Origin of the sequence: Kosakonia sp. SMBL-WEM22 (genome assembly GCF_014490785.1) — a bacterium.
In the GTDB taxonomy this organism is placed as follows: domain Bacteria; phylum Pseudomonadota; class Gammaproteobacteria; order Enterobacterales; family Enterobacteriaceae; genus Kosakonia.
This window is the reverse complement of sequence record NZ_CP051488.1, coordinates 3,733,070-3,788,401: the sequence shown is the minus strand read 5'-3', so window position 1 is coordinate 3,788,401 and position 55,332 is coordinate 3,733,070. Positions and strand designations below refer to the sequence as shown.

59 protein-coding genes, 1 tRNA gene, 2 rRNA genes, 4 pseudogenes and 1 other annotated feature (2 of these 67 only partly in view) are annotated in these 55,332 nt (G+C 56.5%); of the genes and pseudogenes, 26 read left to right on the top strand and 40 right to left on the bottom strand.

The window, feature by feature from the left end:
* From HF650_RS18180 to HF650_RS18165, 4 genes are all read left to right on the top strand, one after another.
* Positions 1-1,986, top strand: partial view of an Ig-like domain-containing protein gene (locus HF650_RS18180; protein WP_191264928.1) — the 3' portion only. 10,278 nt of this gene lie to the left of the window's left edge; only the last 1,986 of its 12,264 coding nucleotides appear in the window; its start codon lies off the left edge, out of view; the stop codon is at positions 1,984-1,986.
* Positions 1,987-2,087: 101 nt separating this feature from the next.
* Entirely contained in the window at positions 2,088-3,395 is a 1,308-nt protein-coding gene (locus HF650_RS18175; protein WP_223284337.1) for a TolC family outer membrane protein, read from the top strand.
* A gap of 21 nt (positions 3,396-3,416) precedes the next feature.
* Positions 3,417-5,549 (top strand): type I secretion system permease/ATPase, encoded by a 2,133-nt coding sequence (locus tag HF650_RS18170; protein ID WP_187799795.1) that lies wholly within the window; start codon positions 3,417-3,419, stop codon positions 5,547-5,549.
* Positions 5,550-5,559: 10 nt separating this feature from the next.
* Positions 5,560-6,729 (top strand): HlyD family efflux transporter periplasmic adaptor subunit, encoded by a 1,170-nt coding sequence (locus HF650_RS18165; protein ID WP_187799794.1) that lies wholly within the window; start codon positions 5,560-5,562, stop codon positions 6,727-6,729.
* 52 nt (positions 6,730-6,781) lie between these two features.
* On the opposite strand, the gene smpB is transcribed toward HF650_RS18165, so the two are convergent.
* Complete coding sequence (gene smpB, locus HF650_RS18160) at positions 6,782-7,264, bottom strand: SsrA-binding protein SmpB (protein WP_187799793.1); 483 nt, start codon at positions 7,262-7,264, stop codon at positions 6,782-6,784.
* Between the two features lie 158 nt (positions 7,265-7,422).
* Here smpB and HF650_RS18155 point away from each other — a divergent pair, with 158 nt between their 5' ends.
* Entirely contained in the window at positions 7,423-7,860 is a 438-nt protein-coding gene (locus tag HF650_RS18155) for a type II toxin-antitoxin system RatA family toxin (RefSeq protein WP_223284202.1), read from the top strand.
* Positions 7,850-8,158 carry an RnfH family protein gene (locus tag HF650_RS18150; RefSeq protein WP_187799791.1) on the top strand — a complete coding sequence of 103 codons (309 nt, stop codon included), beginning with the start codon at positions 7,850-7,852 and terminating at the stop codon, positions 8,156-8,158. Before HF650_RS18155 ends, HF650_RS18150 begins: the two co-directional genes overlap by 11 nt.
* Before the next feature lie 99 nt (positions 8,159-8,257).
* On the opposite strand, the gene bamE is transcribed toward HF650_RS18150, so the two are convergent.
* The 3 genes from bamE to nadK form a co-directional block, all read right to left on the bottom strand.
* The gene (bamE, locus tag HF650_RS18145) at positions 8,258-8,602 is read right to left on the bottom strand and encodes an outer membrane protein assembly factor BamE (RefSeq protein ID WP_187799790.1); all 345 of its coding nucleotides are present in this window, start codon (positions 8,600-8,602) and stop codon (positions 8,258-8,260) included.
* Positions 8,603-8,749: 147 nt separating this feature from the next.
* The gene (gene recN / locus HF650_RS18140) at positions 8,750-10,411 is read right to left on the bottom strand and encodes a DNA repair protein RecN (RefSeq protein WP_187799789.1); all 1,662 of its coding nucleotides are present in this window, start codon (positions 10,409-10,411) and stop codon (positions 8,750-8,752) included.
* An 86-nt stretch (positions 10,412-10,497) separates the two neighbouring features.
* Complete coding sequence (gene nadK, locus HF650_RS18135) at positions 10,498-11,376, bottom strand: NAD(+) kinase (RefSeq protein ID WP_042712406.1); 879 nt, start codon at positions 11,374-11,376, stop codon at positions 10,498-10,500.
* Between the two features lie 122 nt (positions 11,377-11,498).
* On the opposite strand from nadK, the gene grpE reads away from it, so the two are divergent.
* Positions 11,499-12,095 (top strand): nucleotide exchange factor GrpE, encoded by a 597-nt coding sequence (gene grpE, locus HF650_RS18130; RefSeq protein WP_187799788.1) that lies wholly within the window; start codon positions 11,499-11,501, stop codon positions 12,093-12,095.
* A gap of 33 nt (positions 12,096-12,128) precedes the next feature.
* Here the strand turns inward: grpE and HF650_RS18125 are convergent, their stop codons facing one another.
* Both HF650_RS18125 and HF650_RS18120 read right to left on the bottom strand, forming a co-directional pair.
* Complete coding sequence (locus tag HF650_RS18125) at positions 12,129-13,415, bottom strand: HlyC/CorC family transporter (RefSeq protein WP_187802746.1); 1,287 nt, start codon at positions 13,413-13,415, stop codon at positions 12,129-12,131.
* Between the two features lie 16 nt (positions 13,416-13,431).
* Positions 13,432-14,220: an inner membrane protein YpjD gene (locus HF650_RS18120; protein WP_187799787.1), complete on the bottom strand. Its 789-nt coding sequence runs from the start codon at positions 14,218-14,220 to the stop codon at positions 13,432-13,434.
* Between the two features lie 168 nt (positions 14,221-14,388).
* Here HF650_RS18120 and ffh point away from each other — a divergent pair, with 168 nt between their 5' ends.
* The 5 genes from ffh to rplS all read left to right on the top strand — a co-directional run bounded on the left by ffh (position 14,389) and on the right by rplS (position 18,013).
* Positions 14,389-15,750, top strand: a complete 1,362-nt coding sequence (gene ffh / locus HF650_RS18115; RefSeq protein ID WP_187799786.1) for a signal recognition particle protein — start codon at positions 14,389-14,391, stop codon at positions 15,748-15,750.
* Positions 15,751-16,007: 257 nt separating this feature from the next.
* On the top strand, positions 16,008-16,256 hold the full coding sequence (rpsP, locus tag HF650_RS18110; protein WP_187799785.1) for a 30S ribosomal protein S16: 249 nt from the start codon (positions 16,008-16,010) through the stop codon (positions 16,254-16,256).
* 18 nt (positions 16,257-16,274) lie between these two features.
* On the top strand, positions 16,275-16,823 hold the full coding sequence (gene rimM, locus HF650_RS18105; RefSeq protein WP_187802745.1) for a ribosome maturation factor RimM: 549 nt from the start codon (positions 16,275-16,277) through the stop codon (positions 16,821-16,823).
* A 30-nt stretch (positions 16,824-16,853) separates the two neighbouring features.
* Positions 16,854-17,624 carry a tRNA (guanosine(37)-N1)-methyltransferase TrmD gene (gene trmD / locus HF650_RS18100; RefSeq protein WP_187799784.1) on the top strand — a complete coding sequence of 257 codons (771 nt, stop codon included), beginning with the start codon at positions 16,854-16,856 and terminating at the stop codon, positions 17,622-17,624.
* A 41-nt stretch (positions 17,625-17,665) separates the two neighbouring features.
* A complete protein-coding gene (gene rplS / locus HF650_RS18095; RefSeq protein WP_006178051.1) occupies positions 17,666-18,013 on the top strand; it encodes a 50S ribosomal protein L19 in 348 nt (115 codons plus the stop codon).
* Positions 18,014-18,087: 74 nt separating this feature from the next.
* On the opposite strand, the pseudogene HF650_RS25360 reads toward rplS, so the two are convergent.
* A pseudogene (locus tag HF650_RS25360) lies at positions 18,088-18,331 on the bottom strand (phage baseplate assembly protein V); the annotation flags it as partial.
* Between the two features lie 71 nt (positions 18,332-18,402).
* On the opposite strand from HF650_RS25360, the pseudogene HF650_RS18090 reads away from it, so the two are divergent.
* Positions 18,403-19,177 (top strand): annotated as a pseudogene (locus HF650_RS18090) (transposase); the annotation flags it as partial.
* Here the strand turns inward: HF650_RS18090 and HF650_RS18085 are convergent.
* The 29 genes and pseudogenes from HF650_RS18085 to HF650_RS17945 form a co-directional block, all read right to left on the bottom strand.
* Positions 19,173-19,622 (bottom strand): annotated as a pseudogene (locus tag HF650_RS18085) (replication endonuclease); the annotation flags it as partial. The pseudogenes HF650_RS18090 and HF650_RS18085 sit on opposite strands and share 5 nt — an antisense overlap.
* A gap of 178 nt (positions 19,623-19,800) precedes the next feature.
* A complete protein-coding gene (locus HF650_RS18080; protein WP_187799783.1) occupies positions 19,801-19,995 on the bottom strand; it encodes an ogr/Delta-like zinc finger family protein in 195 nt (64 codons plus the stop codon).
* 81 nt (positions 19,996-20,076) lie between these two features.
* Positions 20,077-21,216 carry a phage late control D family protein gene (locus HF650_RS18075; protein ID WP_187799782.1) on the bottom strand — a complete coding sequence of 380 codons (1,140 nt, stop codon included), beginning with the start codon at positions 21,214-21,216 and terminating at the stop codon, positions 20,077-20,079.
* Complete coding sequence (locus HF650_RS18070) at positions 21,216-21,665, bottom strand: phage tail protein (protein ID WP_187799781.1); 450 nt, start codon at positions 21,663-21,665, stop codon at positions 21,216-21,218. The genes HF650_RS18075 and HF650_RS18070 overlap by 1 nt, the downstream gene beginning before the upstream one ends.
* Positions 21,665-23,527: a phage tail tape measure protein gene (locus HF650_RS18065; protein ID WP_187799780.1), complete on the bottom strand. Its 1,863-nt coding sequence runs from the start codon at positions 23,525-23,527 to the stop codon at positions 21,665-21,667. Before HF650_RS18065 ends, HF650_RS18070 begins: the two co-directional genes overlap by 1 nt.
* Entirely contained in the window at positions 23,520-23,639 is a 120-nt protein-coding gene (locus tag HF650_RS18060; RefSeq protein WP_034813568.1) for a GpE family phage tail protein, read from the bottom strand. The genes HF650_RS18065 and HF650_RS18060 overlap by 8 nt, the downstream gene beginning before the upstream one ends.
* Before the next feature lie 32 nt (positions 23,640-23,671).
* Complete coding sequence (locus tag HF650_RS18055; protein ID WP_187799779.1) at positions 23,672-23,953, bottom strand: phage tail assembly protein; 282 nt, start codon at positions 23,951-23,953, stop codon at positions 23,672-23,674.
* Positions 23,954-24,015: 62 nt separating this feature from the next.
* Positions 24,016-24,534, bottom strand: coding sequence for a phage major tail tube protein (locus HF650_RS18050; RefSeq protein WP_187799778.1), 519 nt, complete (start codon positions 24,532-24,534; stop codon positions 24,016-24,018).
* A gap of 11 nt (positions 24,535-24,545) precedes the next feature.
* Positions 24,546-25,727, bottom strand: coding sequence for a phage tail sheath protein (locus tag HF650_RS18045; RefSeq protein WP_187799777.1), 1,182 nt, complete (start codon positions 25,725-25,727; stop codon positions 24,546-24,548).
* A gap of 131 nt (positions 25,728-25,858) precedes the next feature.
* The gene (locus HF650_RS18040; RefSeq protein ID WP_187799776.1) at positions 25,859-26,455 is read right to left on the bottom strand and encodes a tail fiber assembly protein; all 597 of its coding nucleotides are present in this window, start codon (positions 26,453-26,455) and stop codon (positions 25,859-25,861) included.
* Positions 26,455-27,558 (bottom strand): phage tail protein, encoded by a 1,104-nt coding sequence (locus tag HF650_RS18035; RefSeq protein WP_187802744.1) that lies wholly within the window; start codon positions 27,556-27,558, stop codon positions 26,455-26,457. The genes HF650_RS18040 and HF650_RS18035 overlap by 1 nt, the downstream gene beginning before the upstream one ends.
* A 196-nt stretch (positions 27,559-27,754) precedes the next feature.
* On the bottom strand, positions 27,755-28,351 hold the full coding sequence (locus tag HF650_RS18030; RefSeq protein ID WP_187799775.1) for a tail fiber assembly protein: 597 nt from the start codon (positions 28,349-28,351) through the stop codon (positions 27,755-27,757).
* A complete protein-coding gene (locus tag HF650_RS18025; protein WP_187799774.1) occupies positions 28,351-29,454 on the bottom strand; it encodes a phage tail protein in 1,104 nt (367 codons plus the stop codon). Before HF650_RS18025 ends, HF650_RS18030 begins: the two co-directional genes overlap by 1 nt.
* Before the next feature lie 144 nt (positions 29,455-29,598).
* Positions 29,599-30,210: a phage tail protein I gene (locus tag HF650_RS18020; RefSeq protein ID WP_187799773.1), complete on the bottom strand. Its 612-nt coding sequence runs from the start codon at positions 30,208-30,210 to the stop codon at positions 29,599-29,601.
* Complete coding sequence (locus HF650_RS18015) at positions 30,203-31,111, bottom strand: baseplate assembly protein (protein WP_187799772.1); 909 nt, start codon at positions 31,109-31,111, stop codon at positions 30,203-30,205. The genes HF650_RS18020 and HF650_RS18015 overlap by 8 nt, the downstream gene beginning before the upstream one ends.
* 4 nt (positions 31,112-31,115) lie before the next feature.
* Positions 31,116-31,463 (bottom strand): GPW/gp25 family protein, encoded by a 348-nt coding sequence (locus tag HF650_RS18010; RefSeq protein WP_187799771.1) that lies wholly within the window; start codon positions 31,461-31,463, stop codon positions 31,116-31,118.
* Positions 31,460-32,095: a phage baseplate assembly protein V gene (locus HF650_RS18005; protein ID WP_187799770.1), complete on the bottom strand. Its 636-nt coding sequence runs from the start codon at positions 32,093-32,095 to the stop codon at positions 31,460-31,462. Before HF650_RS18005 ends, HF650_RS18010 begins: the two co-directional genes overlap by 4 nt.
* A 94-nt stretch (positions 32,096-32,189) precedes the next feature.
* Positions 32,190-32,657: a phage tail protein gene (locus HF650_RS18000; RefSeq protein WP_187799769.1), complete on the bottom strand. Its 468-nt coding sequence runs from the start codon at positions 32,655-32,657 to the stop codon at positions 32,190-32,192.
* Positions 32,620-32,865: an Rz1-like lysis system protein LysC gene (gene lysC, locus HF650_RS25355; protein WP_249118853.1), complete on the bottom strand. Its 246-nt coding sequence runs from the start codon at positions 32,863-32,865 to the stop codon at positions 32,620-32,622. Before lysC ends, HF650_RS18000 begins: the two co-directional genes overlap by 38 nt.
* Positions 32,753-33,178 carry an Rz-like lysis system protein LysB gene (lysB, locus tag HF650_RS17990; RefSeq protein WP_187799767.1) on the bottom strand — a complete coding sequence of 142 codons (426 nt, stop codon included), beginning with the start codon at positions 33,176-33,178 and terminating at the stop codon, positions 32,753-32,755. Before lysB ends, lysC begins: the two co-directional genes overlap by 113 nt.
* Positions 33,175-33,684: a lysozyme gene (locus tag HF650_RS17985; protein ID WP_187799766.1), complete on the bottom strand. Its 510-nt coding sequence runs from the start codon at positions 33,682-33,684 to the stop codon at positions 33,175-33,177. The genes lysB and HF650_RS17985 overlap by 4 nt, the downstream gene beginning before the upstream one ends.
* The gene (locus tag HF650_RS17980) at positions 33,668-33,889 is read right to left on the bottom strand and encodes an HP1 family phage holin (RefSeq protein WP_187799765.1); all 222 of its coding nucleotides are present in this window, start codon (positions 33,887-33,889) and stop codon (positions 33,668-33,670) included. Before HF650_RS17980 ends, HF650_RS17985 begins: the two co-directional genes overlap by 17 nt.
* Positions 33,880-34,083, bottom strand: a complete 204-nt coding sequence (locus HF650_RS17975; RefSeq protein WP_187802743.1) for a tail protein X — start codon at positions 34,081-34,083, stop codon at positions 33,880-33,882. The genes HF650_RS17980 and HF650_RS17975 overlap by 10 nt, the downstream gene beginning before the upstream one ends.
* A gap of 195 nt (positions 34,084-34,278) precedes the next feature.
* Positions 34,279-34,464 carry a hypothetical protein gene (locus HF650_RS17970; RefSeq protein WP_187799764.1) on the bottom strand — a complete coding sequence of 62 codons (186 nt, stop codon included), beginning with the start codon at positions 34,462-34,464 and terminating at the stop codon, positions 34,279-34,281.
* Positions 34,465-34,553: 89 nt separating this feature from the next.
* Entirely contained in the window at positions 34,554-36,593 is a 2,040-nt protein-coding gene (locus HF650_RS17965; protein ID WP_187799763.1) for a replication endonuclease, read from the bottom strand.
* Positions 36,594-36,815: a TraR/DksA C4-type zinc finger protein gene (locus tag HF650_RS17960; RefSeq protein ID WP_187799762.1), complete on the bottom strand. Its 222-nt coding sequence runs from the start codon at positions 36,813-36,815 to the stop codon at positions 36,594-36,596.
* Complete coding sequence (locus tag HF650_RS17955; protein ID WP_187799761.1) at positions 36,815-37,042, bottom strand: DUF2732 family protein; 228 nt, start codon at positions 37,040-37,042, stop codon at positions 36,815-36,817. The genes HF650_RS17960 and HF650_RS17955 overlap by 1 nt, the downstream gene beginning before the upstream one ends.
* A 67-nt stretch (positions 37,043-37,109) precedes the next feature.
* Positions 37,110-37,448, bottom strand: a complete 339-nt coding sequence (locus HF650_RS17950) for a DUF5347 domain-containing protein (RefSeq protein WP_187799760.1) — start codon at positions 37,446-37,448, stop codon at positions 37,110-37,112.
* A gap of 37 nt (positions 37,449-37,485) precedes the next feature.
* A complete protein-coding gene (locus tag HF650_RS17945) occupies positions 37,486-37,854 on the bottom strand; it encodes a Cro/Cl family transcriptional regulator (protein ID WP_187799759.1) in 369 nt (122 codons plus the stop codon).
* A 115-nt stretch (positions 37,855-37,969) separates the two neighbouring features.
* Here HF650_RS17945 and HF650_RS17940 point away from each other — a divergent pair, with 115 nt between their 5' ends.
* The 7 genes and pseudogenes from HF650_RS17940 to HF650_RS17910 all read left to right on the top strand — a co-directional run bounded on the left by HF650_RS17940 (position 37,970) and on the right by HF650_RS17910 (position 44,370).
* Entirely contained in the window at positions 37,970-38,815 is an 846-nt protein-coding gene (locus HF650_RS17940; RefSeq protein ID WP_187799758.1) for a helix-turn-helix domain-containing protein, read from the top strand.
* 6 nt (positions 38,816-38,821) lie between these two features.
* A pseudogene (locus tag HF650_RS17935) lies at positions 38,822-38,941 on the top strand (site-specific integrase); the annotation flags it as partial.
* Positions 38,942-39,201: 260 nt separating this feature from the next.
* Positions 39,202-39,642 (top strand): DUF2946 domain-containing protein, encoded by a 441-nt coding sequence (locus HF650_RS17930; RefSeq protein ID WP_223284201.1) that lies wholly within the window; start codon positions 39,202-39,204, stop codon positions 39,640-39,642.
* A gap of 60 nt (positions 39,643-39,702) precedes the next feature.
* Positions 39,703-41,034: a PepSY-associated TM helix domain-containing protein gene (locus tag HF650_RS17925; protein WP_187799756.1), complete on the top strand. Its 1,332-nt coding sequence runs from the start codon at positions 39,703-39,705 to the stop codon at positions 41,032-41,034.
* Positions 41,035-41,227: 193 nt separating this feature from the next.
* A complete protein-coding gene (aroF, locus tag HF650_RS17920) occupies positions 41,228-42,298 on the top strand; it encodes a 3-deoxy-7-phosphoheptulonate synthase AroF (RefSeq protein WP_187799755.1) in 1,071 nt (356 codons plus the stop codon).
* A gap of 9 nt (positions 42,299-42,307) precedes the next feature.
* On the top strand, positions 42,308-43,429 hold the full coding sequence (tyrA, locus tag HF650_RS17915) for a bifunctional chorismate mutase/prephenate dehydrogenase (protein ID WP_187799754.1): 1,122 nt from the start codon (positions 42,308-42,310) through the stop codon (positions 43,427-43,429).
* Positions 43,430-43,497: 68 nt separating this feature from the next.
* The gene (locus HF650_RS17910) at positions 43,498-44,370 is read left to right on the top strand and encodes an SMP-30/gluconolactonase/LRE family protein (protein WP_187799753.1); all 873 of its coding nucleotides are present in this window, start codon (positions 43,498-43,500) and stop codon (positions 44,368-44,370) included.
* On the opposite strand, the gene pheA is transcribed toward HF650_RS17910, so the two are convergent.
* The 4 genes from pheA to bamD form a co-directional block, all read right to left on the bottom strand.
* Positions 44,367-45,527, bottom strand: a complete 1,161-nt coding sequence (gene pheA / locus HF650_RS17905) for a bifunctional chorismate mutase/prephenate dehydratase (protein ID WP_187799752.1) — start codon at positions 45,525-45,527, stop codon at positions 44,367-44,369. The two genes, HF650_RS17910 and pheA, sit on opposite strands and share 4 nt — an antisense overlap.
* Before the next feature lie 22 nt (positions 45,528-45,549).
* Positions 45,550-45,675, bottom strand: a sequence feature (Phe leader region).
* The gene (gene pheL / locus HF650_RS17900) at positions 45,624-45,674 is read right to left on the bottom strand and encodes a pheA operon leader peptide PheL (protein WP_223284335.1); all 51 of its coding nucleotides are present in this window, start codon (positions 45,672-45,674) and stop codon (positions 45,624-45,626) included. (Overlaps the previous feature by 51 nt.)
* Before the next feature lie 98 nt (positions 45,676-45,773).
* A complete protein-coding gene (raiA, locus tag HF650_RS17895) occupies positions 45,774-46,109 on the bottom strand; it encodes a ribosome-associated translation inhibitor RaiA (RefSeq protein WP_187799751.1) in 336 nt (111 codons plus the stop codon).
* Between the two features lie 268 nt (positions 46,110-46,377).
* Positions 46,378-47,115 carry an outer membrane protein assembly factor BamD gene (gene bamD, locus HF650_RS17890; protein WP_187799750.1) on the bottom strand — a complete coding sequence of 246 codons (738 nt, stop codon included), beginning with the start codon at positions 47,113-47,115 and terminating at the stop codon, positions 46,378-46,380.
* A gap of 131 nt (positions 47,116-47,246) precedes the next feature.
* Between bamD and rluD the strand changes: the two genes are divergently transcribed.
* From rluD to HF650_RS17860, 6 genes are all read left to right on the top strand, one after another.
* Entirely contained in the window at positions 47,247-48,227 is a 981-nt protein-coding gene (gene rluD / locus HF650_RS17885; protein ID WP_187799749.1) for a 23S rRNA pseudouridine(1911/1915/1917) synthase RluD, read from the top strand.
* Positions 48,224-48,955, top strand: coding sequence for a purine nucleoside phosphorylase YfiH (gene yfiH, locus HF650_RS17880; protein ID WP_187799748.1), 732 nt, complete (start codon positions 48,224-48,226; stop codon positions 48,953-48,955). Before rluD ends, yfiH begins: the two co-directional genes overlap by 4 nt.
* 128 nt (positions 48,956-49,083) lie before the next feature.
* On the top strand, positions 49,084-51,657 hold the full coding sequence (clpB, locus tag HF650_RS17875; RefSeq protein ID WP_187799747.1) for an ATP-dependent chaperone ClpB: 2,574 nt from the start codon (positions 49,084-49,086) through the stop codon (positions 51,655-51,657).
* 428 nt (positions 51,658-52,085) lie between these two features.
* Positions 52,086-53,627 (top strand): 16S ribosomal RNA (locus tag HF650_RS17870).
* Positions 53,628-53,711: 84 nt separating this feature from the next.
* Positions 53,712-53,787: transfer RNA gene (locus HF650_RS17865), tRNA-Glu, on the top strand.
* Positions 53,788-53,988: 201 nt separating this feature from the next.
* A 23S ribosomal RNA gene (locus tag HF650_RS17860) occupies positions 53,989-55,332 on the top strand; it runs 1,562 nt beyond the window's last position.
* Together the 16S and 23S rRNA genes with 1 tRNA gene alongside form the textbook arrangement of a ribosomal RNA operon.

The window sequence follows — 55,332 nt, the reverse complement described above, 5'->3', positions numbered from 1 at the left end:
ACGGCAACGGTAACCGATGCGGTAGGTAACACCGCGACCGGCAGCCAACTGGTGAACGCCATTGTGCAGGCGGTGCCCTCGATCGGTATCAACACGCTGTTTGGCAACGGGACGCTGGATCTTAACGATCTGCTCTCCAACCCGATCCTCTCCGGCACCAGCAGCAACCTGGCGGCGGGCACGCAGATCACCGTGAAGGTCGGTCTGCTCTCCTACACCACCACCGTCGGTGCCAATGGTCAGTGGCAGCTGGCGATCCCGGCGGTGTCGCTGCAAAACCTGCAGGATGGCAACAATGCGCTGCAGGTCTCTGCCAGCGCGACGGATGCAGCGGGCAATATCGCCAATGTGGTGCAGAGCGCCAGCGTGGCGATCCAGGCCCTGCCGACGGTGGCGATCACTTCGCTGTTTGGTGATGGCGCCCTGAGCCTTGCGGATATCACCACCGCGCAGGTGATTTCCGGCACCAGCCAGAACGCCGTCGGTTCGCAGTTGACGGTTACGGTTGGCGGTAAAAACTACCTTACTACCGTGGCGTCGAACGGTAGCTGGAGCGTAACGGTACCTAAAGTCGATCTCAGCGCGCTGGCGGATGGCACCCAGGCGGTGAGCGTCGCGGTGACCAACGCCGCCGGGAAAGTGGCGAACGTTACCAGCCCGCTGGATGTCATTACCCATAACCTGCCGACCATTTCTCTCTCCTCGCTCTTCGGTAATGACGGCTATCTGAACATCAGTGAAGCGGCCAATGGGCAGGTGATCGGCGGCAAAATTGGCGGCGTAGTCAGCGGCTCGAAAGTGGTGGTGACCGTTGGCGGTACGGCGATAAACGCCACCGTCGATGCCAACGGCAACTGGACGGCGACGGTGAATAAAACCCTGCTGCAGGGGCTGAGCAGCGGCGCGGCGAAAGTAGGCATTTCGGTAACTGACCGGGTGGGCAACACCACCGCTACGGAAGCCGATGTGCAGGTGAAACTGACCCAGCCGACGCTGAGCACCAACCCGATTACTAACCTGACCGGCATCCTCGGCAACGTCCTGCTAGGGTTGGTAGGGTCGGCAAAACTGACGATCAGCGGTGCGTCAACTAATCTCAATCAAGGGGCGATTGTTCGCGTTAATTTACTCAACCTCGCCATGGCGACGGCGATTGTCGGCGCAGACGGGAAGTGGTCAACGCAGCTTGATGTCGGCCTCGACCTGGCGAAAATCCTTTCGCTCAATACGGTGGTGAACCTCTACGCCGCCGATGTGGCGGGCAACCTGGCCTACCTCAACGTTGGCCTTAACGGCAGCAACCCGACTACCACGCCGCCCGCGGGCACCAGCGCGTCGCTGATGGCAGAAGCTAACACCTTCTCGCTGCTGGCAGCGAGCGTGAGCGAAGAGTCGGACTCCACCAGCAGTGACCGCCTGAATACGCAGCATACGGCCACGGTGGAAACGGCGCGTCAGCCAGAGACGGAAACGGCGGCTGCCGCTACGGCAAGCGACGAAAGCTACACCATCGGTGGGCTGAGCATCGATCTTGCCGACGGTACCAGCGAAAGCGGCGAGAGCGTCGAGGGGAGCAGCGGCAACGACACTATTCACCTCTCTTCTCTCGGCTTTGTGCAGATCGATGGCGGCGCGGGGATGGATACGCTGGTGCTCGACGGCGCCAACCTGCTGCTAAACCTGATCGAACTGGGGAGCAAAATCAGCAATATCGAGGTAATTGATCTTGGTAAGTCGGGCAGCAACAGCATCACGCTGGATGTCAACGAGGCACTTAGCATCACCGATAAACCAGAAGATGATTTGCTGATCAAAGGGAGCGTTGGGGATGAGATCAACCTCAAGCACGGCGTCAGCGATACCTGGGCTATCAGCGGCCATCGCGATATAGATGGTATTCAGTTCGACGTTTATCACAACAGTTCGCAGGCCAATACCCTCAGCGATGTGCTGATCCAGCATGGCCTGCACGTCAATATGGTCTGACGTTCTGCCGCCTCAGGGATGAGGCGCATTAAGGAAGAGGTCATTACGGGCACATCAGGGGTGGATGAATGAAAAGAGCGGTAGGGTTGTTGTTGTTGGTTATGCCCGTTACGAGTCTGTTAGCAGCACCCGGCGAAGAGCAGGATTTTCGCTGGCAGAGAGCGCCAAGCGAACAGCGCGCGGCGCAGCTTACGATCAAAGACGCCATTCTGCGCGCCTTTGCCCGTAACCCAAAAATTGCCCAGGCGGCCGCGCAGATCCGCGTGGGTGAGGCGAATTTAACCGAGGCGGAGAGCGCCTGGTTCCCGCAGCTCTCTCTGCAGGGCAACCTGGGGCGCTCGCACCGCACCGACTCTTCGGGGTCATTAAATAATAACGGTTCCGGCGGCGTCACTTTACGCCAGCTGATCTACGATTTTGGTAAAACGGGCGGCAGCATCGATGAGCAGCACAATCTCTCTGATGCCTGGCGCTACGATCTCAACAGCACCCTCAATGAAGTGGGGATGCAGACCCTGCAAGCCTATCTGCAGGTCAAGCGCTACCAGGCACTGAGTGAGGCGGCGCGCAACAATATCCACTCGCTGGAGAGCGTGCTGGAAATGGCGACGCTGCGCTCCGAAGCGGGATTAAGCTCGGCCTCCGATGGCCTACAGGCGCAGTCGCGCATCGCCGGGATGAACGCTACCCTTGCGCAATATGAGGCGCAGATGCGCTCCGCCCAGGCGGCACTTAGCGTGCTGACCGGCGTCGTTGCCGATAACTTGCCCGACCTGCCTGAAGATCTCCTCAAACAAAATATCACCCTCGATGCGCTGCCCTATGAGCGCAACAATAGCGTGCGCAGCGCGCAGGCAAAACAGCAGGCGGCAGAGCAGCGCATTCGTCAGGCGCAGGCGCAGCACTGGCCGACGCTCTCGGTGCAGGCGGGGCGTACCCGCTATCAGAACGATCAAAGCAGCTACTGGGATGACCAGGTACAGCTGGTGGTCGATGCGCCGCTCTACCAGGGCGGGGCGGTAAGCGCCCGTGTCGATGCCGCGCAGGGCGATCGCGCCAATGCGCAGGCGGCGGTGGAGGCCAGCAAACTGGATGTTAACCAGCGGGCGGCCACAGCGTGGGCCGATTTGACCGGCGCGCAGCTGCGCCAGCAGGCGGGCGAGGCGCAGGCCAACAGCGCCGGACGCGCGCGCGGCGTCTACCGTGATGAGTACCGGCTGAGCAAGCGCAGCCTGAACGATCTGCTCAGTATTGAGCAGGATGTCTTCCAGGCCGATACCGCGTCGATTACCGCACGCTATGACGCCTGGGATGCCGCCGTGCGCTATGCCGCCGCCGCAGACAACCTGCTCGATATGCTGGGGGTTGAACGTAGTCGTACCGTGGGCGATGACCTGCCCGCGCTGTAAGCGCACAACACAGGAGTGGTAATGCAAGAGCCGGATACCGAAAGCTGGATTAATGTGATGGTGCGCGCGGCAGGACGCTTTGGCCTGCCCGCCGATGCGCCTGCGGTGCGTCAACAGATGCGCTGGTTTGAAGCGCTGCCGCTCAGCGCAAAGCTTGAGCGCCTGAGCGGATTAATGGGGTTGCAGGTGCGCAGTGTGCCGCTCGCCCGCATGCGCTGGAATGCGCAAAACTTGCCGGTGATTGTGCAGCTGGAGGGCGGGGAGCTGCTGCTGCTCGAGTCGCTGGATGCCGACGGGCTGGCGACCTACTGGCTTAATAATGGTGGCGATCTGGTGCGCGAAGAGCCGCTGGAGACGCTGCTCACCCGCATCAAGCCTGAAGTGGTGATGCTGGGCATCGCCGCGCGCGGGCGCGATTCGCGGATCGATGATTTTACCCGTCCGTGGGAGGCGCACTGGTTCTGGAAGCACTTTCGCCACAGCGGGCGCAAGCTGGCGGAGATCGCTCTCGCCTCGGTGGTCGGGAACGTGCTGGCGCTGGCTGGTATTCTTTTCTCGATGCAGGTTTATGACCGGGTGATCCCGGCGCAATCCCTGCCGACGCTGTGGGTGCTCTTTTTCGGCGTCCTGCTGGCGGCGGCGCTGGAGTTCTTTATCCGCCTCGCGCGGACCCATGTCTCTGACATTATGGGCAAACATATCGACCTTAATGTCTCTTCGCTCTTTTTTGCCCGCGCAATGGCGATCAAAAACGATGCGCGCCCCAAATCGACCGGATCCTTTATCTCCCAGCTGCGCGAGCTCGATCAGGTGCGCGAACTGCTTACCTCTACTACCGTCGGCGCGGCGATGGATATCCCCTTTGTGCTGCTCTTTCTCGGCATCATGGCGCTGGTCGGCGGCCCTCTGGTGATCATCCCGCTGATTGCCATTCCGCTGATTATCATCCCCGGGCTGCTGGTGCAGTGGCCGATGTCGAAGCTGGCAAAAGCGGGGATGCGCGAGAGTGCGATCCGCAACGCGGTGCTGGTGGAGTCCATCGAAGGGGTGGAGGACATTAAAGCGTTACAGGCCGAGCCCTACTTCCAGCGGCAGTGGGAGAACACCCATGCCGTGGGGGCAAATGTTGGCATGAAGCAGCGCGTATGGGGCGCTCGGCTGAGCGGCTGGGCCTCGACAGTGCAGCAGATCACCTATGCCGGGATGCTGGTGTTTGGCTGTTTTCTGGTGATCGATGGCGACATTACGACCGGGACACTGGTGGCCTGTAGCCTGCTCTCTTCGCGCACGATTGCGCCGCTGATGCAGCTCACCATGGTCTTCTCCCGCTGGCAGCATGCTAAATCGGCGATGAGTGGCCTCAACGATCTACTGAAAAAGCCGCTCGATAAAGAGGCGGATAAGAAGATGGCGCACTGCCCGGTGCTGGCTGGACACTTTCAGCTGCAGCAAATGCAGTACAGCTATGACGAAGAGAAGGGCGATTTGGCGCTAAATATTAATGAGCTGGAGATCAAACCGGGCGAGCGGGTAGCCATTCTTGGCAAAACCGGTGCCGGGAAATCAACGCTGCTGAAACTGCTCTCCGGCCAGGCACAGGCCAGCAAAGGGAAAGTGATTATTGATGGCGTTGATATGGCGCATATCGATCCGACGGACGTGCGCCGCCAGGTGGGTTATCTGTCGCAGGATTCGCGCCTCTTTTTCGGCACGCTGCGCCAGAACCTGATGCTGGGACATCCGCATGCTACCGAAGCGGAGCTGATTCAGGCGCTACGCATCAGCGGGGCGATCAACCTTGTGCAGCAGGATGCCGCAAGTCTCGATCGGCTGATTAACGAAGGCGGGCGTGGGCTCTCCGGCGGCCAGCGGCAGATGGTGCTGCTGAGCCGTTTGATTGTGCGCAATCCGCAAATTGTGTTGCTGGATGAACCAACGGCCTCAATGGATGAGCAACTGGAAGCGTGGGTCATCCGCCAGCTACAACAGTGGCTCACCGGGCGCACGCTGGTGCTGGTAACCCATCGCCCGGCGCTGCTCAACTTAGTGGACCGGATTGTGGTGATGGAGAACGGCAAAGTGGTGGCCGATGGGCCGCGCGATACGCTGCTGAAACAGGCGGCGCGCAACAGTAACGTGGCGTCCATCGGTTGAGGAGCAGGAAATGAGTCAACTCTCAATGCAGGATGAACTGGCGCGGCAGGGGCGCTTCTACTCATCGGTGATCTGGCTGACGCTAATTGGACTGGTGGTATTTATCGCCTGGGCGGCGTTTGCCATTCTTGATGAAGTGACGGTCGGCACCGGCAAAATTACCCCTTCAACTCATGCACAGGTGATTGAAAGCCTTGATGGCGGGATCGTTAGCGCCCTGATGGTAAAAGAGGGCGATATTGTTGAGCGCGGGCAGATGCTGGCGCGTCTCGATCCGACCCGTTTTCAGTCTAACTATGGTGAAGCGGCGGCGCGCGTCAGGGCACTGCGCGCCTCCAGCGAGCGTCTGCGCTCGGAGCTGACCGGTGAGCCGCTGCGCTTTAGCGCCGAATCGATGCGCGAGCCGGATCTGGTCGCCCGCGAGCGGCAGCTCTATGAGTCGCGGCGGCGCAATCTCAACGAGACGGTGGCAAATCTGCAAAAAACGCATCAGCTGGTGATGTCGGAGCTGCGCATGACGCAGCCGCTGGTGGCGAAAGGGGCGGCGAGCGATGTCGAGGTGATTCGCCTGCAACGCCAGGCGACGGAGCTGAAGGGGAAAATCGACGAGGCGCGTAACCAGTTTGCGGTACGCGCCCGCGAAGAGCAGGTGAAAAATAATGCCGATCTTGATGCGCAGCTGCAGGTGATGGCGGGCAAAGCGGATCAGCTGGATCGCGCCGTGCTTAATTCACCGGTGCGCGGGATCGTGAAAGATGTGCAGATCAACACCGTGGGCGGGGTGGTGCAGCCAGGCGGCAAGCTGATGGAGATTGTGCCGTTGGAGGATCAACTGCTGGTGGAGACGCGCATCAACCCGCGCGATATCGCCTATATTCGCCCCGGTTTACCGGCGACAGTGAAGGTGACGGCCTATGACTCCTCCATCTATGGCGATTTGAAAGGCACTGTAGAGGTGGTCTCGCCGGATACCTTGCAGGATGAAGTGCGTCGCGATCAGTTTTACTACCGCGTCTATGTCCGCACGCAAAGCGCGGAGCTGAAGAACCGCAGCGGCAAAAGTTTCCCTATCCTGCCGGGGATGATCGCTAACGTAGAGATTAAAACCGGGCAAAAATCGGTAATGGATTATCTGATTAAACCGTTGAATAAACTTAATGAGGCGCTGCGGGAGCGGTAGGGCGGAGAGTTGGTGCCCTCTCCCGGGGTGAGAGGGCAGCGCGGGCGTGCACTTAGCGGCCCGCGTTTTTCATGATACGTGCTTTATCGAGCTGCCATTCGCGCTCTTTCAGATCGGTGCGTTTATCGTGCTGCTTCTTACCTTTCGCCACGCCGATTTTCACTTTGCACCAGGCGTTCTTCCAGTAAAGGGAGAGCGCAACCACGGTGTAACCTTCGCGGTTGATGCGGCCGTAGAGTGAATCCAGCTCGCGCTGGTTCAGCAGCAGTTTACGCGTGCGCGTCGGGTCGCAAACATAGTGGCTGGAGGCGACGGTCAGCGGCGTGAAGTTAGCGCCAAAGAGATAGGCTTCTCCATCTTTCAGGATCACGTAGCTATCGCCAATATTGGCTTTACCGGCACGTAAGGATTTTACTTCCCAGCCCTGCAGTGAAAGCCCGGCCTCAAACTCCTCTTCAATGAAGTATTCATGGCGGGCGCGCTTGTTCAGCGCAATGGTGGCTGAACCTGGTTTATATGCTTTTTTCTTCGTCATAGTATCGTGGAGCCATCCGGTAATCTGATATCTGAAACTGACCTCATTGCGTCCTGTGAGGCTGAACGGGTTATCTTAGCATGAGTTAGGGCAACGCGTTTTCCTTTCAACCGGGGGAGATGTTATTATTTAACGATTGTGTGAATGCGGAAAACCTTATGCCTCAGATTAGCCGTACTGCGCTGGTGCCCTATAGCGCGGAGCAGATGTATCAATTAGTGAACGATGTGGACTCCTACCCGCAGTTTCTGCCGGGGTGTACCGGCAGCCGAATTATCGACTCCGGCCCGACGGAGATGACGGCGGCTGTGGACGTGTCGAAAGCGGGGATCAGCAAGACCTTTACCACCCGCAACACGCTGGAAGCTAACAAAAGCATTTTGATGCACCTGGTGGATGGCCCGTTTAAGTCGCTGAGCGGCGGCTGGACCTTTTCCCCGCTCAGCTCAAATGCCTGCCGGGTCGAGTTTCAGCTCGATTTCGAGTTTACCAACAAGCTGATTGAGCTGGCTTTCGGTCGCATCTTTAAAGAGCTGGCGGCGAATATGGTGCAGGCGTTTACCCATCGCGCGAAAGAGGTTTATCGTGCCGGGTAACATCGCTGTTGAAGTGGCCTATGCTTTGCCAGAAAAGCAGTATCTGCTGCGGGTGAAGCTGGAGGTGGGCGCGACCGTCGAAGAGGCGATCCGCGCGTCCGGGCTGCTGGAGCTGCGCGAAGATATCGACTTAAAGGTGAATAAGGTGGGGATTTACAGCCGGACGGTAAAACTGCACGACAACGTCAATGATGGCGACCGCGTGGAGATCTACCGCCCGCTGATTGCCGATCCGAAAGAGCTGCGTCGCCAGCGGGCGGAAAAAGCGGCGAACGAGAAAGCGGCAAACAAGTCGTAACCGATTAGCCTGGCGCGAGATACAAAAAAAGGTGCTCACTGAGCACCTTTTTCTTTTACTGGCGGTAAAACCGTCTGGCGTTTACCGCTTTTTTCAAACTTAGCGCTGGTTGGTTAGCGCCGGTTTGTTGTCGATATTGGTTAACACGCCGTTGCTGTTGAAGGTGAGGGTCAGCGTCTGCTGAGTCACATTTTCATGGCCTGGCTGCTGACGGAAGATATAGAACCAGGTGTTGGTGCCAAACGGGTCGCTCATCATCGGGGTTCCCAGTGCATACGCAACCTGCTGTTGCGTCATGCCCACGCGGATTTTTGCAACGTCGGTGGGCGTCAGGTAGTTCCCCTGGTTGATATCCGGACGGTAAACCACGCGTTCCAGAGTGGAGCAACCAGCGGTCAACATCAGAAGAACCGCTGCGGCAGCAGTCAGCATTTTACAGCGCATAGTGATTTGATTCCTTTTCGGGCCCGAACAGTACGTGGCTCATATGTAATATGCCGATAATAATAGACCTTTCGCCAGTTTAAAACCTTTGTGGCCGGGTCTGTTGTCGTTTTGTCGAGAAGTCAGACCGTCATATTACCGAAAAGTTTACGCTGCCAGCAGCTCTTTGGCATTCGCCAGCGCGTTACGCGTCACTTCGCTGCCGCCCAGCAGACGCGCCAGCTCCTGCAGGCGCGCACGTTTATCCAGCGGCTGCATATGGGTTTCCGTCATGGCACCATCGGTCTCTTTGCTGACATAGAAGTGGTGATGCCCGCAACCGGCCACCTGCGGCAGGTGCGTCACGCACATAACCTGTGTTGATTCGCCCAGCTGGCGCAGCATTTTCCCCACAACGGCAGCGGTCGGGCCGCTGATACCCACGTCCACTTCATCGAAGATCAGCGCCGGGGTTTCCATCTTACGGGCGGTAATCACCTGAATCGCCAGCGCGATACGCGACAGCTCACCGCCGGAGGCCACTTTGGCAATCGCCTGCAGCGGCTGGCCTGGGTTGGTGGTGACGCGGAACTCAATGCGATCCGCTCCGTCAGCCGTCAGCGTGTGATCGTTGAAGGCTACATCAATCTCAAACACGCCGTGCGGCATGGAGAGTAAGTGCATACTTTCGGTGATGAGCTGGCTCAGCTCCTGCGCATACTTCACGCGCTGCGCATGCAGCTGCTGCGCGCTCTCCAGCGCCAGCTGGTGGTGATGGCTAACGGCCAGCGCCAGCGTCTCCTGCGAATCAGCCTGATCTTCAAGCAGCTGCTGCTCATCAAGCAGAGACTGGTGGAACTGCGGCAGCTCTTCCGGCGCGATGTGGTGCTTGCGCGCCAGCGAGATTTGGCGGGAGATACGCTGCTCCAGCTCGTAAAGGCGGTTCGGGTCGAGGTCTAAACGGTCGCAGTAGTGGCGCAGCTCATCGCTAGCTTCGCTGATCTGGATCGCCGCCTCCTCCAGCATCTCCAGCACGCTGGAGAGACGCGTATCCATCCCGGTCAGCTCTGTAAGCAGCTGGCGGGCGCTGTAGAGCTGGCTCTGCAGGTTAACGTCTTCGCCGTCGGCAAGCACATTCAGGGCATGCTGACTGGTGGAGAGCAGTTGTCCGCTGTTAGCGAGACGTTTGTACTCTTCATCAATCTGTTCGAACTCGCCCGGCTGCGGGCTGAACTCATTAAGCTCTTTCAGCTGATAATGCAGCAGCTCGGCGCGCGCGGCGCGCTCCTGGCTCTGCTGCTGATGCTGTGCCAGCTCGCGACAGCTTTGATGCCAGGCGCGGTAGCGCTCCCCCATTTGCTGAGTGAGCGCATACTCACCGGCATAGCCGTCGAGCAGGGTTTTTTGGTGTTCGGATTTAATCAGCAGCTGATGCGCATGCTGGCCGTGGATCTGGATAAGCAGCTGGCCCAGTTCACGTAGCTGGGAAAGGGGAACGGCAGTACCGTTAATAAAGCCGCGGGAGCGGCCATCGCTGCTGATGACGCGGCGAAGTAAACACTCACGTCCATCTTCAAGCTGGTTCTCTTCGAGCCAGCGCTGCGCGGCAGGGGTGTCTTTCAGGGCAAAGCGGGCGCAAAGATCGGCGCGCTGTGCGCCGGCGCGTACCATGTCAGCTTCAGCGCGACCGCCAAGGCAGAGCCCGAGCGCATCAATCGCAATGGATTTACCTGCACCGGTTTCGCCGGTAATAGCCGTCATCCCGCTATTAAAATCGATCTCAAGCTCACGAACGATAGCAAAATTACTGATAGTGAGTTGTGCCAACATGGTTGCTTTCCTGTATGAAAAACCATAACTGTGTTTTCGTACAGTATAAACTGGAATTATATACAGTAAAGCCCCGCAGCCGCTTTTCAGAACAATTTTTTCGACCAGCCGAGCTTAGAACTTAACGTATTGAAATAGCTGTAATCTTTTGGATGGATAAGATTCAGGTGATAGTCGCAGCGGCGAATTAACACATCTTCACCCTCCTGAATCGGCAGCGCAATCTGGCTGTCGCAGCTCACTTCAAGGTCGCTACGGCGATGGGAGAAACGCAGTCGAATGGTGCTACTACTGTTAATCACCAGCGGGCGTGCAGAGAGAGTATGCGGAAACATGGGCACCAGCGTAATGGCGTCCAGCGAAGGGGTGAGAATCGGGCCACCCGCGGAGAGCGAGTAGGCCGTAGAGCCGGTTGGCGTGGAGATAATCAGGCCATCTGAGCGCTGGGAGAAGGCAAACACTTCATCTATATAGACTTCAAACTCAATCATGTGCGCGACTTTGCCTGGGTGCAGCACCACTTCATTAATCGCGGTGCTGATGCGTTTCTGGCAATCCTGCTGGCACACCTGCACTTCCAGTAAAAAACGTTTCTCGGCGATGTAGTGGCCCTCGAGTACATCGGCCAGCTGCTGTTGCGCATTATCGGGATCGAGATCGGTCAGAAAGCCCAGATTGCCGCGGTTAATGCCAATCACTTTGATGTCGTAACGCGCCAGCGTGCGCGCCGCGCCAAGCATATTGCCATCGCCGCCGACCACCACTGCCAGATCCGCCTGTTGACCAATGTCCGCCAGCGTACCGGTTCGCACATTTGAGAGTTTCAGCTCATGGGCGATGCGCTGTTCAACCATCACGTCATAGCCTTTGGCATGCAGCCAGCGGTAGAGCATTTCATGTGTGGTGAGCGCGGTAGGGTGGCGCGGGTGCCCGACAATACCAATACACTTGAAATGTTGGGTCATTTTTTGCGGGTCCTTGTGGCGAATGAATGATGACAATCTGACTTGTTCCCTTGAATCCAGGAAACGGATCCCCATAATAATGCAGGTTAGCGAGATGATTGCAAAAAAACGCGGAGAAATTCATGAGTAGTGAAGAACAGAAAACGCCTGACGGGCAGTCCCCGGAAGAGATTATCAAGGAACAGCACGACGACGTTGAGGCAGTAGTTGAGCCTGACGAAGCCGCTGAGCAGGTGGATCCGCGCGATGAGAAAATTGCGAACCTCGAAGCGCAGTTAGCAGCAGCGGAAACCCGCGAGCGCGAGACGGTACTGCGTATCAAAGCGGAGATGGAAAATCTGCGTCGCCGTACCGAGCTGGATATCGAGAAAGCGCACAAATTCGCGCTGGAGAAGTTCGTTAATGAACTGCTGCCGGTCATCGATAGTCTGGATCGCGCGCTGGAAGTGGCTGACAAAGAGAACGCCGCGATGGCACCGATGGTCGAAGGTATCGAACTGACCCTGAAAAACATGCTGGATGTAGTGAAGAAATTTGGTGTCGAGGTGATTGCAGACACCAACGTTCCGCTGGATCCAAATGTGCATCAGGCGATTGCGATGGTCGAGTCGGAAGAGGTCAGCGCTGGCAACGTGCTGGGAGTGATGCAGAAAGGGTTCACCCTGAATGGCCGCACCATTCGCGCCGCGATGGTCACCGTCGCCAAAGCGAAAGCGTAAAACGAAAACCCTCTCATGCTGAGAGGGTTTTTTTTACTCTGTAACGCTCTCACGTAGCGCTTTAACCGGGATCACTTTTACTTGCTTAATCATATTCTCCTGCACATCGAGAATATCGATATCGTACTGCTCAATACGTACGCGCGTCCCCGCCGCCGGGATCTCCTCCAGCTCTTCAAGCACCATGCCGTTGATGGTCCGCGCTTCATCTTCCGGTAAGCGCCAGTTAAAGGCTTTGTTCAACTCGCGCACGCTGGCACTACCGTCGATAATGACCGAACCGTCATTCTGCGGCGTCGCTTCATCCGCCAGTGCGGGCGACATGGAGGTGGTGAAGTCACCGACAATCTCTTCAAGAATATCCTCAACCGTCACCAGCCCCTGAATATCGCCATACTCATCCACCACCAGGCCGACTTTCTTCTTATTACGCTGAAACTTCACCAGCTGAACGCTGAGCGGCGTCCCTTCCGGCACGTAGTAGATTTCATCTGCTGCGCGCAGCATCACCTCTTTGGTGAACTCGTTCTTCTCGGTCATCAGACGATAGGCTTCGCGCACGCGCAGCATGCTGATGGCATCATCCAGCGAGTCGCGATAGAGCACAATGCGACCGTGCGGCGAGTGGGTCAGCTGGCGCACAATCGATTTCCAGTCGTCATTGATATCGATACCGACGATCTCATTGCGCGGCACCATGATGTCATCAACACTGACCTTCTCCAGATCGAGAATCGACAGCAGCATATCCTGGTTACGGCGGGAGATTTTCGAGCGCGACTCGTGAACGATGGTGCGCAGCTCCTCTTTACTGAGCGCACCGCTGACCACCACATCAGCTTTAATGCCAATCATGCGCATCAAAATACGCGTCACACCGTTTAACAGCCACACCAGCGGCAGCATGATAATTTGCAGCGGGCCGAGCAGCAGGCTGCTGGGAAACGCGACCTTTTCCGGATAAAGGGCAGCGATGGTTTTTGGCAGCACTTCGGCAAACACCAGCACCACGAAGGTCAGCACACCGGTGGCGATGGCAACACCGGCATTACCGTACAGGCGCATGCCGACAATGGTCGCCAGCGACGAGGCGAGAATGTTGACCAAATTGTTGCCGATCAGCACCAGGCTAATCAGGCGATCCGGCTTACGCAGCAGTTTTTCGACGCGTTTGGCCGCACGGTTGCCCTGTTTAGCCATGTGGCGCAGGCGATAGCGGTTGAGGGTCATCATTCCGGTTTCTGAACCGGAGAAATAGGCTGAAACCACGACCATGATGATAAGGGTAACAATCAGCGTCGTGGTAGAGATGTGTTCCAGGGGGAACTCCTTTGCTTTAACTTATGAAGTGTTGCAGGACGCGGCTGCCGAAATAGGCGAGCGTTAAAATACCGGCTCCTGCGACATTGAACCAGACGACGCGACGACCGCGCCAGCCTTCGTGATAGTGGCCCCACAGCAGGACAATATAGACAAACCAGGCGATGATTGAGAGCACCGCTTTGTCGATATTCTCCATACTGAACAGGTTTTGCATATAAAACAGGCCAGTGCAGAGCGTCAGCGTCAGCAGCACCACGCCGACCTGGGTGATATGAAACATCTTGCGCTCAATCACCAGCAGCGGCGGCATTTCGCTGCTGAAAGCCAGCTTCTTGTTCTTCAACTGGTAATCAATCCACGCCAGCTGGAGTGCATACATTGCCGCGATAATTAAGGTGGCATAGGCGAACAGCGACAGACCGATATGCACCATCATGCCGGGCGTGGTTTCCAGATGGGTGATGAACTCATTCGGCATGAAAATGGCGAAAGCGAGATTGATTAACGCGAACGTATAGACAATCGGCAGCAGCAGCCAGCCGCGGTTTTTCGAGGCGACGATTGTCATCACCGAACAGATCATTAGGCTGACCAGTGAACCGACGTTCAGCAGGCTGAGATTTTGACCGCCATCGTCAGGGAAGATGCGCTCTTTCAGCGCGAAGCCGTGGAATATAAGCGCAAGCACCGCTGAAAAGATGGCCATTTTGCGCCAGCCGCTGTTTTTTTGTAACAGGCTGGGAACAATCAGCGCGATGCTGGTTGAGTAGGCGACAAGAGCGATCAGGGCAAAAACGGGCATAGGCGTGTCGACAGTTGACTAAGAGAGAAAGAGAAGCAGTATAACGTTACGTGACCCAGCCTCCAACAGTTCCATCACATACAGCCGCGATGTCTTCATGCTATACTGCGGCAAATTTCTGTTATGCGTCGCGCTGGCGGCCAATCGTATCACCTCAGGCGAGAGACAATGTTTGATAATTTAACCGATCGTTTGTCGCGCTCACTGCGCAATATCAGTGGCCGTGGACGCCTCACTGAAGACAACATCAAAGAGACCCTGCGCGAAGTGCGCATGGCGCTGCTGGAAGCCGACGTTGCGCTGCCGGTAGTGCGTGACTTTATCAACCGCGTGAAAGAGAAAGCGGTAGGCCATGAAGTCAACAAGAGCCTGACCCCGGGCCAGGAGTTCGTCAAAATCGTGCGCAACGAGCTGGTTGCCGCGATGGGCGAAGAGAACCAGAGCCTCAACCTGGCGGCACAGCCGCCGGCGGTAGTGCTGATGGCGGGCCTGCAGGGTGCGGGTAAAACCACCAGCGTTGGTAAGCTCGGTAAGTTCCTGCGCGAGAAGCACAAGAAGAAAGTGATGGTCGTCTCCGCGGACGTTTACCGCCCGGCGGCGATCAAACAGCTGGAGACGCTGGCGCAGCAGGTTGGGGTCGATTTTTTCCCCTCTGATGTGGCGCAAAAGCCGGTCGACATCGTTAACGCGGCGCTGAAAGAGGCGAAGCTGAAGTTTTATGACGTGCTGCTGGTGGATACCGCCGGTCGTCTGCACGTTGATGAAGCGATGATGGAGGAGATCAAACAGGTTCACGCAACGATTAAGCCCGTTGAGACGCTGTTTGTCGTCGACGCCATGACCGGTCAGGATGCCGCTAACACGGCGAAGGCGTTTAATGAAGCGCTGCCGTTGACCGGTGTCGTGCTGACCAAAGTGGATGGTGATGCCCGCGGCGGTGCGGCGCTCTCTATCCGCCACATCACCGGTAAACCGATCAAATTCCTCGGCGTCGGTGAGAAAACCGAAGCGCTGGAGCCGTTCCACCCGGACCGTATCGCGTCGCGTATTCTCGGCATGGGCGATGTGCTGTCGCTTATTGAAGATATCGAAAGCAAAGTTGACCGCGCGCAGGCTGAGAAGCTGGCGAACAAGCTGAAAAAAGGCGACGGCTTCGATCTGACCGACTTCCTTGAGCAGCTGCGCCAGATGAAAAACATGGGCGGCATGGCGAGCCTGATGGGCAAGCTGCCGGGCATGGGGCAGATTCCGGACAACGTGAAAGCGCAGATGGATGACAAAGTGCTGGTGCGTATGGAAGCGATCATCAACTCGATGACCTTCAAAGAGCGCGCCAACCCGGACATCATCAAAGGCTCGCGCAAACGCCGCATCGCCGCAGGCTGCGGTATGCAGGTGCAGGACGTCAACCGTCTGCTCAAACAATTCGACGACATGCAGCGCATGATGAAGAAGATGAAGAAGGGCGGTATGGCGAAGATGATGCGTGGCATGAAAGGGATGATGCCCCCCGGTTTCCCTGGCCGCTAAAACAAGGGTATAAGGCTATCTTGTTTGCCATTTTGGCCCCGGGGTGTGCTCGAAATGCTCACGTACTACGTGTACGCTCCGCTTTCTGCGCGCACGCCGGAACCAAACTGGCTACACCGACATACGCCTTATTTCCCTTGTTTGCTTTATCTTGATTGCAATTCCCCCCAAAATCAGTAAAATTTTCGGGCTTTTAATATGACACCAGGCTCCGTTCCTCGATGGGGCCGGGTGTTTTATTCACACAAGAGGATGTTATGGTAACTATTCGTTTAGCTCGTCACGGCGCTAAAAAGCGTCCGTTCTACCAGGTTGTTGTTACTGACAGCCGTAATGCACGCAACGGTCGCTTCATTGAGCGCGTTGGTTTCTTCAACCCGATCGCATCTGAGAAAGAAGAAGGCACTCGCCTGGATCTGGATCGCATCGCTCATTGGGTTGGCCAGGGCGCTACCGTTTCCGATCGCGTTTCCGCGCTGATCAAAGAAGCAAAGAAAGCAGCTTAATCTGTCACGGTGGTCATGATGAGCAAGCAACAAACCGCATCGGCCCCTGCTGAACCAATTATTGTTGGCAAGCTGGGATCTTCTTACGGAATTCGTGGTTGGCTCAGAGTGTTTTCCTCCACCGAAGACGCCGAAAGCATTTTTGACTATCAGCCCTGGTTTATCCAGAAGGCGGGTCAGTGGCAGAGCATTGAGCTGGAAAGCTGGCGCTACCACAATCAGGATATCGTCATTAAGCTGAAAGGCGTTGACGATCGCGATGCCGCGAATCTTCTGACGAATTGCGAAATTCTCGTTGATTCCGCGCAGCTGCCGGAACTGGAAGAGGGTGACTACTACTGGAAAGACCTTATGGGTTGCCAGGTAGTGACTACTGAAGGTTACAGCCTCGGTAAAGTCGTCGATATGATGGAAACCGGGTCGAATGACGTTCTCGTCATCAAGGCAAACCTGAAAGATGCATTTGGTATCAAGGAGCGGTTGGTTCCGTTCCTCGATGGGCAGGTTATCAAGAAAGTCGATCTCACTACTCAAACCATTGAAGTAGATTGGGATCCTGGTTTTTAAACCTCCGGATATACGGTAAAAGACGGCGCTATGTGGATTGGCATAATTAGCCTGTTTCCTGAAATGTTCCGCGCGATTACCGACTACGGGGTAACTGGCCGGGCAGTAAAAAAAGGCCTGCTGAGCATTGAGAGCTGGAGTCCACGTGACTTCGCTCATGACCGGCACCGTACCGTGGACGAACGTCCTTACGGCGGCGGACCGGGAATGCTAATGATGGTGAACCCCTTACGGGACGCCATACACGCAGCGAAAGCCGCGGCGGGCGAAGGCGCGAAGGTGATTTATCTTTCGCCTCAGGGACGCAAGCTTGATCAAGCGGGCGTGAGCGAACTGGCTACTAATCAGAAACTGATTCTGGTGTGCGGTCGCTACGAAGGGATAGATGAGCGGGTAATCCAGACCGAGATCGATGAAGAGTGGTCTATTGGTGATTACGTGCTCAGTGGCGGTGAGCTGCCAGCAATGACGCTGATTGACTCGGTTTCCCGGTTTATTCCGGGGGTGCTGGGCCACGAAGCTTCAGCAACGGAAGACTCCTTTGCTGATGGATTGCTGGACTGCCCGCACTATACTCGTCCTGAAGTGTTAGAAGGGATGGAAGTACCGGCGGTTTTGCTGTCGGGAAATCATGCCGAGATACGTCGCTGGCGTCTGAAGCAGTCGCTGGGCCGCACCTGGCTTAGAAGACCTGAACTTCTGGAAAACCTGGCTCTGACTGAAGAGCAAGCAAGGTTGCTGGCGGAGTTCAAAAAAGAACACGCACAACAGCAGCAACAGAAACATGATGGGATGGCTTAAGCCCTCCAAATATCAGTTTACCCAGGATAAGAGATTAAATTATGAGCAACATCATTAAGCAAATTGAACAAGAGCAGATGAAGCAGGACGTACCTTCCTTCCGTCCGGGCGATACCGTGGAAGTGAAAGTATGGGTTGTTGAAGGTTCCAAAAAACGTCTGCAGGCATTCGAGGGCGTGGTTATCGCTATTCGTAACCGCGGTCTGCACTCTGCATTCACTGTTCGCAAAATTTCCAACGGCGAAGGCGTTGAGCGTGTCTTCCAGACTCACTCTCCGGTAGTTGACAGCATTGCTGTTAAACGTCGTGGTGCTGTACGTAAAGCTAAACTGTACTACCTGCGTGAGCGCACCGGTAAGTCTGCTCGTATTAAAGAGCGTCTTAACTAAGACTGCGCACGCGCTACATCCAAAGCGTGTTATAGAACAAGGGGTTAGCGTAATGCTAACCCCTTTTTTATTGCCGGTGTATCGAGCGTGATGCGCGAGGACGCTTTAACAGTCACCACAGACACCGTGGCGGTAAGGGATTCGGAGGCGGTTACCGTGGTGATTTTGATGCCGCTGACGGTCAGGACCCTGATTTCGGTTCGTACTCAATTATCGCGCCATCGGGGAAAGTTACATGCCACGCATCCGCTGAGGGTGACGGGGCGGGGTTACCGACGGAAAAATGCCCGGCAGCACAAAGGCTGTATTGAGCTCGCCTGATCTGCTTCCGGTTAATTAATACACCACGATGTCAGTAATGTCTTCATAAGCCACATGAGGACATCCCCATGAAGAAGCGTTTTTCCGACCAACAGATCATCAGTATCCTCCTCGAAGCTGAAGCCGGGGTTTCTGCCCATGAGCTCAGCTGTAAGCACGCCATTTCCGACGCAACCTTTTATACCTGGCGCAAGAAGTATGGCGGTATGGAAGTGCCCGGGGTTAAACGCCTGAAGCCGCCTGAGGAAAAGAACGCCAGACTCAGGAAGCTGCTTGCCGAGGCCATGCTGGATAAGGAAGCTCTTCAGGTGGCTCCGGGGCGAAAGTACTGATGACAGGCCACAAGCGGGAAGCCGTTAAGTTTATGTGTGATGCGACCGGTCTGTCGCACCGTCGTGCCTGCAGGCTTACAGGTTTGTCTCTGTCGACCTGCCGCTATAAGGCTCAGCGTCCGGCGGCTGATGCACATTTATCAGGGCGTATCACAGAACTGGCACTCGAACGAAGGTGTTTTAGTTACCGGCGCATCTGGCAGTTAATACGTCGTGAGGGTCTTCACGTCAATCACAAGCGGGTATACCGTATTCACCACCTTAATGGACTGAGCGTAAAACGCAGACGACGCCGTAAAGGACTGGCGACCGAACGGTTTCCGCTTCTGCGCCCGGATACGCCGAACCTTACATGGTCGATGAATTTCGTTATGGACGCACTGGCCAGCGGTCGCAGGATCGAGTGCCTCACCTGTGTGGATGATTTCACGAAGGAATGTCTGACGATCACCGCTGCTTTCGGTATTTCAGGACGCGTATTCTGGACAGCATCGCGCTCTTTCGTGGCTACAGTTATTGACAGAACTCCGAGAGGGCGCGGTCGCGCCCTTAAGGTCAATGGCCAAATCAACGGCACGCTTCGGAACAATTTTCCACTGCGTGAGGCGGGTCAGAACAGGGGAGGCAGCGCCGACCGTTGCGTCGTAGATGCCATGAATGCAGAGAGTCTCCTCACCGTTCTGGTTAAACTCAGCGCGCGGCTCGTAAAGCGTGCGCACCTGCAAATCGGCACGACGCCCAAAGGCGCTGCCCTGGCATTAACATAACCTGCCCAGTCACCTGCGTCAGCGGCATCATGTACCGCTGCAAATTCCGGTCTCGGGATCAGCCAGACGACGCAATTCACGGTATAGAGTCACCGATAACTGAAACTGACGGATGTGCCAGCTAGCGGCCCAGGCAGAAACAGCGGGAGCCGTCTCTTTCATCAACTCACCGCTTTCATCGTCTTTCTTGAAAGCATCTTAACTAAGGCGCCGCACGCGCTACATTAAAAGAGTTTTATTGAACAATTGGTTAGCGTAATGCTAACCCCTTTCTTATTACGGGTAGCGGCAGAATGGCGACAGAAAGACAGGTGATCTACAGGCATAAAAAAAGCCTGCTGATGCAGGCTTAAATGAAAAGCGCACGTCAGCGCAGGCTCGCTGGCGAAGCGGTAGGCGCTGCTGCAGGCCGGACAATATAGCGCGCCAGCGATTCGTGGGTGACAAATGTACATCCGCACTCAACGTTCTGGCACTGGTGATAACGCTCTTTGGTTTCGGTACTGAGGTAGCGGCTTGAGCGCGCATGCGCCGCCTTCTGGCATACCGGACAATGCATCATAGTGGGGTCTCCTTCGTGTTTATGCTAGCTATGATAGCCTTCAATCTTGCAAATACAAATTAAATAATGCATTTGTGATTTTTATTTTGCCTCATACTCAACATCATTGATGCCAACCTCCAGCTCCACGCTGCTGATAAAACCCTTTGTGTCCATGGTGTGAGTCACTTTTTTGATGACCCACCGTGTGTCGTTAATCACTTTTTTAAATCCTGTCACCATTACGGGCATTTCGGGCCGCAGGTCGGCTCTTCCCTGTGCAAGCGTAAAAGAAAACTTTGCACCATTGCGCTGAATAGCGCTCCACTGAGCCTCAGCCGCCCGCATCGCTTCCTCTTTGTTTGCGAAAGTAGTTGAAAGGGTAAGAACATTTTTGTCTGCACCGGCCGTGTAGCCTGTCGACACTTTTTTTTCATTTGCGGCTGCGGTATTGCTCGCTGCCTGAGGATGGGAAAGGGGCGCGACCTTCTCCTGCGAAGATTTTCTTTGCAGCTGGATCTTGTTCAGATTTTTTGGCGTGGCGGTATCTTGCCAGAACGCCGTGACGCCAGCGTAGTTAATGCGATCGGCAATGGAGAATTCATGCTTGTCACCATCACTACGGGCAATGGTGACGGAGGGCAGCGTTTCGCCACCCACCATGCACATACCAGGAACGATGAAAAACAGTTTACCTAGTTTTACGGCGATCTCGGCACCATTACGCCTTGCCAGGCGCGTCAGAAAATTAGCGTCGGACTCATTCGACTGATCGATATGTGCAATCTTAATCTGCGACAGCGCCGCGGGTAGGCTGGTTTGCAGTTTATTGCGAGTGGCAATCTCCTCAACAATGGCGCCAAGCGTTGTATCATGCCAGGAGCCATCCCGTTGGCTGTTCAGGCTGCCGCGAAAATCCGCGCTATTAGCGGTCACTTTAACGCGATCCGGCGCACCTGAATGATAAACATTATCGACGATAAAAGTGCCCATCTCCGTCAGCGCCGTGCCCCGCCAACCAATAGCCAGCGTGATGATATTGTTCCGCTCCGGCATCTGGATTTGCCCATCAGCATCATCCAGCGTCAGCGTAAGCGTATCTGCTTCGAATCCCCGGTTATCGGTGACTGTTAAAGCTATTAGCCGGGACTGAATATTGCCGGTGATATCCTTTTTTCCGAGTTTTAGCGTAAATTCGGGCGTTTTTACCCGCGCCAGCCCGTTCGTAAACGCATTAAGCATTAGACACGCTCCAGTACGTTGGTCGCCCACTGCTTACCCTGGTCATAAATGTCGCCAAACATCGCTTTCAGCGACTCATCGACACGGGTCAGTTTTAGTGTGAAGCTGATTTTGCGCGGCGAACCATCCGGGTAAAAGAGAGTGCCAGTCTCGCTGACGCTATTAATTACATACATCCCGTAAATCATGCCCGTACCCTCAATCAGCGGCCAGGCTTTGCCCTGTTCCGCCATCAGACGCACCGCCGAAAGCGACAGCATGCCGCCGGTGAGTTCCGGGAAGAGTTCGCCGCTGATATCAATCGTGTCGCTTCCGGGGCCAGCAAATTGATAGGCGTCGCGTTTACCGACGCGCGCATTGCTGGCCCAGCTGAAGTTGCTACCGCGTATCATGGTTTGATAGGGCAGGGTCTGCCGCATAAATACAAAGGGTCCCAGAGCCAGCATCATTAGGCATATCCTCCTGTCGCGCTAAATTGTGCAAGGGCGTTATTGCGTTTGTCCTGCTCATGCTGTGCCAGTAGATCTTTAAACTGGCGCACGCCATCGCCGCCGGGCGACATATCTCCCTGCAAGGTGATGTTGTATTCGCTCTTACTTTGATCGACATAGGAACCCCCTGCCGCGGGGTGAGCCGCCTGATAGTTCTCTAAGCGGGGAGGTTGCACTATGCCAAACGCTGCACCGCCAGCAGTAGGTTGCGGCTGCTTATCGGGGCCGGCATCTGCTGATTGTTTGTTAATAACGCCCAGCTTATCCAGCAACCACGTCACTCCCTCAATCAGCAGTTTTAGCGGTTTGAAAGGCAACGTTAACGCTTCAACCAGCAATTGCCCGAATATCTTGCCGGCGTTACCGAACCTCTCCAGGGTTTGTTGGCTGGATTTTACTGGGGTGAGTAGATTGTTGAACCACCCTGCAATGTCACTGATGACTTTACCTATGCCGTCGAAAAGTGGCTGGAAAGGCGCAAACAACTCGGCAATAGGAGCAAACGCCGTTTTGATGCCTTCAATAACGCCGCCAAAGAAGGCGCTAATTGGCTCCCAGTACTTATAGATCAGCAGCGCAGCGGCGGCGACGCCGGCAATAATGGCGACAATCGGTAGCGTGAGTGAGCCAAGCACTGCCGCTATCCCGCCGCAAACGGTGGTAAAGACGCTGCCGAATGTGGTTGCGAGAGTGATAAGCGTGCTGATACCGGTGAATACCGGCGCGATAACGCCCGCCGCGGTGCCGACGGCACCCGCAATACCCACCACGACCGTGGCGATAAGCCCAAAACTCTGCACCAGTCCCTGGTTGTTTTGCACCCACTCTTGCAGCTTGCCAACATAGCGGGTCGCGGTCTGCACCAGCGAGCGCAGAGATGACTCCTGGGTACTGAAGATATCCACGCTCAACGACTGGTAAGCCGCCTGCAGCGCTTCGAGATCCGTGCCGAGGTTACCGACACTGTTCTGCATCGCCGCAGCGGGACCGGCAGCGCTATTCTGCAGTGCAGCGACCGCAGTTCCCGGGGTACTGACACTGTTTTGCAGGGTTGCAACGGCTGTTCCTGAACGGTTTTGCAGCGTAGCGACCGCGGTTCCGGAAGCTGAGGGGGTCTTCTGCACATCGGGCTCTGCGTTACCGGACGTTGCGGCAGGCGCAAGCGGGCTATTTTTCAGCGACGCCTCAAAGCCTGGCTGCATGATTTTTTTGCCCAGTTCAAAGCCGGTCGAGGCAATCGACATACCCCTCGCGCCAATGGCAGAGACCTTTTCGCCTGCGCCGAGAAGGCGCTGCTGTACGGCCTGGATTTTTGCCGCGCGCTGCTGGCGCTGCTCCTGCTTCTGCGCTTGTTCAAGCGCCTGCCGCTGGGCGCTCAACTGGGTGGAAGTCTCACCGATCCGGCTTTGCAGCTGTTGCTTCGCGGATGACGGTGAGGCCGTCGTAATACCGGCTGTTGCCAGCGACTGCTGCTTAGCCGCGATATTTTCACGTAAGGTATCGCGTCGTTGCATGAGCTCAAGTTTCTGATGGGCGGTAAATTCCAGCAGCCTGACTTGTCCGGGCGTCTCAACCACCTCCAGTAGCTTTCTCTGGCGCTGGCGCAAGGCTTCAATGCGTTTATCGACGGCGACGATGGTGTTCTGCGCGCGCGTGATCTCGTCGACCTGCGCAAGCTGGTTATATAAGCCGCGCAGATCTTTCTCCGTTGCTTTGACGTGGTCGGACAGAGAGAGGCTCTCTGTCTGCAACGATTTAAACGGGCGCGTCGCCTGATCAACAGCCGTGAGCAATTCCTCTAATTTTGCGCTGTTACTCATATCTGTTTCCGCTTCGCTGTAGCGCTTTTTCGCGCCAGGTGATGAGTTCTGTCAGGCTCAGGGGGTAAAGTTCTGACGGCGGCCAGTGAAAGATCACCGCAATATCCGCCATCAGATCGTCAACCGACAGAGTGGCCGGAAAAGTTACTGTGCCGAAGCCGGTGACAAAAAACCGACCACCTTGCCCGCCAGCGCAACCATATCGACCAGGTCGAGGGCACCCACTTCCTGCTCCGTCAGCGAGGGTGAAGTGATGCGCGGCAGCACTTTAATCAGCGCGTCGACATCGGCGTTCGCCACCGATGCCAGGCTCAACCCGCGCAGGGTACCGGCGTTGGGTTTCATCAGCGTCACGCTGTTAATTACCTGCTCGCCGCGCTTAACAGGCGTTTCCAGGGTAATCACGTTGTCAGTTTCGTTGCTCATGGCATCCTCACTCTCTTCTTCGCGGGAAAAGGTACCCGGCCAGCAGGCTGACCGGGCGGTTATTACAGGCCGATATTACGGCGGTGCTGCTCAAGGCGATCGACGCCGTTCACTCTCTCCACCATGTTGACGGTGTCTATTTCCACCAGCTCCTGGCCATCCATCGTCAGCTTGAAGTAGCTGCAGACCACGGAGATTTTGGACTCGGTATCTTCGCCCGGCTTGTTCTCACCGGTGTCGATCTCTTTCTGCCGGCCACGCATTACTACTTCAACGGCAACTGTCTCGCCGGTGTCATCGCGCTGGTAGGAGCCGGCAAAGCGAATCGGAACCGCATCGGCGGTGGTGGCACCATAGAGTTCCCAGATGGCGGCATCCGGGAAGCCGCCCAGCGACCACTCCATCGACAGGGCTTCGTCATCGAGCCCCATATCAATCGGTGCTACGCCGTTCATGCCTGCGCCACGGTAGTTCTCCAGCTTGCGGGTCAGCTTCGGCAGCGTGATCGATTTGGCGATCCCCTGATAGCTAAAGCCATTGAGGAACACGTTCATATATTTGAGTTTTCGCGGCATTGCCATCTATCTGTTCCTTACTTGCTGTTAACTGAGGAGACCAGGTTCGCCAGATACTTATCCGTGATGCGCTGGCGCAGGGTCAGGTTTTCCAGAGGCGGCACCGGCGTATAGTCGTAATCGATATAGAGCTTGCCCGCCTTTAGCGATGCCGCGTCATTCGCCTCTTCATCGAACCAGCAGGTGGCATCGATGATGTAGCCATTGCTTTTAAGTTCGCGGAATTTTGCGTTGATGCCGTCAATGATGTCGCGGATCAGCGATGCGGTGACCGGTTTGTCCACCGCCCACATATGCGCGTCAGCCATGGTGTCGGCAATCACCTGCGCGGTGCGGGTGTAGTTTTCAAACAGGAACAGCGGATCGTCGGAGCAGGTACGGTTGCCCCAGAAACGGAAGCCATCTTTGCGAATCAGCGTGGTAATGCCCGCTTCGTTTAGCAGATCGGCATCGGTGCCCGACTCCTGCAGATCCCAGAACACCGGGGTGCTGATGCCGGTAACGCCATTAACGCCAACATTAGAGAGGGTTTTATGCCAGCCTGCGGACTGGTCAATTGCCGCACGCAGACCCAGCGCGCGAGCCGTCGAGTAAGCGACAGAAGAGCTGTTGCTGGCGGTATCCCAGGCGAGGAAATCGGGCCAGATCACCATCAGTTCGCGCTGGCTGAAGTTCTCGCGGTACTTGATCGCTTCAGAAATGGTTTTACAGCCCCAGGCGCTGACATAACCAAAGGCGCGCAGCTTCTGGCAAATCGGTGCCAGCGCGGTAGCGACGTCGAGGCTATCAAGGCCGGGTACGCCAAGAATACGCGGTTTCACGCCGGTCACTGCTTCGGCGGTCAGCAGCGCTTTCAGGCCGGTATATTTTCCGTTTTCGTCGGTGGTGCCGATGATGTTAGAGAGGGTTTGCGCTTGCGCGTCCTCACCGCTGCCTTCGGCAACGCGAACAACAACGATCACCGGTTTTGCCTGGTCGGCAATTGCCTGCAGCGACGCCGCCAGCGTGCCTTGTTTGCCCGCTTTGGCAATTGCGCTCTGCACGTTGGTGATCAGAACCGGTTCATTGAGGGGGAACATCCCTGCGTCTGCATCGCTGGCGGTACAAACCATGCCGACAATGGCCGTTGAGACTGTGGAAATGACGCGCGTGCCATCGTTGATTTCGACGACCTGAACGCCATGATGATAATCACTCATCCGTTTAACTCCGTGGTGTTGGGGTGAGTGCTATTTTCGAGTGTGGCGTCGCGGCGCGCTATTTGTCCGGGTTGGCGAGCGGCTGATACAACAGCGGGGATTAAAAAAAACGGGCCGTAGCCCGTCATCTTTTATTGCGGCTGTTCAGGCCAGGCGATATCGGGCGCAGTACCCGTATCGACCTTTTGCAGCGCCTGGATGTAGCGCATCCAGGTGATAAGCTGCGTTTTATCATCGTCGCTGATGATGCCGAGCTGCAGTTCGGTCTGCCACAGGCTGATGCTGTTTTTCGCACGATTGAGCAGACGGGCTTTGGTTTGCTCTGCCTGCGCGATTTGCGCCGCCTGCTGTGCGGCCTCATCCGTTACCCAGGCGCTGCCGTTCCATAGGTCATAAGGTGTGGCGGGGGCGAGCGGGGTGACATCATCCGGGTAATCGCCCAGCTGCGTCAGCGTTCTCTTCACACCGGTGGCTTTCTCATACACGTCACTGCCGCGATGGTCGGCGGCGTACTCCCAGCCATCCAGCGCTGCGTTGCGGCGCACCGCAAACCCCGGTTTCCCGACCAACGGTTTATCAAGCGTGGAGTTCGCCGGAATACCGACGCCGACGGCAAGATACTCGACGCTGCTGCCGAGGCACTCGCGGCTCAACGCGTCAAAGTTATAGACGGTGGCAGTACCCGCCTGGCTGGCTAAGTGATTTTCGTCAAAAATAGCGGTTGTCATTATGCGGCTCTCACAATGAAGTTAAAGGCAAGGTTGCGTGGACGGGTGCTTCCATAGCCTTCGGCAAACCCGCCGGCATTCATGTCGGCGGCTGCCTGCGGTGTGACCAAAAAGGCATTCATCACGTTCGGATAATCGCTTTTCATCACAGGATCTAACCCGAAGTCACTCCTGGCAGTGGCTACGTTGTCATTGGCATGGATCGGGCTTGCCAGGTTTACCGAGCTAAGCGAGGGATCGTTGATATGGATGGTTCCTTTCTGCCAGCTTAGTAACGCACGGGCAGGATCTGCTCCGCGCCCAGCATCCCAGCCGCGAATAAACTCCCCACGCAGATCCGGCAGCAAGCCGGCCGGATACGCTGCCGCCAGACGCGGATATTTTGTCTTGTCGAACGTGGCGCCATTACAGAGGAACCAGCCAGAGGGCGCGGCTGCCAGCGGCCAGGCAACCGGCGCGCCTACCGGCAGAATGTAGGCATCACTTGCCACGACATCACGCACATATTTGGTATTGGCAATCTGCTGACCGTAGTTACCGATTGGCGCATCCGGAACCGTCGGGATGCCGGTAAAAACCGGGCTGGCGAGCGGCGCATATTGCGGGTGCGGATTAGCGGCTTTGAGGTGGTTACTCAGCAGCTCATCAGCATACTGGCGGGTGGCCAGCACCACCGACGGGTCGATTTTCAGGCTCACCGCCGAGGTTGAGGAGACCACCAGCGCCATACGAATGGTCTGCGTGCGTCCGCTACCCTCCTGCAGTTGCGGTTTATACGTTTCCGGGCAGTTCGCCACCGCGATCAGCACGCCAGCATTGTCATAGAGACCAATTTCACGGATCCAGAAGCCGCCTTCGTTCTCCGGAATAACCTGTTCGGCGATAATCAGGTTCGCGTCGCCAGGGTCGACAAAGAGCATATTGAGTGGCGCAATACGTTTCTGGTTAACCAGCTCTGTTTGTGCGGGATCGGGGGTGGGCAGGGTACCGTTACCGTCGCCGGTGGCCATATGGGTCAGTTTCAGCTGCGTGCCGAGCGCGGTGGCATTCGCAAGCTTCGCGGCCCCCTCGTGGGTCAAAATGGCAAAATATTTCATAGTCAGGCCTTCACTCTCTGTTAGCGATTGAGTAAACGCTATTGTCGCGGGCAGTTTGGGGAAGGGGCTATCGAATGCGGTTGGCTGCCAGGCGGAACAACTTCCCCAGCCTGATGGCGGTTTCGCCTTATCAGGCATTGGCGAAGTGTAGGCCGGGTAAACGTAGTGCCACCCGGCAAAACGGGCCGCAGCCCGTCATCTTTTATTGCGGCTGTTCAGGCCAGGCGATATCGGGCGCAGTACCCGTATCGACCTTTTGCAGCGCCTGGATGTAGCGCATCCAGGTGATAAGCTGCGTTTTATCATCGTCGCTGATGATGCCGAGCTGCAGTTCGGTCTGCCACAGGCTGATGCTGTTTTTCGCACGATTGAGCAGACGGGCTTTGGTTTGCTCTGCCTGCGCGATTTGCGCCGCCTGCTGTGCGGCGTCGTCCGTTACCCAGGCGCTGCCGTTCCATAGGTCATAAGGTGTGGCGGGGGCCAGCGGGGTGACATCATCCGGGTAATCGCCCAGCTGCGTCAGCGTTCTCTTCACACCGGTGGCTTTCTCATACACGTCGCTGCCGCGATGGTCGGCGGCGTACTCCCAGCCATCCAGCGCTGCGTTGCGGCGCACCGCAAACCCCGGTTTCCCGACCAACGGTTTATCAAGCGTGGAGTTCGCCGGAATACCGACGCCGACGGCAAGATACTCGACGCTGCTGCCGAGGCACTCGCGGCTCAACGCGTCAAAGTTATAGACGGTGGCAGTACCCGCCTGGCTGGCTAAGTGATTTTCGTCAAAAATAGCGGTTGTCATTATGCGGCTCTCACAATGAAGTTAAAGGCAAGGTTGCGTGGACGGGTACTGCCATAGCCTCCGGCATACCCGTTGGCATCTATGTCGATGGCTGCCTGCGGTGTGGCGAAAAAGGCATTCATCACGTTCGGATAATCGCTTTTCATCACAGGATCTAACCCGAAGTCACTCCTGGCAGTGGCTATGTTGTCATTGGCATGAATCGGGCTTGCTATGCCTACCGAAGTGATTGAAGGGTCGTTGAGGTTTATGGTTCCTTTCTGCCAGCTTAGTAACGCACGGGCAGGATCTGCTCCGCGCCCAGCATCCCAGCCGCGAATAAACTCGCCGCGCAGGTCTGGCACTAAACCGGCCGGATACGCTGCCGCCAGGCGCGGATACTTTGCTTTGTCGAACGTGGCGCCATTACAGAGGAACCAGCCAGAGGGCGCGGCTGCCAGCGGCCAGGCAACCGGCGCGCCTACCGGCAGAATGTAGGCATCACTTGCCACGACATCACGCACATATTTGGTATTGGCAATCTGCTGACTGTAATTACCTACCAGCGCGTCCGGAACCGTCGGGATGCCGGTAAAAACCGGGCTGGCGAGCGGCGCATATTGCGGGTGCGGATTGGCGGCCTTGAGGTGGTTATCCAGTAGATCATCAGCATACTGGCGGGTGGCCAGCACCACCGACGGGTCGATTTTCAGCGTCACCGCTGCCGTTGAGGAGACGACTACCACCATACGGATGGTCTGCGTGCGTCCGCTACCCTCCTGCAGTTGCGGTTTGTAGGTCTCCGGGCAGTTCGCCACCGCAATCAGCACGCCAGCATCGTCATAGAGACCAATTTCACGGATCCAGAAGCCGCCTTCGGTTTCCGGGATCACCTGCTCGGCAATAATCTGGCTGCCATTTTTCGGATCAATCGAGAGCCGGTTTAGCGGCGCGATACGCTTCTGGTTAATTAGTTTGGTCTGCGCCGGATCGGGTGTAGGCAGCTGGCCATTGGCATCGCCGACGGCCAGCTGCGTCAGGTTAATTTGCGTGCCCAGCGCGGCAGCATTCGCAAGCTTTGCCGCCCCCAGGTTAGTCAAAATAGCGAAATACTTTGCGGTCATGCATACGCTCTCAGATTGTTTGTTGAGAAGTGAACGATGGCGATATTTTCCGTTCAGCCGCAGGCAAACTCCATTGAGGGGCGTTGGGTGCGAACTCACACAACAGGGCAGATAAAAAAAACGGGCCGTAGCCCGAAGGGAGGATTAAACCGTGATGGTGAGGCTATCAATCAGGTGGATCGCCGATGCTGCATAACTTTCGCCGCCGACAACAATCTCTTCCGGCGTGTAGGGGTAAACGGTGAGCTCTTCGCCGAGGTAGCAGGCCGCGCCGACGTAGCACTCGCCCTGGCTACTGAGGCTGATATTCAGTTCCGTCAAATGGCGACTTGCCGGTTTGGCATCGTTAATCAGCCGCTCCAGCTCCTGGTACGTCTCCTCGGTAATGCCATTTTCCTGAACGCCGATCACCAGCCGAAAGGTGCCAGGCTCGCCGTTGTCCTGCCACCACTCGCGCAGCTCAATCAGGAAGCCAAGCGGCTCCACCACGCGGTGAATGGCGCTGCGTGTTCCTTTATGTTGATGGACGAAAAAGGAGGCGGCGATCACCTTCCGTTTGGTCGCTTCCGGCCAGTTAAAATCCCAGCGGTCAACGGAGAGTGCCCACGCAAGGTAAGGCAGTAGCTCGGCCGGGCAGGTTAGCGGGTCCCAAAGCGTGCGCAGCGGCACCGGTACGCGTGAAATCTGCGCCGCCGCGTGTGCTGTCGCCACCTCGAGAACCGATGAGCCAACAGGCAACAGACGGTCGTCACTCATCGGTACCTCCGGTGGTGATTTTCCACGCCGTACACCAGGAAGCCTGGCTCTGATCGAGCACGATATCTTTCTGCGGTGCGTTCAACACCACCCGCTGTACGCCCTCGACGTGAAGCGCGGCGTAGATGGCCGACAAGCGGATATCGCGTCCCAGTCGGCGCTGGGCGGTGATGTAGGCTTTCAGCTTCTGCTCAGCCGCCTGGCGTATCGGCTCCGATTCAGGCCCGGGGTAGAGAAAAAGCGTGGCATCAATCTGGTAGGGCACAATCTTCGCGCTCTGTACCGTCACGCGATCGCCGACCGGACGCACATCCTCTGCGTTAAGCGCCTTATCGATAATCGCCAGCAGTTCAGAACTCGCGGTGCCGTCGCCTTCGCGGGAGAGCACTGAGATGGTGACGCAGGCAGGCGACGGGCTGACGGCGGAGATATCCGCCACGCGACCATCGGCGCTGCGGCCATGATACTCATAGGCGCCCACCGGGCCGGCAACGCTTAGCCCCTCAAAAGCCTGCTGCGCGCGCAGGCGTAAATCGGTGTCGGACTCCATCACCGCAGGCGTCGGTGGGAAGGTGCTCTCATTGGCGGGGGCGATCACCAGCCGCGCAGTGTTGCTGTTCGCCGCGACAGCATCGAGATCGCCGCCTGAGGCATACGCCAGCATCACCGCGCGGGCCGCTTCGTTGACGCGCTGGCGCCAGACCACTTCGCGGTAAGCATTCTCTTCGAGAAACTTGGTCAGCGGCTCGGACTCCAGCGCCAGCGTGCGGGTAACCGCCTCCTGCTGGTCGGCGGGAAAGAGTGAAACAAGGGTCGTTTTGCGCTCATCCAGAATGCGCTCATAATCCAGCGCCTCGACGACAGCGGGCGCGGGAAGTTGGCTCAGATCGATAATCGGCATGGTATCAACTCACAGGAAGGGTTAAAGAGAGGGACTCGCCGGTGGTGGCAAGCTGGCCGGTCAGATTGACCACCATCTTGCCGTCGAACTGGCGTTCGGCCGTCACCGCACTAAGGGTGATGCGCGGCTCCCATTTCAGCAGCGCCATATAGCAAGCCACCTGAATTTGCAGCGCCAGTGCCGGGGTTTGCGGCTGATCGAGCATCTCGAACAACAATGAACCGTAATCGCGGCGCATTACGCGCGAGCCTACCGGTGTGCGCAGAATATCGCTGATGCTCTGACGGATATGGTCGACGTCGGTCAGGCTGCGCCCGGTGGTGCGATCGAGGCCGAAATAACGTGCTGTCATAAAGGTGCTCCTGTGGTGCCGCCGCTGTCGCCGGGGTGTTTGTGGCTATGCAGCACTTTGCCGTTCGAGGTGAGTGAACCGCCGCTGTGCGTCACATTGCCGCTCATCGTGCCGCCTTTTTGCACCTCCAGTGTGGCGGTGATCAGCTTATTGGTGCAGACCACTTCCGGCGTATCAAGGATGATGCGCGTCGACGCTTTCACCAGCACTTGCGGTACGCTGGCGGTAATCGACTGGGACGCTGTAATATCGGCGGTTTTAATACCGCTCACCGTCAGGGCGCTGCTCTGCGGTTCATATTCAAACACCGCGCCATCGGGAAACATGACGTGCCAGGCGTCCGCCGAGGCGGAGGGGGCCGGATGATCGTTGGCATAAATCCCCGGCATAACGAAAGCGGTCTCCAGCTCGCCGCCGACCGCAAGCAGTAACACCTGCTCATCGACGGAGGGCGCCCACCAGCTGCGCGAACGCCCGGCGCGGTGGGTTAACCACTGCAACCAGTCGGTCACGATACCGCCGGTCTGTACCCGGCAGCGGCCTGCTTTGAGGTCGACCTCAACGATAATTCCGGTGCGGATCATATTGCGAAGCTGGCGAGCCAGCTCGTGAAGCGAAAGTTGTCTATTCATAAGCGAAATGGTGCTATGCGTCCCCGGTTTTGAAAATTGAACAAGGCTGTCCGGCTTTTGGCACAACGCAGCCCGTGGCGTATGGCGCAGGCGATCACGCCTGCCAGCGGCTCACCAGCTCGCCGTTGATATAGAGCTCTTTCGGGCGGGTGACGAAGGCCGGCGGCAGCGGCTCCGGCAGCGTTTCGGCAATCAGCGCGCCGTTGACCTCTTTCACTTGGGTGCGCTCGGTCAGTTGCAGCACCATCGTCACATCCTGCGTGCCGTCGTCATTGGCCAGCAACGTCCAGCTAAAGCCGCCTTTCTGCCCCGCTTCAACGGAGAGAATGTCGGGCTGGTTATCGCGCAGCCACGCCATCACCGGCACAAACAGTGTGTCGATATCACTGCGAAAACCGGTAATAGCCACATTGAGACTGAACTGTTTTTCAAACGACAGGGAGCTGGCGAGCGTGGCGATATTGCTGCCTTTATCGACCCACAGACGCAGCATCGAGGGGGTATCGTGCAGCGCCGGAACGGCGTTAATCAGGGCGCTGCGCAGAGAGTTGGGTTTTAGCATTGATCTCATCCTGGCAATGTTTAAGCGTTTCGATTTGCAGCGCGCACTGCACCAGCGCACGCTCAAGCTGGCGGATATCGGCGCTCAAGTCGCCGTTAGTTTGCGGCGCGCTTGCCGGCATCGGACAGAGGCTGACCTGCGGGCAGCTGTTGTAAACAATGAGCGGCGGAGGGGCAGGCGGGGCGCTGGTGCACCCGGCGCACAGCATCAGGTAACTCAGTGCGGTACCAGTGGCGAAAGGCCTCATTCTCATTTAATAACCTCGTAATCGCGTTTTCTCGCTGCAGTGCCTTCGCGCTGGCGGCATCGAGCCGCTGGCGCAACGTAACCTGCGCCTGCTGGTTCTTTGCCGCCAGTTCGGCAGTGGCGTTGAGGGTGCTTTTAAGGCGCGTAAGGGTGGCACTTTGCTCGCGCGTCAGCTGCTGCGCGTTGGCCAAAGAGGCGCGTAGGGCGTAATTTTGCTCAACGAGCCAAAGCCCACTTAGCGCCGTCAGCAGCAGCGCCGCCAGGCGGGCGTTCATTGCACCCCCTGCAGGCACCATGTGCGCTCGCGCTGGCGGCGGTTTTCCAGGCCGCGGTTGCGTACCCCATCGACATAGACCCAGCGCGGCAGCTGATCGCAGGCCTGTTTCCACGCCTTCTGGCGCAGGTACCAGGCAAGCGTTGAGGCGCATGCCGCGCCGCTGCCGACGTTAAAGGTGAAACTGACCATTGCGTCATAAACCGGTTGCGGCATCTCTACCGGTATGCATTGCGCCAGGCGGCGTTCAACGTGTAATACATCGGCAACCAGATTGGCAGCAGCCTCCTTTTCGCTGATATCGCGCGTAGGAACCACCTTCGCCGTGTGGCCAATACCCGAAGTCCAGACGCCTGCGCTGCACTGATAGGGGCGCAGGCGGCAGCCTTCGAGATCGGTAATCAGCGCTAATCCCGCCTGCGAGGTGTGTAGTAGATGAAAATCGGGTAGCAGGAGCGCCAGCGCCAGCACCGCCGCTGCGCTACAGCGTTTAACGGGGAAGCCCATTGACCACCTCCTGGCTCACTGCGCAGGATTTGAGGAACAGATAGCTTTTACGGCGGTAATACCAGTTCACGCCGACTGTCATGACGACGCCGAATGAGCCGAAGTAAGCGGCAAAATCTTGCGGCGTCACGGCGCCAAAAAAGGTCAGGGCGACGCTAATCCAGTAGGCCAGCGACGAGCTGATTCTCTCGATACTTACGCCCATAGATTCACCGTCTCTTGCATAGACTGGGCCGCAATATCTGGCAGATTAATGGCGGTACCATGCGGGAGAACTATGCCCCGTTCGGCAAGGCCGGGATTGGCGCCCAGCACGCTTTCGACAACGCCTGCTGTTCGCCCGTAGTAGCGCAGACAGACCAGATCGAGGGTGTCGCCTTGTTGAGTTATCACATTCATCGTTTTGCGTCTCTTACCGTCCGGAAACTTTTCCATGGTTAAGTTTCCGCAACGGAGAGGAGAAGCGCTATGCATTGACGCTGGCGCGTGGTTGGCACAACAAGGGAGAAGAAAAAGCGGCGCACCGGGCGAGGGAAACGCTAGCCGGTGCGTAAGAGTACGGTTAAGAGAGTAGCCAGGATCGGGTTCAACGGGCTATTCGGCTTTGTAATAAATATCCTCATCATCGGGAGTAGTGTTCTCGCTCTCCGCCAGATCCGCGATCAGGCTTAAGGCCAGCTTCAGGTCGGAAGGCTTGCAGTTGGCGATAAGCGACACCTCGGCAATGAATTGCACGCATGCCCATTTGTGCTGAGTCTGATTTAGTCGTTCAAAGACCATGAATTCCTCTCATGAATTCTCTTACTGTATGTTTATACAGTATCATAGGCTGGATATTTATGGGAAGCGAAGATTATTTTGTCTTATCACTATGTTGCTGATAAAAAAACAGTATTGTGAAGTGACAAATATTCTGACCATCTATCACTTGCCAAAAAGTCATTATTCTTAATGATGTTGAGAGCGCTTTTCGAGCGCATATTTCGTTCACAGAGGATATCTTCCCGCAACCAGCGGGTGAGTTGCCGGCGCTGGTCATTTGTTAACGGTTTAGCCGGCTCGAAGGGCGTACAGTTATTGACAGAACTCCAAGCGGCCGCAGTCGCGCCCTGAAAAACCGCCACCGCGCGCTTCGGCACGATGGTCCATTTTTTCAGGCGAGTTAGTACCGGCGAGCCGTTGCCGATCGTCGTGTCATACACACCGCGAATACGAACCGTCGGTTCGCCGTACTGGTTACATCTCTCCTCTGTTTCATACAGCGTGCGAACCTGCAAATCGTCCCGACGCACAAACGGGCCGCCCTGGGCGTTGACGTAGCCGGCCCAGTCGCCGTTATCAGCGGCATCATGCACGTCGGCAAACTCGACGCTCAGCCCTTTAGCCGTGGCGCTGTCGGCCATTTTGCGTAATTCGCGGTAAACAGTGACCGGTGCGCCGCCGACAAACTGAAACTGGCGGATATGCCAGCGCGCCGCCCAGGCGGAGACCGCGCAGGCGCTCTCTTTCAGCGGCGCGTCCGTCTCGTGGTCGGTTTCATTCTCCAGCGCGTAACCGTCAATATTCTTGGCGATATACTTTGCCACATACCCCGTTGCGCTCCCCTTTTGCGCATCGATCGCTTCGGCATGAAAGCGGGCTTTCCGCGCCTTGTCGCTGCGTAGCTCCTCGCTATCTTGCTGGTGGGCAAAATCGCGCAGGATCTCGCTTACCTTCTCTCTCTCCTGCGGCTGCATAAAAAGCAGCAAGTGCCAGTGCGGGGTGCCATCATGATGCGGCTCCGCAACGCGAATACCAAAAATGCGCAGGCCGTCACGGTGCAGCCTCGCGCGAATGCGCGCCCACAGGCGGGTGAAGTAACCCTGGGTTTGCGCCGGGCTGGCGCCGTTCCATTTCAGGTTGCGATGCCCGGTGTGGGATGTGGCGTGAAAGGCGGCAGGCGCAGTAAGGGTGTAAAACTCGCCGACGTAACCGAGGGAGCGACAGATAGTTTCGAAACCGCGAATGCGCGTCATCAGCTCGCAGCGGCGGATCGCCGGGTTGGCTATCGACCCGTCATGCTTACCAATCAGGCTGATGCGGTTTCCCTCTTCATCTTCCAGCTCCATGCTTTTCAGAAACGCCCGTTGGCGGCGCTTCTGTTCGCGCCAGGTGGTAATGCAATCCCGGCTGGCGTAGGGCTGTGTTTTGCGGCTCACCAGCCCCAGCGCGATGTGCAGATGCTCGCGCCACTGGGCGGCGGCCCGGCGAAGATGGCCACGCCACCACTGCTCGCTGAAGAGGCGGATCACCGCCGGGGCGAGATCCTCCGCGCAGACGCGGCGTTGCGTGACGCGCTGCCAGTGCGGCGGGGTAACATTAAACTGCAGGGCGATAAGCGCAGCGTGGTGATACCAGCGGTGCAGGGTTTTCAGCTCGGTCTGCTCATCGACATCAAGATCTGCCAGCTCGCCACGGATAAAGTGGGCGATATCTTCCGCCAACTGGTCGACGCTGGCCCGGTTACAGTCCGCTAACTGGTTGTAGCGGTTAACCAGATCGACCAGCCGGCCAGCCAGCGCCTGCTGGAAAGCCGTGTCGAAATGGCCGTGAAAGAGCGCCTTTGAGACGCGTGATTGTAAATAATCGATCTGGTAGCGGGCATTCACCGCCTTTAGCCGCGGCAGGGTTTGCCTGGCGAAATGCAGCAGAAAGGCGTGCGCACGTGCAGAACCATGCGCCTTTTCCAGCGCCTGCTCTGTGCGGCTGATGGAGAGACGCACGCAGGCAGGCTGCAGCGCCAGCGCACGACGCGCCTGCAGCACCGCCGCAATGTGCTGATTGCGGCGGTGCTGTTCGGCGTGGGTCAAATAGGGGCTGGCGACAGCGCTGCGTGGCGCGTTCCAGGGGTAAGCCAGGCTGACAGCCACTTATCCTCTCCTGAAGTGCTTATCTTTCAGTTCAGCGATCTGCTGGCAGCTGACGCAGCAGGTAACTCCTGGCAGTGCCATGCGACGTGCCTCGGGGATTGGCATGTCGCAGTATTCGCAGGTTAAGCGCGAGGGGAGCAGTAAGCGGCGGCGGGCGTGCAGAATATGCCGCTCGCGCTCCTCCATTTCGCGTTGTTGAACGCCATCCATTTCATCGGCCATCAGTGCAGCTCCAGCGACTGGTTATCGATATGGGTCGCTTCCTGACGCAGCAGCTCGGCGGCGGCGCTCCAGTCGAGGCGCTGGGAGGCAATAAAGCTCGCCAGCGTATCAAGGCGGGCAGAAACGACACCGGCGCAGCGCAGGCGTTCGTTATTGCGGGCTTCAGCCAGCAGCAGCGTGATTTCATCGCCGCTGCGGGCGAGGGGGTGAAGTGCGGTCTTTCTCATAGTAACTCTCCTGAATTTGGGCAAAGGGAGGCCCGACGGGTTGACGTCTCGGTGTTGAAATTAGGGGCTAAAGCGGCATAGTTAGCCGTTTCGGAAACAGGCTGACAACGACGCGAAAGTGGTTCATGGCAGCAACCAGCGCGCGCTTCTCCTCGAGGGTAAGCTGATGCGGGTCAAGTGTCTGGCGGGCCCTGGGGACGCGGGCGAGAAAGAAGAGCGCCGCCAGCGCCCGGGCGTTCGCTTCATACTGCTCGTCGCGTCTGTCGCGCAGATCGTCGATAAAGCGCGCTACCTCGCTCCAGCTGTCGCCCCAGTGGCGACCGCGAAGTTCGCTGATGTGGTTTAACCCGGTAAGCCGCTGGCCGGCACTCAGCGGTGTACTGGCGGTAGGGGAGGTGATCGCCATAGTTCCTCCTGCGTGACTGTAAACTCGCAAATGCAAACTAACTGAATGAGGCGGCGGAGTGCCGAACGATGTCGTTGCAGCCGATAGCCTGCTGCATTAACTTATCGCGCCACGCTTTGACATTAATCAGCATACAGCTGCGTTTACCGGCGTCGGTATGCTCGCGGGTCGGGGCGTTAAGCCGCAAGCCCTCATCGAGCCGCTGCCACACCAGATATTCGCTGATACCAAGCATTACGGCAAAATCCTGCATCGTCATTGCATCGGCCATCGCCGGGCGGATCAGGGTTTGCAGCGCCGGTAGCAGGGCAGGGATTAGCTTATCCCTCTGCCCATGCGAAAAGGTGCTGAATTGCATTTGAGAGCCGGATAACGGATGCGACGGCATTGATTTTGCATCTGACATATCGCATTATCTCCTGTTGTTTGAAATGTAGTGCAACGCTGTGCATTTTGGTCGATGAACAGCAATATAGATCGCAAATGCGATTGTGTAAATCACTTTTTCGATGTTGGTATCCATGAGTGAAAACAAGATGAGTGTTCAGGATGTGGTGGAGCGCATTGCAGCCTCCTACTCCGTATCCAGTCAGAAAGCGCTTGCCGAGGCGCTTGATGTGCCGGCGAACAATATCAGCAGCTGGATCCAGCGGGAAAGCGTGCCCTATAAAGCGGTGGTCAAATGCGCGCTCGATACCGGCGCGGATCTGCACTGGCTGGTAAACGGTGAGTTTGCAAATGCGAAGCTGGTCGAGAAGCCACAGGTAAAAGGTAAGGCGCTGTATGAGGAGATCCTCTCGGCGGGTGGACGCCCGGTGCTGCGGCGTATCCTTGACGCCTACGGCTTCCAGATGCAAAAGGAGCTGGGCGATTTGCTCGACATCTCTTCAGGCACCATCAGCACCTGGGTGCGCCGCGACTTCTTCCCTGGTGATGTGGTGGTCACCTGTGCGCTGGATACCGGTGTCTCCCTGAAGTGGCTGGCAACCGGGCAGGGTGAGATGTACCCGGCACCGGCTGCTTCGCAGAACGATGGTGTCATTACCCTTCCGAAATTCCGCCATGAGTCTGGCGAGCTGAAAGAGGCGGGCGTCTGGATATTAGATCCTTCGCTGGCACCGGCTGCTACCGATAGTCTGCGCTTTATCGACGGATTACATGCCGGCTGGCTGGTGGATACCGCCGCGCAGAAGGTTGGCAACGGGCGCTGGGTGATTGGCATTGATGACGCACTCGATGTCTTTGATGTCGTGCGCTTGCCCGGCGGTAAAGTGCGCCTGAGCAATAATGCGGTCGATTTTGAGTGCGGTGTAGCGGAGATCGCGCCGTACGGCGTGGTGCTCTTCACGCTGGAAAAGCATGTGTAAGCGGCAATGACGGTCAGTAAACAGAGGTGCGTGAAAGGGGTCTGTGAAGTCTATCATCAGGGGCGCGACGGGCGGCATATTCGCCGACAGTTCTCCACCAAAGGTGAAGCGGAAGCATTCGACGCCAGAGCGCATCCTGATCCGCTGGCCGCGTTTGATGGCTGCAACGTAGCGGCAGGAGATGCATGACTTTGCATTTCACTGCACTTAACCTGCCTGATGTACCGGGAAAATCAAAGCACAGGCCGCATGATGTGGGGCGGCTGCTAAAGCGGCTTAACTAACTATTCTGGCCTTTAAGCACAATGTTTTGTCTCTTCAGGTAAAATTATTAACCTTCTGATGATGTTTACTTTACAATGCCGCTTCGACCTGAAGGAGATGCGGTGAAGTACGTTTTTCATCCTACGAGAGCCCAACGCGCAGCCCTGTGGCTGGGGCTGTTTGCGATCCTGCTGATCCTCGTCGCCCCCCTTATTTCAACTGCCCTGCAAAAAGATCCGATGAGCGCGATGCCCGGTATGCATCATGAGATGAGCATGCCAATGCCCGCGCAGAACGATCATGCACACCACGATCATGCCCACCATGAGATGTCGCAGCCAGAGAGCCCGCCGCCTGCCATGCCGCTCGATCACGCTGAAGCGTGCGGTTACTGCGTGCTGCTGGCGCATGTTCCCGGCCTGATTTTCCTGCTTGTTCTGCTGCTGCTGGGACGTGTGCTGCGCGTGACCTGCACGCCTGCCCGCACGCGCCCGCGGCTGTGGCACTTTATCCCCTGGCTTTGGCCGGACACCCGCGCGCCGCCGCATTTCCGCTTTTCCTGACCCCAAAATAGTGTTCCGCCTGTGCGGAATGGCACACCTTTGCGCTTTTTGAGGAAAAGTATGACTTCCTGCACCTCTCGTGCGGCGTGGCTTAACCTGCTGCGACGCCTCCATTTCTATATTGGCCTGTTTGTCGGCCCCTTTATCTTTATCGCCGCGCTGAGCGGTACGCTCTACGTTGCCACGCCGCAGCTGGAAAACTGGCTTTACCACGATGCGCTGTATGGCGTGGAGAGCGGCGAGCGACAGCCGCTGGCTGACCAGCTTCGTGTCGCCGAACAGGTGACGGGCGGCCATCTGCGTTTACAGGCAGTGCGCCCGGGCTTGAGCGACAACGAGACGACGCGGGTGATGTTTGCAGATCCGCAGCTTGGCGTCTCGGAGAGCCGGGCGATTTTTGTCGATCCGGTGTCGTTACAGGTAAAAGGGGATATGACCGTCTACGGCACCAGCGGTATTTTGCCGCTGCGCCAGTGGATTGATTACTTGCATCGTTCGCTGCTGCTGGGCGATCCCGGCAGGCTTTATAGTGAACTGGCGGCATCGTGGATGTGGATCGCCGCGCTCGGCGGCATTGCGCTGTGGTTTTTTACCCGGCCGAAACGGCGCATCAATAACCGCGTGCAGAACCATCGCCGGCTCCACGTTACGCTCGGCTGGCTGCTGCTGGCAGGCATGCTGCTCTTCTCCGCTACCGGCCTGACCTGGTCGCAGTGGGCGGGCGGCAACGTTGATAAACTGCGCGCCGCGTTTAACTGGATGACGCCGCAGGTTAACACGCAGCTCCAGGGCGAAGCCGCACCGGCCGATCCGCATGCCGAGCACCATATGCATCACCAAGGGATGGCGATGCCCGACATGGCGCTTAACCCGGCGCTACTTGACGCGGTGCTCGTCCGCGCGCAGGGAGCCGGAATTACGGCAGAGAAAGTTGAGATCCGCCCGCCGCGCGATGCGGAACACGCCTGGACGGTTACGGAGATCGATCGCCGCTGGCCGACGCAGGTGGATGCAGTTGCCGTTGCAGGAAGTTCACTGGCAGTGATAGATCATGTCCACTTCGACGAATTCCCGCTGATGGCGAAGTTGACGCGCTGGGGCGTAGATTTTCATATGGGCGTGCTGTTTGGCCTTACCAACCAACTGCTGTTAATCGCCTTTGGCAGCGCGCTGTGCGTGATGATTATCGTCGGCTATCGTTTGTGGTGGATCCGCCGTCCGGCGGTGAGCGAGACGCTGCTCCACGTCTGGCTGCAACTGCCCATTGTAGGCCGGTGTGGGGTGCTGATGATTGCACTGCTGCTGGGGTTGGCAATGCCGGTCATGGGCGGCAGCTTACTGCTGTTTATGCTGGTCGATATCCTGCGCTGGCGCGGAAAACACAGCGCATAAAGGCAGTATAAATCGTCATCGGCTGCTGATTGTAAACTTATAATTACACTCGGCAGTCTTCTAAATGCTACAAAAGTTGATTGTGTAACGAAATCTGTACGTATTGTGGATTGAAATCTTTACCTGATGTGATATGGTGTCAGCTCCCTCGCTTGAGGAACCCTATCGCACACGAGCCATACAGGATTTGATCATGCAAAAAGACGCGCTGAACAACGTACACATCACCGACGAGCAGGTTCTGATCACCCCGGAACAGCTGAAAACTGCTTTCCCGCTGACCCGCGAACAAGAGGCGCAAATCGCGCAATCCCGCCAGACCATCTCCAACATCATTGCCGGGCGCGATCCGCGCCTGCTGGTGGTCTGCGGTCCTTGTTCCATTCACGACCCGGAAGCAGCGCTCGAGTACGCCCGTCGGTTTAAAACCCTTGCCGCAGAGGTCAGCGATAGCCTCTACCTGGTGATGCGCGTCTATTTTGAAAAACCCCGTACCACCGTTGGCTGGAAGGGGCTGATTAACGATCCGCACATGGATGGCTCGTTTGATGTGGAAGCTGGCCTGAAGATTGCGCGTCGTCTGCTGGTGGAGTTAGTCAGCATGGGCCTGCCGCTGGCGACCGAAGCGCTCGATCCGAACAGCCCGCAGTTCCTCGGCGATCTCTTTAGCTGGTCAGCGATTGGCGCACGCACCACCGAGTCACAAACCCACCGTGAAATGGCCTCCGGTTTGTCGATGCCGGTTGGCTTCAAAAACGGTACCGATGGCAGCCTGGCTACCGCCATCAATGCGATGCGCGCGGCTGCGATGCCGCACCGCTTCGTTGGCATTAACCAGGCCGGACAAGTCTGCCTGCTGCAAACCCAGGGCAACCCGGATGGTCACGTGATCCTGCGCGGTGGCAAAGCGCCAAACTACAGCCCGGCGGATGTTGCGCAGTGTGAAAAAGAGATGCAGCAGGCGGGACTGAAACCGTCGCTGATGGTAGATTGCAGCCACGGGAATTCCAATAAAGATTACCGTCGCCAGCCTGCCGTTGCCGAATCTGTCGTCGCACAGATCAAAGATGGCAACCGTTCGATTACCGGCCTGATGATTGAGAGCAACATTCACGAAGGCAATCAATCATCCGAGCAGCCGCGCTGTGATATGAAATACGGCGTCTCCGTCACCGATGCCTGCATCAGCTGGGAGGCGACCGAAGCGCTGCTGCGTGAAATAGACAGCGATCTGCGCAATAGCCTGGCGGCGCGTTTTGCATAAGAGGGTGTTATGGCTGCTGAACTGACCGCGCTGCGCGATCAAATTGATGAAGTGGATAAGGCGCTGCTGGGGCTGCTGGCGCGCCGGCTGGAGCTGGTGGCGCAGGTGGGTGAAGTTAAAAGCCACTACGGGCTGCCGATTTATGTTCCCGAGCGCGAAGCCTCAATGCTGGCTTCGCGTCGTAAAGAGGCCGAGGCGCTGGGCGTGCCGCCCGATCTGATTGAGGATGTGCTGCGCCGCGTGATGCGCGAATCCTACTCCAGCGAAAACGACAAAGGGTTTAAAACGCTCTGTCCTGCGCTGCGTCCGGTCGTCATTGTTGGCGGTGGCGGCCAGATGGGGAAACTCTTCAGCAAAATGTTGACGCTCTCCGGCTATCAGGTGCGCACGCTGGAGAAAGAGGATTGGGCGCAGGCGCAGACGCTGCTGGCGGATGCCGGCATGGTAATTGTCAGCGTGCCGATCCACGTCACCGAAGCGGTGATTGCGAAGCTGCCGCCGCTGCCGGAGGATTGCATTCTGGTCGATTTGGCGTCGGTGAAAAGCGGTCCGCTGCAGGCGATGTTATCGGCGCATAAAGGGCCGGTGCTCGGCCTGCATCCGATGTTTGGCCCGGATAGCGGCAGCCTCGCCAAGCAGGTAGTCGTGTGGTGCGATGGCCGCAAGCCGGAAGCGTATCAGTGGTTCCTGGAGCAGATTCAGGTGTGGGGCGCGCGGCTGCACCGTATCAGCGCCGTCGAGCACGATCAGAACATGGCCTTTATCCAGGCGCTGCGGCACTTTGCCACCTTTGCCTACGGCCTGCATCTGGCGGAAGAGAATGTGCAGCTTGAGCAGCTGCTGTCGCTCTCATCGCCCATCTACCGTCTTGAGCTGGCGATGGTGGGGCGGCTGTTCGCCCAGGATCCGCAGCTCTACGCCGACATTATTATGTCCTCGCCCGATAACCTGGCGCTGATCAAGCGTTACTACCAGCGCTTCGGCGAAGCGATTGGCCTGCTGGAGCAGGGCGATAAGCAGGCGTTTATCGACAGCTTCCGCAAAGTTGAACACTGGTTTGGCGATTATGCCCAGCGTTTCCAGAGCGAGAGCCGTACCCTGTTACGCCAGGCCAACGACAGCCGGGCGTAACGTCAAAAGCCGTTTATACTGAAAAGCCAGTGGTCACCCGCTGGCTTTTTCTATTTAAGGGATGCGCAATGGCTGAGTTGCAGAGACTGTTTGATTACACCGGACATTTACCTGAGTGCCCGACCTGGAGCGAAGCGGAACAGGCGCTCTACTGGGCTGATATTCTCGAAGGGGAAATCCACCGTTACCGGCTGGAGACGGGCGAGCATACGGTGCTCTCGTTCCCGGAAGAGGTAGGCTGTTTCGCGCTGCGTGAGAAGGGCGGTTTTATCGTCGCCATGCGGCAGGCCATCTGGCTGACGGACGAGCGCGGGCTGCTGCGACAAAAAGTGTGCGATAACCCGTCGAACCCGCAGCTGGCGCGGTTTAACGATGGCGGCACCGATCATCATGGCCGCTTTTATGCCGGCACTTTCTGGGCACCGGGCGATTACAACGGCGCGCTGCTGCTGCGGGTCGATAACGATCTGACGCCGAAAGTGGTGCAGTGCGATATTCATGGCGCAAACGGCCTGGCCTTCAGCCATGACAAACAGTGGATGTTCACCTCTGACACCCCGCACGGCGTGATTTACCGTACACCGCTGGATGAGCAGGGCGAGCCGGGGCGGCGTGAGTTGTTCCGTCGCTTTAATCCCGGCGAAGGGATCCCGGACGGTGCGGCAATGGATGTCGAAGGGTGCTACTGGAGCGCGATGTATGACGGCTGGAGAATTGCGCGTTTCTCACCGCAGGGCGAACAGCTGGAGGAGTACCGCTTGCCGGTGCGCTGCCCGACGATGGTCTGTTTCGGCGGGGCAGATATGAAAACCCTGTTTATTACAACCACTCGCGAAAATATGGATGCGCAGGAAATTGCCGATTATCCGCTTTCTGGTGCCATCTTCACCCTGCCTGTGTCGGTGGCAGGGATGAAGAAAGCGCTCTTTATCGAGCGTTAAACCGGGTCGACCGGCACAACGTTTTCGCTGGGGTAGCAGCCCAGCACTTTCAGCGAGCGGGTGATGCTGCCCAACTCGCGCAGTGCTTTTTGCATCGCGCTGGCGTGCAGGTTGGCCTGAATATCCAGATAGAACATCTCCTCCCACGGGTTGCCGTGAATTGGGCGCGACTCCAGCTTGGTCATGATCAGGTTGTGGTTGCGCAGCACCAGCAGCGCTTCTACCAGCGCACCCGCCTGTTGCCCGGTCGCCATCAGCAGCGTGGTTTTCGCCGGCACCTGCTCAGAGACGTCAATCGCTTTACGCGCCAGCACCACAAAACGGGTGATGTTCTGCGTCTGGTTCGCCAGGTTGCGCTCTAACACCTGTAAACCATACAGGGCGCCACCCGGTTCATTGCCCAGCGCCGCGACGTTCGGTGAGTTCAGTTGGACAACTTTCTCCATCGCCGCCGATGTGCTTTCGCAATACTCAATCTTCCAGTGCGGATAGCGGTTCAGGAACTGGCTGCACTGCTGGAATGGCTGCGGATGGCTATAGACCGTCTGGATCTGTTCAAGAGCGGTGGTACCTGATACCAGCACGCAGTGGTCGATTGGCACCGTTAGCTCGCCGACAATCGACAGGCTGGTGTGCTGAAGCAGATCGTAGACATCGTTAATCGCGCCAGAGCTGGTGTTCTCTAGCGGCACAACGGCATAATCTGCCTGGCCGGTTTCGACCTGATTAAAAATATCCTGGAAACGCGCGCAGCCGCTCTCGATAAACTGCTCGAAATGGCGCGCGGCATACTGGCGCGCCGCGAGATGGGAATAGGAGCCTTTCGGGCCAAGAAACGCGATACGCGCAGAGCGTGGGTTGATGTTGTTGAGGTGGTGCTGGAGCAGGGCTTGCTGAGTGAGAACAGAGTCTTCAATGATGAGCTGAAACAGGCGGGTGATATAGTGGGCATCTAAATGATGCGTTTTGCCAAGCTCGATTAAATGTTCCAGCAGGGCCCGCTCTCTATCGATATCGCGTACCGGGCGGTGTGAGGCGAGTTTCGCTTTGCCAACTTCAACGGAGAGCTGGCGGCGCTCGGCCAGCAGTGTCAGCAACTGCTCGTCGAGCGTGCTGATCTTCACGCGTAAATCCAGTAAGGGGTTTTCAGCCGTCATGTTGTTGCCTTTCATTGTTATCAATAAAAAAGCCTCCCGGGTTGGGAGGCTTTATTGTTCGTCTTCGCACTTTTTCTCACAAAACGAATCGCCTCCCTAACTGGGGAAGGTAAAAAAGAGTGCGAAGAGAAACGGGGTATTTTTCATCATTTTTCCTGTCGAACGAAGCAGTTAAAGTAACTGCTCTCTTTTCGCTCTGTCAATAAAAAACGCGCCCGCAGGCGCGTTGGAAACTCAATGTAGAGACTACTCTTCTTCTTCAACGAAGTTGGCATCTTTGACCGATGTTGCGGCGCGACGCGCTTCGCCTTTGTGCTGCACTTTATTGAGCTGCCGTTCCAGCTTGTTGATCAAATCGTTGATGGCGATATACATATCATCATGTTTAGCGCTGGCGACAAGCTGCCCGTTAGGCGTATTGATAGTCGCATCGGCGGTAAAACCCTGAGGCTCTTTAGAGAGGACGATATGGGGATTAATCAGCTGAGTTTGCCATTTATCCAGTTTGGCGAGACGGTCGGTGACATGCTGGCGGATTGCCGGAGTAATTTCCATTTGTTTACTGGTAATGTTCATTGTCATACATCTTACCTCTCTGTCTTTCCGTCTAAGTCATTTCAGCATAGCGCGCCTAATGTCAAAATGTGTGATTAAAATCACGTAATTTTGTCACTTTTTGTCAAAGACGAGGGGTTTGTGAGGCAGGGCAGGAAGAGGCGAAATTTAGCTTGTCGGATGAGAAGTTAGCGGTCATAGTTGATAGGTTACATCGACGCGAAAGCGCGACAGCGATGCATTTAACGGATAAAAAAACGGCAGCCCGCGGGCTGCCGTTTTGCGTTTACTGACGTTATGCGTTGCTGTTGTTAGCAGCGATAATTTTCGCCACTTTGTCAGCCTGCGCATTGAGCTGCAGCTCGCGGTAAGCGCGCTCCATCAATGGCAGCGCATCACGCGTTGCTTTGGTATCGGGGAAATCACGCAGCATACCTTCCACGCGATTGGTCACCGCAACCCAGGCACCGCGATCGGTGTAGTACTGCGCGACGGAGTATTCATACTTGGCCAGGCGATCTTTCAGGTAGACCAGACGCTTGCTGGCATCGGTCGCATATTGACTTTGCGGGTAACCGCGCACCAGACGTGAGAAGTCATTGAACGCATCACGCGCATGAGCCGGATCGCGGTCGCTGCGGTCAACGCCGAAGAAGCCCTGCAGCGCGCTGTCATCAAGCGCCATGTTGGTCAACCCGCGCATATACATCACGTAATCGATGTTCGGGTGAGTTGGGTTCAGACGAATAAAGCGATCGATAGCAGCCTGCGCCAGCGGCAGATCGGCGTTTTTGTAGTAGGCGTAGATGAGATCTAACTGCACTTGCTGGGAGTAAGGACCAAACGGATAACGATTATCCAGAGCTTCCAGTTGCGTTATTGCCGCCTTCCAGTTACCGTCTTGCAGCTTTTGCTGGGCGGTCGCGTAGATTTCGTTTGGTGGATTATCAGGCACCTCTTCCTTAGAACCGGAGCAACCTGCCAAAGCCAGACTTAACGTGGCGGCTGCCACCAGATATTTCAAGCGCGTCATAACGTTTAGACTTTCCTCAGAATGTTCATGCGGGAGATTCTTTACTCCTGCTCCCGACTAAGACCAGCTACAATAGCACACTATATTAAACGGCGAAGCCGTAAAACCCAACGTTAACGAAGAAGCTGTATATGGCACAACTGGTACAACTCACCGCAACGGTATCCGAGAATCAACTCGGTCAACGCTTAGATCAGGCTTTGGCCGAATTGTTCCCTGATTATTCACGTTCGCGTATAAAAGAATGGATTCTCGATCAGCGCGTACTGGTCAACGATGTCGTTAGCGACAAACCGAAAGAGAAAGTATTGGGCGGTGAGCGCATTGCCATCAATGCGGAAATTGAAGAGGAAGCGCGCTTTGAGCCGCAGGATATTCCTCTCAATATCGTCTATGAAGATGACGACATTCTGGTCATTAATAAGCCGCGCGACTTTGTCGTCCATCCCGGCGCCGGTAACCCTGACGGCACTGTGCTGAATGCCCTACTTCACTACTATCCGCCGATTGCCGACGTGCCGCGCGCCGGTATTGTGCACCGTCTGGATAAAGACACCACCGGCCTGATGGTGGTCGCGAAAACCGTTCCGGCGCAAACCCGACTGGTTGAATCTTTGCAGCTGCGTGAAATCACCCGTGAATATGAAGCGGTCGCTATCGGTCACATGACTGCGGGCGGTACGGTGGAGGAGCCTATCAGCCGCCATCCCACCAAACGCACCCATATGTCCGTTCACCCGATGGGCAAACCGGCCGTGACGCACTACCGCATTATGGAGCATTTCCGCATCCATACGCGTTTGCGTCTGCGCCTTGAGACCGGCCGTACGCACCAGATCCGTGTGCATATGGCGCATATCACCCATCCGCTGGTGGGCGATCAGCTCTATGGTGGTCGTCCTCGTCCGCCGAAAGGCGCGTCGGATGAGTTTATTGATGCGCTGCGCAAGTTTGACCGCCAGGCGCTGCACGCGACCATGCTGCGTCTCTACCATCCGATTAGCGGTATCGAAATGGAGTGGCATGCACCGATTCCACAAGATATGGTCGATCTGATCGCCGCCATGCGCGCGGATTTTGAAACCCATAAGGATGATGTCGCCTGGTTATGACCAAACTGATCGTCCCGGACTGGCCGCTGCCGAAAGGCGTGGCGGCCTGCAGCTCAACGCGTATCGGCGGCGTAAGCCTGCCGCCCTATGATGCCCTGAACCTCGGTGCGCACTGCGGTGATAACAGCGAGCATGTCGAAGAGAACCGCGCGCGCCTGTTTGCGGCGGCGGGTTTGCCTTCAAAACCGGTCTGGCTCGAGCAGGTGCATGGCACGGCGGTGTTGAAGCTCGACGGCGAGCCCTACTCCTCGAAACGCGCGGATGCTTCATACAGTAATACGCCGGGCACGGTGTGCGCAGTGATGACCGCCGACTGCCTGCCGGTACTGTTTTGTAACCGGGATGGCAGTGAAGTGGCGGCAGCTCATGCTGGCTGGCGCGGGCTTTGCGCCGGCGTGCTGGAAGAGACGATAGCTTGTTTTGCCGACAAACCTGAAAACGTGCTGGCGTGGCTTGGCCCGGCGATTGGTCCGCAAGCGTTCGAAGTGGGGCCGGAAGTGCGTGAAGCATTTATGGCTCACGATGCCGCAGCCGAAAGCGCGTTTCGCCCGCAGGGTGAAAAATATTTTGCTGATATTTATCAGCTGGCGCGTCAGCGGCTGGCAAGCGTCGGCGTTGAGCATATCTACGGCGGCGAACACTGCACCTTCAGCCAGCAGAGTGATTTTTTCTCATACCGTCGGGACAAGACGACCGGGCGTATGGCAAGTTTCATTTGGCTGATATAACCTAGCGAATCAAGACGATCCAGCACGCGTAAGTTTTCTTCGCATAAATCAGGTCAATCACCTTGAATAATTGAGGGATGACCTCATTTAATCTCCAGTAGCAAATTTGACCTGTTATGGGAGGAGTTATGCGTCTGGATCGTCTTACCAATAAATTCCAGCTTGCTCTTGCCGATGCCCAGTCACTCTCACTGGGGCACGACAACCAATTCATCGAACCACTTCATTTAATGAGCGCTTTACTGAACCAGGAAGGCGGTTCGGTTCAACCTTTATTAACCTCTGCCGGTGTCAATGCTGGCCAGTTACGTATTGCCATCGAACAGGCGCTGAGCCGCTTACCCCAGGTGGAAGGTACCGGCGGTGATGTGCAGCCTTCGCAGGATTTGATGCGCGTGCTTAACCTTTGCGACAAGCTGGCGCAAAAACGGGGTGATAACTTTATATCGTCAGAGCTGTTTGTTCTGGCTGCGCTGGAGTCACGCGGCACGCTGACGGATTTGCTGAAATCCGCTGGCGCAACGACCGCGAATGTGACCCAGGCTATCGAGCAGATGCGTGGGGGAGAGAACGTGAACGATCAGGGGGCTGAAGACCAACGTCAGGCCTTGAAAAAATTTACCGTCGATCTGACCGAACGGGCCGAGCAGGGCAAACTTGACCCGGTTATTGGTCGTGACGAAGAGATCCGCCGTACCATCCAGGTGCTGCAGCGCCGTACTAAAAACAACCCGGTATTAATTGGTGAGCCGGGTGTCGGTAAAACTGCCATTGTTGAAGGGCTGGCGCAGCGCATTGTGAATGGCGAAGTGCCGGAAGGGCTGAAGGGCCGTCGCGTACTGGCACTGGATATGGGCGCGCTGGTCGCCGGGGCAAAATATCGCGGTGAGTTTGAGGAGCGCCTGAAAGGTGTGCTCAACGATCTTTCCAAACAGGAGGGTAATGTCATCCTGTTTATTGATGAGTTGCACACCATGGTCGGTGCCGGTAAAGCCGATGGCGCAATGGATGCCGGGAACATGCTGAAACCGGCACTGGCGCGCGGTGAGCTGCACTGCGTTGGCGCAACTACGCTTGATGAGTATCGTCAGTACATCGAAAAAGATGCCGCGCTGGAGCGCCGTTTCCAGAAAGTGCTGGTGGCGGAACCTTCGGTTGAAGACACCATCGCGATTCTGCGCGGCCTGAAAGAGCGCTACGAGCTGCACCACCATGTGCAGATCACCGACCCGGCAATTGTCGCGGCGGCATCGCTATCGCATCGCTACATCGCCGATCGGCAGTTGCCGGATAAAGCGATCGACCTGATTGATGAAGCGGCATCCAGCATTCGTATGCAGATTGATTCGAAGCCTGAAGAACTCGATCGGCTTGACCGGCGCATTATTCAGCTCAAACTGGAACAGCGCGCGTTGATGAAAGAGTCTGATGACGCGAGTAAAAAACGCCTCGAAATGCTGAATGAGGAGCTGGAGGAGAAAGAGCGCCAATACTCCTCCCTGGAAGAGGAGTGGAAAGCCGAAAAAGCTTCCCTTTCCGGAACGCAGACGATTAAAGCCGAGCTTGAGCAGGCGAAAATTGCTATGGAACAGGCGCGTCGTAATGGCGATCTGGGCAGAATGTCTGAATTGCAGTATGGCAAAATCCCTGAGCTGGAGAAACAGCTGGCGGCCTCTACTCAGAGTGAAGGCAAAACTATGCGCCTGCTGCGTAACCGTGTAACCGATGCTGAGATCGCCGAAGTGCTGGCGCGCTGGACCGGTATCCCCGTTTCGCGAATGATGGAAGGTGAGCGTGAGAAACTGCTGCGCATGGAGCACGACCTGCATCATCGCGTGATTGGTCAGGATGAGGCTGTCGATGCGGTCTCTAACGCCATTCGCCGCAGCCGCGCAGGGCTGTCCGATCCGAACCGCCCGATTGGCTCCTTCCTCTTCCTTGGTCCGACCGGGGTCGGGAAAACCGAGCTGTGCAAAGCGCTGGCAAACTTTATGTTTGATAGCGACGACGCCATGGTGCGTATCGACATGTCTGAGTTTATGGAGAAACACTCCGTGTCGCGGCTGGTTGGTGCGCCTCCGGGCTATGTCGGATATGAAGAGGGCGGTTATCTGACGGAAGCAGTTCGTCGGCGTCCCTACTCCGTCATTCTGCTGGACGAAGTTGAGAAAGCGCACCCGGATGTCTTCAACATTCTGTTGCAGGTGCTCGATGATGGGCGGCTGACGGACGGGCAGGGGAGAACGGTAGACTTCCGTAATACGGTGGTCATCATGACCTCAAACCTGGGATCGGATCTGATTCAGGAACGTTTTGGCGATCTCGACTACGGCCATATGAAAGAGCTGGTGATGGGCGTGGTGAGCCAGAGCTTCCGTCCTGAATTCATCAACCGTATAGATGAAGTCGTGGTGTTCCATCCGTTAGGTGAAAAACACATTGCGTCTATTGCGCAGATTCAGCTGCAACGGTTGTATAAACGTCTTGAAGAGCGCGGCTATAGTGTGACGCTGTCTGACGAGGCGCTGAAACTGCTTAGCGCAAATGGATACGATCCGGTGTATGGCGCACGACCGTTGAAACGTGCGATCCAGCAACAGATAGAGAACCCGCTGGCGCAGCAGATCCTCTCCGGTACCCTGATTCCAGGTCAGCCGATACAGCTGGCGGTGAAAGATGACCGCATTGTTGCTGTTCAATAAAAGATGAGAAATGGGAAACGGGCCTTTTGGGGCCCGTTTTTGTTTAAAAAAAGTGCAGAAATGGAGCTCTTTCGCATTTTCTGCCTGGAAAGTGAGCGAACGGTGATTTTTTTCAAATTAGGGGTTGTCAGCAGGAATTAACTGCCTATAATGCGCCTCCACTGACACGGCACAACGGCAAACACACCGGTCTGTCAGGTGAAGAAATCTGAAAATAATCAGTTGACTTCACAGCGGGAAAGCGTAATATGCACACCCCGCGCCGCAGCGAAAAGCGAAGCGGCACTGCTCTTTAACAATTTATCAGACAATCTGTGTGGGCACTCAGGTGACATGGATTCTTAATGTCTTCGGACACTAAATGAATACCAAGTCTCACGGGTGAACACGTAATTCATTACGGTTTAATTCGATGAGCATCAAACTTTAAATTGAAGAGTTTGATCATGGCTCAGATTGAACGCTGGCGGCAGGCCTAACACATGCAAGTCGAACGGTAACAGGAAGCAGCTTGCTGCTTTGCTGACGAGTGGCGGACGGGTGAGTAATGTCTGGGAAACTGCCTGATGGAGGGGGATAACTACTGGAAACGGTAGCTAATACCGCATAACGTCGCAAGACCAAAGAGGGGGACCTTCGGGCCTCTTGCCATCAGATGTGCCCAGATGGGATTAGCTAGTAGGTGGGGTAACGGCTCACCTAGGCGACGATCCCTAGCTGGTCTGAGAGGATGACCAGCCACACTGGAACTGAGACACGGTCCAGACTCCTACGGGAGGCAGCAGTGGGGAATATTGCACAATGGGCGCAAGCCTGATGCAGCCATGCCGCGTGTATGAAGAAGGCCTTCGGGTTGTAAAGTACTTTCAGCGGGGAGGAAGGCGATGCGGTTAATAACCGCGTCGATTGACGTTACCCGCAGAAGAAGCACCGGCTAACTCCGTGCCAGCAGCCGCGGTAATACGGAGGGTGCAAGCGTTAATCGGAATTACTGGGCGTAAAGCGCACGCAGGCGGTCTGTCAAGTCGGATGTGAAATCCCCGGGCTCAACCTGGGAACTGCATCCGAAACTGGCAGGCTTGAGTCTCGTAGAGGGGGGTAGAATTCCAGGTGTAGCGGTGAAATGCGTAGAGATCTGGAGGAATACCGGTGGCGAAGGCGGCCCCCTGGACGAAGACTGACGCTCAGGTGCGAAAGCGTGGGGAGCAAACAGGATTAGATACCCTGGTAGTCCACGCCGTAAACGATGTCGACTTGGAGGTTGTGCCCTTGAGGCGTGGCTTCCGGAGCTAACGCGTTAAGTCGACCGCCTGGGGAGTACGGCCGCAAGGTTAAAACTCAAATGAATTGACGGGGGCCCGCACAAGCGGTGGAGCATGTGGTTTAATTCGATGCAACGCGAAGAACCTTACCTGGTCTTGACATCCACAGAACTTTCCAGAGATGGATTGGTGCCTTCGGGAACTGTGAGACAGGTGCTGCATGGCTGTCGTCAGCTCGTGTTGTGAAATGTTGGGTTAAGTCCCGCAACGAGCGCAACCCTTATCCTTTGTTGCCAGCGGTTAGGCCGGGAACTCAAAGGAGACTGCCAGTGATAAACTGGAGGAAGGTGGGGATGACGTCAAGTCATCATGGCCCTTACGACCAGGGCTACACACGTGCTACAATGGCGCATACAAAGAGAAGCGACCTCGCGAGAGCAAGCGGACCTCATAAAGTGCGTCGTAGTCCGGATTGGAGTCTGCAACTCGACTCCATGAAGTCGGAATCGCTAGTAATCGTGAATCAGAATGTCACGGTGAATACGTTCCCGGGCCTTGTACACACCGCCCGTCACACCATGGGAGTGGGTTGCAAAAGAAGTAGGTAGCTTAACCTTCGGGAGGGCGCTTACCACTTTGTGATTCATGACTGGGGTGAAGTCGTAACAAGGTAACCGTAGGGGAACCTGCGGTTGGATCACCTCCTTACCTTAAAGAACCTTTCCCTGTAGTGCTCACACAGATTGTCTGATGAAAAGTAAATAGCAAGGCGTCTTGCGAGTGAGACTTTGTGTCCCCTTCGTCTAGAGGCCCAGGACACCGCCCTTTCACGGCGGTAACAGGGGTTCGAATCCCCTAGGGGACGCCACTTGCTGGTCTGTGAGTGAAAGTCACCTGCCGATGTATCTCAAACCTGATTCCTGTGTGAACAGCGAGTCATGTCTGAGATATTTGCTCTTTAAAAATCTGGATCAAGCTGAAAATTGAAACACTGAACAATGCGAATTGTTCTGTGAGTCTCTCAAATTTTCGCAACTTAAGGTGTTCTCGAAACATCTTCGGGTTGTGAGGTTAAGCGACTAAGCGTACACGGTGGATGCCCTGGCAGTCAGAGGCGATGAAGGACGTGCTAATCTGCGAAAAGCGCCGGTAAGGTGATATGAACCGTTATAACCGGCGATGTCCGAATGGGGAAACCCAGTGCAATCCGTTGCACTATCGTTAACTGAATACATAGGTTAACGAGGCGAACCGGGGGAACTGAAACATCTAAGTACCCCGAGGAAAAGAAATCAACCGAGATTCCCCCAGTAGCGGCGAGCGAACGGGGAACAGCCCAGAGCCTGAATCAGCCTGAGTGTTAGTGGAAGCGTCTGGAAAGTCGCGCGATACAGGGTGACAGCCCCGTACACAAAAGCACTCTGGCTGTGAGCTCGATGAGTAGGGCGGGACACGTGGTATCCTGTCTGAATATGGGGGGACCATCCTCCAAGGCTAAATACTCCTGACTGACCGATAGTGAACCAGTACCGTGAGGGAAAGGCGAAAAGAACCCCGGCGAGGGGAGTGAAAAAGAACCTGAAACCGTGTACGTACAAGCAGTGGGAGCCTCTTTATGGGGTGACTGCGTACCTTTTGTATAATGGGTCAGCGACTTATATTCTGTAGCAAGGTTAACCGTATAGGGGAGCCGAAGGGAAACCGAGTCTTAACTGGGCGTTAAGTTGCAGGGTATAGACCCGAAACCCGGTGATCTAGCCATGGGCAGGTTGAAGGTTGGGTAACACTAACTGGAGGACCGAACCGACTAATGTTGAAAAATTAGCGGATGACCTGTGGCTGGGGGTGAAAGGCCAATCAAACCGGGAGATAGCTGGTTCTCCCCGAAAGCTATTTAGGTAGCGCCTCGTGAATTCATCTCCGGGGGTAGAGCACTGTTTCGGCTAGGGGGCCATCCCGGCTTACCAACCCGATGCAAACTACGAATACCGGAGAATGTTATCACGGGAGACACACGGCGGGTGCTAACGTCCGTCGTGAAGAGGGAAACAACCCAGACCGCCAGCTAAGGTCCCAAAGTCATGGTTAAGTGGGAAACGATGTGGGAAGGCCCAGACAGCCAGGATGTTGGCTTAGAAGCAGCCATCATTTAAAGAAAGCGTAATAGCTCACTGGTCGAGTCGGCCTGCGCGGAAGATGTAACGGGGCTAAACCATGCACCGAAGCTGCGGCAGCGACACTATGTGTTGTTGGGTAGGGGAGCGTTCTGTAAGCCTGCGAAGGTGTGCTGTGAGGCATGCTGGAGGTATCAGAAGTGCGAATGCTGACATAAGTAACGATAAAGCGGGTGAAAAGCCCGCTCGCCGGAAGACCAAGGGTTCCTGTCCAACGTTAATCGGGGCAGGGTGAGTCG

Excerpts from the sequence above, each read along its gene's own strand:
- HF650_RS18175 (WP_223284337.1), top strand. The coding sequence starts at position 2,088 with ATGCCCGTTACGAGTCTGTTAGCAGCACCCGGCGAAGAGCAGGATTTT.
- HF650_RS18170 (WP_187799795.1), top strand. The coding sequence starts at position 3,417 with ATGCAAGAGCCGGATACCGAAAGCTGGATTAATGTGATGGTGCGCGCG.
- HF650_RS18165 (WP_187799794.1), top strand. The coding sequence starts at position 5,560 with ATGAGTCAACTCTCAATGCAGGATGAACTGGCGCGGCAGGGGCGCTTC.
- smpB (WP_187799793.1), bottom strand. The coding sequence starts at position 7,264 with ATGACGAAGAAAAAAGCATATAAACCAGGTTCAGCCACCATTGCGCTG.
- HF650_RS18155 (WP_223284202.1), top strand. The coding sequence starts at position 7,423 with ATGCCTCAGATTAGCCGTACTGCGCTGGTGCCCTATAGCGCGGAGCAG.
- bamE (WP_187799790.1), bottom strand. The coding sequence starts at position 8,602 with ATGCGCTGTAAAATGCTGACTGCTGCCGCAGCGGTTCTTCTGATGTTG.
- recN (WP_187799789.1), bottom strand. The coding sequence starts at position 10,411 with ATGTTGGCACAACTCACTATCAGTAATTTTGCTATCGTTCGTGAGCTT.
- nadK (WP_042712406.1), bottom strand. The coding sequence starts at position 11,376 with ATGACCCAACATTTCAAGTGTATTGGTATTGTCGGGCACCCGCGCCAC.
- grpE (WP_187799788.1), top strand. The coding sequence starts at position 11,499 with ATGAGTAGTGAAGAACAGAAAACGCCTGACGGGCAGTCCCCGGAAGAG.
- HF650_RS18120 (WP_187799787.1), bottom strand. The coding sequence starts at position 14,220 with ATGCCCGTTTTTGCCCTGATCGCTCTTGTCGCCTACTCAACCAGCATC.
- ffh (WP_187799786.1), top strand. The coding sequence starts at position 14,389 with ATGTTTGATAATTTAACCGATCGTTTGTCGCGCTCACTGCGCAATATC.
- rpsP (WP_187799785.1), top strand. The coding sequence starts at position 16,008 with ATGGTAACTATTCGTTTAGCTCGTCACGGCGCTAAAAAGCGTCCGTTC.
- rimM (WP_187802745.1), top strand. The coding sequence starts at position 16,275 with ATGAGCAAGCAACAAACCGCATCGGCCCCTGCTGAACCAATTATTGTT.
- trmD (WP_187799784.1), top strand. The coding sequence starts at position 16,854 with ATGTGGATTGGCATAATTAGCCTGTTTCCTGAAATGTTCCGCGCGATT.
- rplS (WP_006178051.1), top strand. The coding sequence starts at position 17,666 with ATGAGCAACATCATTAAGCAAATTGAACAAGAGCAGATGAAGCAGGAC.
- HF650_RS18080 (WP_187799783.1), bottom strand. The coding sequence starts at position 19,995 with ATGATGCATTGTCCGGTATGCCAGAAGGCGGCGCATGCGCGCTCAAGC.
- HF650_RS18075 (WP_187799782.1), bottom strand. The coding sequence starts at position 21,216 with ATGCTTAATGCGTTTACGAACGGGCTGGCGCGGGTAAAAACGCCCGAA.
- HF650_RS18070 (WP_187799781.1), bottom strand. The coding sequence starts at position 21,665 with ATGATGCTGGCTCTGGGACCCTTTGTATTTATGCGGCAGACCCTGCCC.
- HF650_RS18065 (WP_187799780.1), bottom strand. The coding sequence starts at position 23,527 with ATGAGTAACAGCGCAAAATTAGAGGAATTGCTCACGGCTGTTGATCAG.
- HF650_RS18060 (WP_034813568.1), bottom strand. The coding sequence starts at position 23,639 with ATGGCGGATATTGCGGTGATCTTTCACTGGCCGCCGTCAGAACTTTAC.
- HF650_RS18055 (WP_187799779.1), bottom strand. The coding sequence starts at position 23,953 with ATGAGCAACGAAACTGACAACGTGATTACCCTGGAAACGCCTGTTAAG.
- HF650_RS18050 (WP_187799778.1), bottom strand. The coding sequence starts at position 24,534 with ATGGCAATGCCGCGAAAACTCAAATATATGAACGTGTTCCTCAATGGC.
- HF650_RS18045 (WP_187799777.1), bottom strand. The coding sequence starts at position 25,727 with ATGAGTGATTATCATCATGGCGTTCAGGTCGTCGAAATCAACGATGGC.
- HF650_RS18040 (WP_187799776.1), bottom strand. The coding sequence starts at position 26,455 with ATGACAACCGCTATTTTTGACGAAAATCACTTAGCCAGCCAGGCGGGT.
- HF650_RS18030 (WP_187799775.1), bottom strand. The coding sequence starts at position 28,351 with ATGACAACCGCTATTTTTGACGAAAATCACTTAGCCAGCCAGGCGGGT.
- HF650_RS18025 (WP_187799774.1), bottom strand. The coding sequence starts at position 29,454 with ATGACCGCAAAGTATTTCGCTATTTTGACTAACCTGGGGGCGGCAAAG.
- HF650_RS18020 (WP_187799773.1), bottom strand. The coding sequence starts at position 30,210 with ATGAGTGACGACCGTCTGTTGCCTGTTGGCTCATCGGTTCTCGAGGTG.
- HF650_RS18015 (WP_187799772.1), bottom strand. The coding sequence starts at position 31,111 with ATGCCGATTATCGATCTGAGCCAACTTCCCGCGCCCGCTGTCGTCGAG.
- HF650_RS18010 (WP_187799771.1), bottom strand. The coding sequence starts at position 31,463 with ATGACAGCACGTTATTTCGGCCTCGATCGCACCACCGGGCGCAGCCTG.
- HF650_RS18005 (WP_187799770.1), bottom strand. The coding sequence starts at position 32,095 with ATGAATAGACAACTTTCGCTTCACGAGCTGGCTCGCCAGCTTCGCAAT.
- HF650_RS18000 (WP_187799769.1), bottom strand. The coding sequence starts at position 32,657 with ATGCTAAAACCCAACTCTCTGCGCAGCGCCCTGATTAACGCCGTTCCG.
- lysC (WP_249118853.1), bottom strand. The coding sequence starts at position 32,865 with ATGCTGTGCGCCGGGTGCACCAGCGCCCCGCCTGCCCCTCCGCCGCTC.
- lysB (WP_187799767.1), bottom strand. The coding sequence starts at position 33,178 with ATGAACGCCCGCCTGGCGGCGCTGCTGCTGACGGCGCTAAGTGGGCTT.
- HF650_RS17985 (WP_187799766.1), bottom strand. The coding sequence starts at position 33,684 with ATGGGCTTCCCCGTTAAACGCTGTAGCGCAGCGGCGGTGCTGGCGCTG.
- HF650_RS17980 (WP_187799765.1), bottom strand. The coding sequence starts at position 33,889 with ATGGGCGTAAGTATCGAGAGAATCAGCTCGTCGCTGGCCTACTGGATT.
- HF650_RS17975 (WP_187802743.1), bottom strand. The coding sequence starts at position 34,083 with ATGAATGTGATAACTCAACAAGGCGACACCCTCGATCTGGTCTGTCTG.
- HF650_RS17970 (WP_187799764.1), bottom strand. The coding sequence starts at position 34,464 with ATGGTCTTTGAACGACTAAATCAGACTCAGCACAAATGGGCATGCGTG.
- HF650_RS17960 (WP_187799762.1), bottom strand. The coding sequence starts at position 36,815 with ATGGCCGATGAAATGGATGGCGTTCAACAACGCGAAATGGAGGAGCGC.
- HF650_RS17955 (WP_187799761.1), bottom strand. The coding sequence starts at position 37,042 with ATGAGAAAGACCGCACTTCACCCCCTCGCCCGCAGCGGCGATGAAATC.
- HF650_RS17950 (WP_187799760.1), bottom strand. The coding sequence starts at position 37,448 with ATGGCGATCACCTCCCCTACCGCCAGTACACCGCTGAGTGCCGGCCAG.
- HF650_RS17945 (WP_187799759.1), bottom strand. The coding sequence starts at position 37,854 with ATGTCAGATGCAAAATCAATGCCGTCGCATCCGTTATCCGGCTCTCAA.
- HF650_RS17940 (WP_187799758.1), top strand. The coding sequence starts at position 37,970 with ATGAGTGAAAACAAGATGAGTGTTCAGGATGTGGTGGAGCGCATTGCA.
- HF650_RS17925 (WP_187799756.1), top strand. The coding sequence starts at position 39,703 with ATGACTTCCTGCACCTCTCGTGCGGCGTGGCTTAACCTGCTGCGACGC.
- aroF (WP_187799755.1), top strand. The coding sequence starts at position 41,228 with ATGCAAAAAGACGCGCTGAACAACGTACACATCACCGACGAGCAGGTT.
- tyrA (WP_187799754.1), top strand. The coding sequence starts at position 42,308 with ATGGCTGCTGAACTGACCGCGCTGCGCGATCAAATTGATGAAGTGGAT.
- HF650_RS17910 (WP_187799753.1), top strand. The coding sequence starts at position 43,498 with ATGGCTGAGTTGCAGAGACTGTTTGATTACACCGGACATTTACCTGAG.
- pheA (WP_187799752.1), bottom strand. The coding sequence starts at position 45,527 with ATGACGGCTGAAAACCCCTTACTGGATTTACGCGTGAAGATCAGCACG.
- raiA (WP_187799751.1), bottom strand. The coding sequence starts at position 46,109 with ATGACAATGAACATTACCAGTAAACAAATGGAAATTACTCCGGCAATC.
- bamD (WP_187799750.1), bottom strand. The coding sequence starts at position 47,115 with ATGACGCGCTTGAAATATCTGGTGGCAGCCGCCACGTTAAGTCTGGCT.
- rluD (WP_187799749.1), top strand. The coding sequence starts at position 47,247 with ATGGCACAACTGGTACAACTCACCGCAACGGTATCCGAGAATCAACTC.
- yfiH (WP_187799748.1), top strand. The coding sequence starts at position 48,224 with ATGACCAAACTGATCGTCCCGGACTGGCCGCTGCCGAAAGGCGTGGCG.
- clpB (WP_187799747.1), top strand. The coding sequence starts at position 49,084 with ATGCGTCTGGATCGTCTTACCAATAAATTCCAGCTTGCTCTTGCCGAT.